This window comes from Streptomyces sp. NPDC058221, from assembly GCF_042882365.1.
Lineage (GTDB): Bacteria > Actinomycetota > Actinomycetes > Streptomycetales > Streptomycetaceae > Streptomyces.
The window spans coordinates 1-41,012 of the sequence record NZ_JBHVWF010000023.1 but is presented as its reverse complement, the minus strand read 5'-3'; the positions used below and the strand labels follow the sequence as shown (position 1 = coordinate 41,012).

Sequence of the window (41,012 nt, the reverse complement as noted above, 5' to 3'; positions counted from 1 at the left end):
CGCCCTTTGTCTCTTTATTTGGGGGGGGGGGGGCGCCGGGCCGCCCCCCCCCCCCCTCCCGCGTCCCCCTCCGTCGGGCGCCGGTCAGACGCGCACGCCGGCCTGGATCAGCCGGAGGTCCGCGGTGTTCGCCTCGGTGACCTTCCACAGTTCCTGCTGGCGCCCGTGCACATCGGCCACCGCCGCCGCGTGGTCGTCCAGCAGTCCGGCCGCCCGCTCCACGAGCCGCGCACCGAGGTGCCGGTCGTGGACGGAGATGCCCCACTCGGGCCGCTCGATGTCGGCCAGGAAATACGCCATCTTCGGGTGCGAGATCAGGCTGATGACGGGTGTGCCGCAGCCGAACGGGATCATTCCCGCGTGCCCGCGCATCCCGATGACCAGCTTCGTCCGGGCGTAGGTGTCCCGGATCGCGTCGTTGCCGAAGTCGTACATCGGGATGACCGGCAGTGCGATGCCGTGCTCACGGCGCAGGTCGAAGGCGATCCGCTCGTCGTCCAGCGAGTGGGCCACGCACTTCACCTCGGCGTATGTGCCGAGGCTCTTCACCGCGGTGGCCATCTCGGCGAGGAAGTGCCCGTAGTCGTGGCCGAAGCGGAGTCCGGAGCGGTCGTAGGCGGCGTTGACCAGGATGGTGTCCTCGCGCCGCTCGGGGTCGGTCCAGCCGTCCACCAGCTGCCGGGTGACGGTGGTCGGGCAGGGCTGGAAGCGCACCTTGTCGTGCAGCGAGGCCGGCAGCAGTTCACGGACCTTCTCGATGGAGCCGTGGTTGCGCAGCCCGAAGAACGCGGCGCGCTCGACCAGCTTGCGCAGCGAGGACAGGAACCGCTCCCGGCCGTGTCCGTACGCCTGGCCGTCGAAGGCGTTGAAGCCGACCGCGTACACCATGACGGGTACGTCGATCCGCTCCAGCATGGCGTCGGGGACGTTCCACTGCCAGCCGCTGTTGCCGTTGGGCGCGGTGTCCGGGATGAAGAGGCCGCCGCCGCCGATGACCAGGCCGCGGCGGGCGTTGACCCGTTCCAGCGCGGCCTCGTCGAACAGCCGGTGGGCATGTACGGAGTGCCAGCGGGCCGGTCCGGTGTCCCGGCCGAAGGCGAGCCGGACACTCTCGGGGAGGAGCTTGTCCCCGGCGTTGCCCTGCCGGTCCATGTAGAAGGCGACATGGGCCAGTTGACCGTCGGGCGGCCCCTCGGCGGGAGCGTCGGTGTCCCTGGTGCGCTTGTACATCAGCCGGTTCGCGCGATGGGTCGGGTCGACGCCGAGCCCGTCGAGGGCGTACTGCGCCGCGCTGGTGTCGTCGCCGTGGATCCAGGCGATCTGGGCGAGGCGCGAGAAGGCGGTGGCGGCCCGGTTGGGGGCGGCGGCGGCCAGCAGGAGCTGGGCGCGGGCCTCCTCGTAGCGCGAGACGCTCATCAGCGCATGGCCGAGCACCTCGTGCGGCCATGCCTCGTCGACGGGGATCGGGACCGAGCCGAGCAGTTCGGCCGCCTCCTGGTACTCACCGGCGCCGATATGGGCGGTGGCGACCCGGCGGGCGCTGTCGGGGTCGGCGGTGCGGCGGACGTGCGGGGTGCCGTAGTGCACCAGCAGGTCGTGGTGCTTGGCGCCGGGGAGCGCCAGGTACGCGGCGTGGAACTCCGCGTCGGACAGCACGAACTCCCGCCAGCGCTCCTCGGCCAGAGCGTATCCGGCCTCGCCGCCCTGCCAGGGCTTGTGCCGGCCGGTGAAGTGCAGGATCGCGGTGCTGTCGGGCACCGGTAGGTCGCCGGAGAGCCGCCGTTTCACGAAGTTGTAGCGGGAGTCGAGCTGTACGAACTCGCCGTCCAGTACGGCGTTCAGGATGCCCTGGTCGTGCTTGTCGAGCTCGTAGTCGCCCGAGCGGCCGGCCTCGTCGATCCGGGCGCAGAACGCGTCGCTCAGGTACTCGCGCTGGATGACCAGCAGCCCGCTGTTGAGCTTGTGCTGACCGTAGAAGAACTGCGGGACGGCGGCGAGTCCGTCGCGCAGCCGCAGCAGTTCGTCCAGTTCACCGAGTACCACCATGTCGGTGTCCAGGGTGATCACGGTGTCGTAGTCGCGCACCCGGAAGACGTCGAGGATGAAGTAGGCCTTGCGCACCAGGTAGTTGTCCTGGTCGCCCTTGGCGTACGTGTCGTAGTGCGCGGCGTCGACCCGGCGGAAGTCGATGCGCGGGTGCAGTTCCCTGATCCGGGCGACGGACGCGGGGCGCAGCCCGTCGTGCAGGACGATGAAGTCCTCGCAGACGGCCGGGTTGGACAGGGCGAGGCTGCGCAGCAGGGCGAGGAATCCGGGCAGGTAGTTCTCGTCCACGAAGCTCGCGAAGGCGACCCGGCGCTTTCCGGTGAGCGTGCTGGCGGGGGCGGGCGCGTGGGGAACGGGCGCTTCGGCAGGGGGCGTCGTCGTCATCGCAGTCGGATCCTCGTATCGGTGACGCTCCGGGCGCGTTCCATGACCCACGCCTTTTCGCTGGTGTACTCGTGCACGGAGGTGATGGGCATCTTCATCGCGGCGGGCAGCCGGTAGGCGCCGCTCTCGTAGAAGTCGAAGCCGATCAGGTCGAGTTGCGGGCTGACGTCCAGATGGTCCAGCAGCCACAGCATGTTGAACCCGCTGGTGGGGATGGACGGCCAGACGTCCGCGGTGACCTTGCCGATGTCGCGCAGCGGCCAGCGCAGCGACTCGTCGCCCAGATACTGCTGTGCGCCCGGCACCAGGCGGGTGCGCAGCGAGTACTTCCAGTCGCCGGACAGCCCGCCGAACACCAGCCGGGTGTGGACCTTCCGGTCCCAGTTGAAGCCGTGCTTGTGGATGGTGGCGTGGATGTCGGTGCGGCTGCCGGTGGCCGCCGGGTCGATCCGGTACGAGTTGAAGCGGACGACCAGGTCGTACGCGTCGATCTCGGCGCCCATCGAACCGGTCCCGACCCGCTGCGAGTTGGCGATCAGACAGATCGACTTGCCCGCGATGTGGTTACGGAACTCGCCGAGCGTGGCCCATTCGACGCCGCCGAAGGTGGGGTCGGCGACGGGCCCGCGCATCCGCATCCGGCGCTGTCCGGCGTAGAGCGCGATCAGCTCCGTGAGGCGGGCGGGGTCGCCGCGGCCCGGGGCGGTGCGGGGTCTGCCGCCGCTGCCCGGCGCGCCGCCGGCCTCCAGTGCGAGGCCGACGTACTGGGCGAGGGCCTCCTGGATCTCCGGCACCGGCGCGCCGGACCTGTCCTGGGCCAGCAGTGCACCGATCAGCCGGGACCGGGCCCGGTTCCAGTCCCCGCGGGCGTGCAGCGCCAGGCCCTCGGCCCAGGTGTCGGTGACCGGTTCACCGGCGAAGCCCGCGGCCTCGGGACAGTCCTCGGCCAGCTTCCGCAACAGCTCGCCCTGGCACTCGGCCCCGGCGCGCAGCCCCGCCGTCCTCGCCGCGATCCCGAAGCCGTCGTCGTCGGTGAGGGCGAGGTAGCGCTCGTACGCCGCGACGGCTTCGGTCTCCGCGCCCGTCGCCTCCAGCGCGCGGGCCCGCAGCCGCCAGGCCGCCCTGGAGCGGGTGCGCTGGGTCAGCACCGCGTCCGTGACGAGGAGCGCGAGCTTCAGCTCGTCCTCGTAACCGCAGTCCAGCGCCTTGTTGCCGACCGCGAGCAGCGGGTCCATCAGCTGGTCGCCGAGGACCAGGGCCGATCCGGGGCCGCTCCTGGCGGTACGCCGCAGCAGGGGCAGCGGGGTGGCGGGGGCGGGCGTCTGCTCCATGGTGGCGTGGGCGGCCAGCAGGTTCCGCAGCGCCTCCGCGAGCGCCGTGCGCCGCCGGTCGAGCCCGGCGACCAGCTTTCCGCTGTGGGCCGCGCAGGCGCGCAGGCACGTCTCCAGCTCCGTCGGACGGACGGCGGCGGGTGCGGACGCGGGGTCCTCGGACGGGAGCGGGGCCTCCGCGTCACGCTGCCGTGGCCAACGGGTGCGGGCTTTCGTCATGGCGCTCCAAAGCGTCTGATGCCCGTGGGGGGAGGGGCGTATGGAGAGGACGGATGTTCGTCAACCGTTCGGGGTTCCGTGGCACGGTAGGAAACCTGAACGGCCGCGGGGTGAACTCACTCTGTCGGCGCGGGAAACTGCCGCCCTACCGCCCGTTCCCGGCGTGCGTGCCGGGTGGCCTGGCGGGGACCGGGGCGTGAAGGGCGGCGGACCATCAGGTGAACCGCCTTTCCCCGCACGGGATTTCACGATGTTCGATGACATATTCGACGCACCATGAGGACTCCGTCGATTCACCGATCGCCGCGCGGCCGGGGCGCCGCCCTGGCCGCCGTGCTCACCGTCGTCACCGTCTGCGCCGGGGACGCGGTGGCCCGCAGCTACCCCTTCGGCCCGCGCACCCGCAGCGTGAACGACCTGGGCAATCAGTTCGTACCGTTCCACGCCCACCTCTGGGACCTGCTCCACGGCCGGGCGGACGGCGGGCTGCTGCTGAACTGGCAGTCCGGCTTCGGCACCAGCTTCCTGCCCGACCTCGGCACGTACCTGACCAGCCCGTTCGCGCTGCTCATCGGGGTGTTCCCGAGGGACCGGATCGATCTGGCCGTCTACGTGGTGACACTGGTGAAGACGGGCGTGGCAGCGGCGGCGATGACCTGGCTGCTCACCGCGTTGCGCCGGGTCGGCGGCCGGGAGTGGGCGGCGGCCGTGCTCGGTGCCTCATACGCCCTGTGCGGCTGGTCGGTCGCCGAGGCCGCGTACAACCCGATGTGGCTGGACGGGCTGATCGCCTTCCCGCTGCTGTGCCTGGCCGGCGAGTGGGCGCGGACCGCGCGACGCCCGGTGCCGGGCACGCTGCTGGTGACGCTTGCCTGGGTCTCCAACTTCTACACCGCGTACATGGCCACGCTCGGGGCCGCGCTGGTGCTGGTGGTGCGGCTGCTGCTGGAGGACGGGACGTCACGGGAACGGCTCCGGGGGCTGGGGCGCGCGGTGCGGACGGTGCTGATCGGCATCGGTCTGGCCGCGCCGGTCCTCCTGCCGGTCTTCCTCGGCACCCGGCACGCCTACCCCGGCTGGAACCGGGAGTTCGCCCCCGCCGCCTGGCCGGACGTCGCCGCCCGGCTGCTGCCGGCCACCTACGGATTCTTCAGTCCGGCGGTCTTCCTCGGCACGGGCGCCCTGCTGCTCGCCTGCACCCTGGCGTTCCACCGTGGAGCGCCGCGCGCCGAGCGGTGGGTGTGGCCGGGGCTGGTGGCCGTGGTCGCGCTGTCGATGCAGTGGGGGCCCACGCATCTGCTCTGGCACGCCTTCGCGACGCCGAACGGCAGCCCGTTCCGGCAGACCTTCGTGCTCTCCGGCATCGTGGTGATCGCCGCGTGGACCTCGGTGGCCGGCGCCTGGCCGGACCGGCGGGCGCTGCTGGCCGGGGGCGGGGTGCTGGTGCTGATCGCGGCGGCTGCCGCGCCCAGCGCACTGATCACCCGGTGGACGTATCCGCTGTTCGCCGCGGGTCTGCTGGCGGCGGTCTGCGGTCTGGCGCTGATGCGCAGCGGCAGGTTCCTGGCGCTCGCGGTGCTGCTGCTGGTGGGAGCGCAGGCCGGGCAGGCCGCCGCGACCACCGCGTACGCCGACCGGCAGCGGCTGAAGCAGCTGGACGACTACGCGCCCTGGGGCGAGCGCCAGCGCCTGCAGGCCGACGCGGTCGCCCGCGCCGACGGCTGGCCGCGCTACCGCACCGACCCGGGCCTGGAACAGAGCACGAACAACGACCCGCTGGTGGTAGGCGGCCAGGGCGGTGCCTACTACAGCAGCCTCACGCCCGACGTCACGACCCGCGCCTTCCTCGCGCTGGGCGCCGGCTGGACCTCGCGCGGCCGCGCCCTGCAGAGCCTGGACAATCCGGTGACCGACGCGGTGTTCTCGGTCGGTGCCCGGGTGCATGTGCCGCGCGATCCGCATCAGGTCTGGAACCGGCCGGACGAGCGGCCGGTGACCGTGACCCGGCAGGACGTCCCGCCGCTGGTGACGGTCCGGCCGGCCGGTTCGGGCTCTTCCGGCTCTTCCGGCTCTTCCGGCTGGGGACGGTCGCCCTTCCGCAACCAGGAGAAGCTGCTCGGCGCCCGGGTGTACACGCTGCCCGGGACGGCGCTGCGGGCAGCGGACGGCGGGGCCGTTGCCGACAGCGACGCGAACGCCTACGCGGTGGAGCCCGGCACCTACACGCTGAGCGCGAGCTGCCCCGCGGGCAGCCAGGTGTTCCTGTGGGCGCCCGATCTGTTCGGCACCGCCCGGCTGGGGGCAGGCGGTGAACCGGCCGATCTGCGGGGCGACATGCCCACGCGCCGGGCCGGGATTCTGCCGCTGGGGCCCGGCGCGGGCCGGGTCTCCGTGACGCTGCGGGCGGAGCGGACGGGGACCGTTCCGCACGACGCCGTCGGCTGCCTGGACCCGGGCCGGCTGGCCTCGGCGGTGGCGGGGCTGAAGAGGACCGGCGCGACGCGGGTCACCGTCTCCGGCGACGGCGTGCACGCCGAACTCCCGCCGGGCACCCAGGGGGTCGCGGTGCTGGCCGCGCCCCGGATCGCGGGCTGGAGCTGCGACGGCCGTCCGGCCGGCTCGTATCGCGGCCTCGTCGCGGCGCCGGTGACCGGGGACCGGACGGCGGTGGACTGCACGTTCCGGCCGCCGGGACTGCGGGCCGGGACGCTCGCCGGGGCCGCCGCGCTGGCGGCCCTGCTGGCCACGGCGTTCGGCCCGGCGGTCCTGGGCCGGGTACGCAGGCGGCGCGCGCGTCCGTAAGGGAGCCGCGCACACCCTGCGCCCGCCTCACCCCACCCGGTACCGGGCTTCGATGCCCGCGACGATCAGCCGCAGCCCGTCCTCGAAGCGTTCGTCGTAGTTGGCGAAGATCTCGGAGCCGGCCGCAGCGGCGAGCGGGTAGCGGGCCAGCCGTTCGGCGCGTTCAGCGACGTCGTAGCCCTCTCGCTGCTGGTCGGGCATCGGACGGACGCCCTGTTCCTCGCTGACGAAGCCCATCGTGTACGAGTACGCGGTGGTGCCGGCCCGGACCGCCTGCCACAGCTCGAAGCCCGCGTCGACCATGGTCCGCAGATGCCCTTCGAGTCCGTCGGCGTGGTCGGTGCCGGTGAACTTCGCGCCCCCGTAGACCTTCGCCCCGTCGCGGTAACGCAACAGCGCGCCGCGGAGCCCGCTGTTGTACGCGACGAGCTGGTCCTGCCAGCTCTCCGGGGTGGGCCCGGGCAGCCCCTCGTCGAGCATCCGGCGGTACATCACGGTGGCCATCTCGTCGAGCAGCGCCTGCTTGTCCTTGAAGTGCCAGTAGAGCGCGGGCGCCTTGACGTCCAGCTCCCTGGCGATGGTGCGCAGGGTGAGCCCGTCCAGGCCCACCTCGTTCAGCAGCCGCAGCGCCGTGTCGGCCACGCGTGACCGGTCGATCTTCGTCGTACCCACCTCGCCAAACTAACAGCCCTTCTCTTGACAACTTAACAGCGTTAAGCACACACTCTCGGACATGGAACTTAACAGCGTTAAGGAAACTGGGGTCCTGATCGTCGGAGCAGGCCCGTCCGGCCTCGCCCTCGCCTGCGACCTGGCCCGCCGGGGCGTGCCCGCCCTCCTCATCGAGCAGGCGCCCGCGCTCTTCCCCGGCTCGCGCGGCAAGGGCATCCAGCCCCGCACCCGTGAGGTCCTGGACGATCTCGGGGTGGGCGACGCGGTCCGCGAGCACGGCGGCCCCGCACCGGTCGGGATGGCCTGGCAGAACGGCGAGCGGGTGGGCGAGCACCACATGTTCCGCGTCGCGGCCCCGACGGACGCGGAGCCGTACGGCGAGCCGTGGATGATGCCGCAGTGGCGGACCCAGGAGATCCTGCTGGCCCGGCTGCGCGAACTGGGCGGCGACGTCGCCTTCTCGACCGCGCTGACCGGCCTCGGCCAGGACGCGGACGGGGTCACAGCACAGCTGAGCACCGGCCGGGTCCGCGCCTCCTACCTGGTGGCGGCGGACGGCGGGCGCTCCACGGTGCGGCGGGTGCTGGGCATCGCGATGACCGGGGAGACGGTGGACCCGGCGCCGATGCTGGTGGCCGACGTACGGGTCGCCGAGACGGCCCTCGACCGGCTCAACTGGCACATGATGAACACCGATGCGGGGTTCATCACGCTCTGCCCGCTGCCCGGCACCGCGGACTTCCAGCTGGTCGCCCAGTACAAGGACGGTGCGCCGGACACCTCGGCGGACGGGGTGCGCGCGGTCGTCGCCGAACGCACCCACCTGGACGCGGCGGACGTCACCGAGGTGCTCTGGTCCTCCGACTTCCGGCCGCGCGCCGCACTGGCCGACCGCTTCCGCGACGGGCGCGTCTTCCTGACCGGGGACGCCGCACACGTCCACTCCCCCGCAGGCGGCCAGGGCCTGAACACCAGCGTGCAGGACGCGTACAACCTCGGCTGGAAGCTCGGCCGGGTGCTGAGCCACGGCGCACCCGCCGCCCTGCTCGACACCTACGAACAGGAGCGCCGCCCGATCGCCGCCGAGGTGCTCGGCCTGTCCACCCGTATCCACCGCGGCCAGCAGGAACGCGGCGCCGCCGCCCAGCAGCTGGGCCTCGGCTACCGCGGGGGCCCGCTGTCGGCGGGCCGGGCAGGCGTCCTGGAAGCCGGCGACCGCGCCCCCGACGGGCCCACGGACGGACGGCGGCTGTTCGATGTGTTCCGTGGCCCGCACTTCACGCTGCTGGCGGTCGGCACCGACGCGGAGCTGCCGGAGTTCGCCACCGCGGCGGTCCGGGTGCACCGCACGGCGGCGTACGAGGCGTACGGCAAGGGGCTGTTCCTGATCCGCCCGGACGGCTACATCGGCTGGGCGGGCGAGGACATGAACGGGCTCGCCGAGTACCTCGCACCGCTGGGCCTTGACCTCAAGCGAGGTTGAGTTCCTACGTTCGTCGTCATGGACCACTCGACGAACGACTCAATGAACTACTCAATGAACTACTCGCATGACGACGAAGGGCTCGCCAGGCAGCCGATCGGCTACTGGAGCTGGGCAGCCCACATCGCGACGGTGGGCCACATCCGGGCCGCCCTCGCCGAACACGGTCTGACGCAGCCTCGCTGGTGGGTGCTGAACCAGCTGGCCGACGCGGACGAACCGGGCCGCCCGCGGGCGGAGGTGGTCGCCATGCTCCGCGGCTATCTCGATGTCGGCGGCGGCATGGAACCCGAGATCGACACCCTGGTCGACCGGGCCCTCGTCACCCAGGACGCCGGCACCCGGCTGCGGCTGACCCCCGAGGGCCGCGAGCTGCGGACCCGGGCGTACGCGCGCGTCTCGCGGGCGAGCGCGGAGATCCACGACGGCATCCCGCCCGAGGAGTTCGTCCGCACCATGAAGGTGCTCCAGCGCATGATCCACAACGTCGGCGGCAAGGCCTGGCACCACTGACGGGGCGGGGCCGGCCCGCCGGTCAGACGCTGCTGAGCGAGAGCTTCGCCGCGAAGCCGAGGAACAGCACACCCGCCGCCGAAGTGGCTCCCGCCGAGAGCCGCTTCCGGCGGCGGAACGCGGCGGACAGCCGGGTGCCGCCGAAGATCAGCGCCGACAGGTAGAGGAAGCTGGCGACCTGGAGCAGCGTGCCCAGCAGCACGAAGGAGAGTGCCGGGTAGGCGTACCCCGGATCGACGAACTGCACGAAGAACGAGATCAGGAACAGGATCGCCTTCGGGTTGAACAGGCTGACCACCAGCGCCCGTCGGTACGGCCGCTCCATGGTGCCGGCGGCCTCGCCCCCGTCCGCCGCCTCACCCGTCAGCTCCGCCACCCGCCGGTGCCGCTCGCGCCACATGGACACCGCGGCCCGCAGCATCCCGAAGGCCAGCCAGGTGAGATAGCCCGCACCGGCGATCTTCACCACGGCGAAGAGCACGGGCGTCGTCTGCAACAGCGACGAGGCCCCGAGCGCGGACAGCGTCATCAGTACGGTGTCCCCGGTCCACACCCCGGCTGCGGCCACATAGCCGGTGCGCACCCCGCGCCGGGCGGCGACGGACAGCACGTACAGCGAGTTCGGTCCCGGCAGCAGAACGATCAGCACAAGGCCGGCGAGATAGGTCGGAAGGTCGGTGACACCCAGCATGAAACGGAGTCTCGCACGCGGGCGCGACGCTCCGGATGCGGGGTTCGGATCCTGGGACGAGGCGCTCCGTCAGTCCTCGTCGCCGTTGAGCAGACGGTCCACGGACAGCTCCATCGCGACGCCGACCTCGTCGGGCACGAAGAAGGACGTCCCGCGCTTGTGGTGCGCCTGGTTCTTGTACTCGCCACCCCGGGGATCGGTGCAGAGCAGCACCTGGTCGTGCTTGCGGTCGGCCACGACGTAGACGGGGATGCCCGCCTGGGCGTAGTCCTCGACCTTGGGACCGAGGTCGTCCGCCCAGTTGGTCGAGGTCACCTCCACAACCATGCGGAAGACGTGGGCGGCGTAGCAGTTCTTCATGACATGCGCGTCCTTGATATCGGCCTCCACAACCGACAGATCAGGAATCACATAGTCCTCAGGACCGGTGGGGAGCCACAAACCGACTCCTTGGACAAGTCTGAGACCGACCTTGCGCGCCGGGGCGCCGAACTCCTCGCTGAGCCAGGACAGCGCCAGAGCATGCGCTACGTCGGCCGGTGGTGTCACAGTGAGCCTCCCCTGGAGAATCTCCACGCGATGCCCAGGCAGCGAGCGAGCGAGCTGGTCGGCTGCCTCGCCGAGCGTCAGCTCCGGCTGTTCCTGCACGTGCGCCTGCTCCTCGTGCTGTATTACGGCCACGGCATCCTCCTTTCGGGGACTACTGTTCACGAGCTTATCCAGGGCCACGGACAATCGGCGAGAGATCACCCGCGCGAGTGCCTCCGCGGCAGTCCTCCACCTCCCGGCCCGGCCACTCATCGGTAACCGATGAATCTCGATAACGCTTTCGCCGCCCTGCGCAGGATTCGGCAACCGGGCAGGGCGGGAATCCGTCCCATGAGATACCGGAGAACCAGGGGGCCGAGATGATACGCACCAGAAGGACCGGGCGCGGCCACGCGCACAGGGGCGGCCGCGCGCACAGGGGCGGCCGCGGGGCCGCGGCCGGCGTCGCGGCCCTCGCCGTACTCGCGCTGACCGCGGTGACCACCGGGTGCGAGCCGCAGGCGGCGGGCAGCACACCGGCCGCACCCTCGGCGGTGCCGACGGGCAGCGGGCCCGACGACGCCAAGCCCGGCACGGACGGACCCGCGGCGGCGACACCGTCGAAGAGCGCGAAGCCGAGCACGGCGCCGAAGCCGAAGTCCACACCCTCGGCCGACCCACAGGGCACCGTGCTGATGGCGAGCGGCGCGCAGAGCAAGCAGGTGCGCGAACTCCAGGCCCGGCTGCGCCAGATCGGCCACTTCGACCGCAGCCCCACGGGCTACTACGGCACCGTCACGGTCGCCGCCGTGCAGTCGTTCCAGGGCAAGCGCGGGCTGTCCCGTACGGGGAGGACGGACACGCTCACCTGGCAGAAGCTGCTCGGCATGACGCGCGAGCCGACGGCCGCGGAGCTGAACCCGCCGACCACCCGTCCGGTCGCGAAGCCGGACAAGCGCTGTCTGACGGGCCGGGTGATCTGCATCAGCAAGAACAGCCGGACGCTGTCCTGGATGATCGACGGCAAGGTCGTCTCGTCGATGGACGTGCGGTTCGGTTCGCAGTACACACCGACCCGCGAAGGCACCTTCTCCGTCTTCCTGAAGTCCCGGCACCATGTGTCGACGATCTACCACACGGCCATGCCGTACGCGATGTTCTTCAGCGGCGGCCAGGCGGTGCACTACTCATCGGACTTCGCGGCCCGCGGCTACAACGGCGCCTCGCACGGCTGCGTCAACGTCCGGGACGAGGGGAAGATCGCCTCGCTCTTCGACCAGGTCCACAACGGCGACAAGGTCGTCGTCCACTGATGAGCGCCGGGCCGGACCCGGTGGAGTGAGGGGCGCGGACGGGACCGGGGGAACGTGCCCCGCCCGCGCCGTTGCGCCGAGCCGAAGGTACGGGGGGAACCCCGGCTCAGGACGCTGCCGATGACCAGTCGGCTCACTCTGTACTGCGCCCGGGGACCGAAAAACGTCACACCCGGTGGCGGGCGGCCTGGCTGGACTTCCGAAACATCATTGCGAAACGCGGTCCGAGGCGCGGCCCGGGGTCAGCGGGCCGCGACAGGGGTGCCCGGCGCCGCCGACTGCGATGCGGTGGTGTCGTCCGCTCCGGGCCCGGCGCCCGCGAAGGCCGTCGAGGCTGTCGGGGAGGCGGTGGAGAACCCGATCGACGGCAGGGAGCCCGAACCGCCGGCCGCCGAGTCGTCGCCGTCCGATTCGCCACCGTCGTCGTCGCCGTTCTGGCCGGCGCTGCCGTTGCCGTCGGCCTGGCCGAGCATCCGGTCACAGAACCGGTCCAGGTTGCGGGCACCCTTGGCCAGCTCTTCGAGACGGCGTCTGCGGTCGTCGTCGAGCTTGTCGTCGCGGTAGTCGCGGCAGGCCTTCAGGGTCTTGGCGTACCAGGCCCCTGATGTGTCGTCCTTCGAGGGATCGGGCTGTCCCGTGCCGTCGCCGCCGTCCGTGCCGTCGGGCTTGCCCGTGGAGCCGTCCGCCGGGCCCTCGGACTCCCCGGTGCCGGTCCCGCCGCCCGTGCCCGGACCGGTGGGGGTGCTGTCCCCGGGACCTGCGGTGTTCTTCCCGCCGGGGTCCGCGGAGTGCGAGGTCTCGGGTGACGGGCTCGTCGTGTCCGGGGATCCGGACGGTGGCTCGGGCGTCCCGTCGTCGGTGGTGAGCCCGGAGCCGAGCTCCTCGGGCGAGGCGGCGGCCGACACCGAGGTGGACGGTGAGGGGCCGTGCCGGCCGAAGGGGCCGGGCAGTACCCCGGTCCCGGCGGCCACCGCCACCCCGCCGATCGCACAGCAGGCGAGGGAGGCCACCAGGCCGAAGCGGATGGGCCGGCTCCAGCGCATCGGGCGGGCCTCGCGGGTGCCCGCGGCGCCCGGCCCGTGACGGGAGGCGGCCCTGCCTATGTGTACGGGGGCGAGCATGCCCGTCTCGCCGATCGCGTCCGTCCCCGCGGCCGGCGTCCGGCCCGTCCGCCGGGAGGCGGCGGAGGTGCGGGCCGCGGAGCGGGGGGCGGCGCGGAAGGCGGCCAGCGCGGCGGCCTCGCCCGGAAGTTCGCCGGTGGCCGGACGGGCGGCACGAGCCACTGCGTCCAGCGCGGCCCCGAGCCTCGCGACCTCCTGTCCCGGCTGGCCGTCGGCAGGATCGACCGGTTCGCGGCGGAGCAATCTCTCCGCCGCTTCCTTGTCAAGCCATTCGTACTGCTCGTCGGCCATCACATGTCCTTCTGCGTCCACAGACGCGAATGCGTCACACCGGCGGGCGCCACCAGGCCGGTGCGTGAGGGGCGTTGCGCGGGTACGGCGCCGAGTTCCGCCGTCCGGCCTGCCGCGTTGCCGTGCGGGGACTGCGCGGGTTCCTGGGCATCGGCCGGCCCCCTGGGCGGACCGACCCCGCCGGCCGGAGCACCGCCGTGCGGACGGCTGTCCTCCGTGCCGTCCGCGGGCGGCGGACCGTCGCCGTCGCCCGGCTGTTCCGTGCCGTCCTCGCTGTCCGTCCGCAGTAGTTCGGCGAGCCGCTTCAGTCCACGGTGGGCTGCGGTGCGCACCGCACCTGGCCGCTTGCCCAGCGTCTGCGCGGCGCTCTTCGCGTCGAGCCCGACGACCACGCGCAGCACCACGGCCTCGGCCTGGTCCTGCGGCAGCTGGGCGATGAGCGACATGGTGCGGCCGGTGGCCAGCGCCTCGATCGCCTCGGCCGCCGTGTCGGACTCGGCGGGCTTCTCGGACAGTTCCGTCTCGTCGCCACCGGCCGAGGGCCGCCGGCCGCGCATCCGCAGATGGTCCAGTGCACGGTTACGGGCTATCCGCGCGGCCCACCCCCGGAACCGGTCCGCGTCACCGCTGAACCGGTCGAGGTCGCGCGCTATCTGGAGCCAGGACTCCGATGCCACGTCCTCGGCGTCCGGCTCCCCCACCAGCGTCCTTATGTAGCCCAGCAACCGCGGCTGCACCGCGCGGTACACAGTACGGAAGGCGTCCTCGTCCCCGTCCTGTGCCGCGAGCACCGCGGCAGTAAGCCCCGCGTCGTCCCCCAGCACTCCCTCAACCTGCCCTGCTGTCCTGAATCGCAGCTGGTCACCACTGCCACTCCACCCTGCGCGACTCAGCACGCTACGTCCTTCGCGGGCATCACGTCCATGGCTTGTACAACCCGCAACATTCCGCGCCGGAGCGCGGTGTGACAGAAAACGCAGTGACGACGCTGAGATGAGTACGGGGTCGTCCTGCGGCCCCGCGGAAGACGACCGGGGCCTCTCCTGTGGGGGGTGGCGGCCCCGGTCGTCCTCGTCTTCCCCGCCGTCCCCGGGTACGCCGCTGCGCGTCGGGAGCCGCGCAGGTTCAGGCCCGCACGCGGGCGCGTCGCGCGACGGCCGCCCGCAGCACTCGCTGGCCCTCGGTCGATACGTCCAGCACCTGCCGCAGCCCGGCGCCCATGGGGGCACGGTCGCCGATCTCCGCCAGCATCTCCAGGATCCGGACCTGGCGCGCGGTCTCCCCGGCCAGCAGCGGCCCCGCCCCCTGTGGTTCACCCGCCCGGCAGCGTTCCACCAGCCCCGTCCGGCCGGCCCGGCCGGCGTCGTGTCCGAGGTGGATCTCCAGGGCCAGCGCCGAGCAGGCGTCCGCCCAGTCGCGCAGCCGGGCGCCCGCCCGGGCGGCGGGCGCCTCGCCGAGCAGCTTCCGGATCCGCTGCACGGCCGGTTCCGCACCGGGCAGGGCGTCCAGGGCCGCGCGTGCCTCGGCCAGCCGGTCCGGCCAGGACGCCGCGTCCGCGCAGCCGGCCCAGAGCGGCCGCAGGGGATCGGCTTCGTCCCCTGCGGCGGGCTGCGGCAGGCACCGGTCGAGGCAGGCGGCCCCGCTCGCGGCCAGTCCCCGCTCATCGGCGGCGGCGATCAGTTCCAGCAGGCTCATCGGTGTCTCCCGTCGGCCCTCCCCGTGCCAGGACGCATGGGGACGCAGCGCTTCCTGTTACCGCATTCAGCGCCGAATGGCCGAAAATCGTCACTGCGTGGGAGCGAAACCGCACGGCCTTCTGCCGCGGCCGCCGGTCAGCCCTTGTCGATCTCCCCTGCCAGCGTCCGAAAACCGTCCCAGCTCAGCTTCGGCTTCCCCGGGTCCCACAGCTTCTGGGCGGTCGCCCGCAGCGGCATCCGGATGCCCTGCGCCACCTGCGCGGCGGTCTGGGCGTTCGGCAGATCGCCCCAGACGGCGAACCGGCCGCCGAGGATCTGGTCGGAGTAGCGCTTCGGGACGGCTGTGGTGCCGCGCAGGACGAGGGGGGTCCACTGCTCGTAGATGCGCTTGCCGGTGGGGTAGACGAAGTCGTTGGGCTGACCGAGCACGTAATAGAGGAACTCGTCGTTGAGGTTCAGCACCTTGCGGCCCTCGCGCAGGTACTCCTCCGGCGAACGGGCCCCGTACTCCTTGCCCGTCCAGTACTCGATCTCGATGTTCTTGTCCGCCTGGACGATGCTGTCGCGGAAGAGGCCGTCGTTCCACGCCTTGGGCTGCTTGCCGTGCGGGCGGACGACCGCCGCACGGTCGTTGAGCCAGCCGGTGGCGAGGTCCTCGATCCCGGCCTTCGACCCGTACTTCTTCACGGCGGCCTGCTGGAGCTGCGGATAGGAGGCGGCCGGGTCCCGTGCCATCAGCGCGAGGTACTCGTCGGCGCCCAGATGCCAGTACGCGCCGGGGAACAGCTCCGTGTACTCACCGAGGAGTTCGTCGACGAGCTTGGCCGCACCGGGCTTGGAGATGTCGAGCGATCCCTGCGAGGCCACTCCCGACACATTGCGCAGCTGGAGGTCGGGGTGGGCGCGCAGCACCGCGCCGAGGTGCCCCGGGGAGTCGATCTCCGGCACGACCTGGATGTGCAGCCGGTCCGCCAGGGCGACGATGTGCCGCACCTGTGCCTTGGTCAGGTGGTCGGGCGACACCACCTCGGGGTGGGTGTCGGACTCGATGCGGAAGGCCTGGTCGTCGGAGAAGTGCAGACCGAGCTGGTTGAGCTTGAGGTCGGCCATCTCGCGCAGCCGGTCCTCGATCCAGGCGGCGGTGTAGGGCTTGCGCGCGATGTCGAGGTTGAACCCGCGCTGCGGGCGGTCGGGGCGGTCGCGCACCTCGCCCTCGGGCATGACGCCGTCGGCCCGCACCGACTGCTTGAGCGTGCGGGTGCCGTAGAAGACGCCTGCCTGGCCGGGCCCGCTGACCGTGACGCGGCCGTCGTGGGTCCTGAGGGTGTACGACTCGGAGCCGCCCTTGTCCGCCGGGGTCAGGGCCAGCTCCACATCGCCCGCGCGGGCCGGCACCGCACCGCGGTAGGCGATCTTCAGCTCGCCCGCGAGCAGCCGCCCCTCGTCGGCGAGCCCCTTGCTGCCGTCGGCGATCACCACCGCGCTGCCCTTGCCGGGCCGCCAGCCGGGTCCGTGGGCGGCGGTGTGCTCGCGTACGGCGGGGATGGCGCGGGGCGCCTTCGACAGCGGGTAGCTCCGGGTCGGCGAAGGCGTGGGGGCGGCGGACGAGGCCGAGGCCGAGTTCTCGGACCCGGACCGGCGCGCGGAGTCGGAGCTGTCGGGCCACAGGACGACGGTGAGAGTCACCGCGGCGGCCGCGGTGACGGCCGCTCCGGCCGCGAGAGCGCCGCGTGAGAGCGACATCGGTCAGAAACCTCCGGTTTCAGTGGGAAACAGAGCAGAAGTATGGAGATAGCCGGGCATTCTCCTCGCCGATTCATCCATCAGTCATCCCGAAACTCTCCCGTCCGGGTGAAATTCGCGCATCCGTCGGACGGCCGTTGCCCGGCCTCGCTAACTTTGAGGCACATTCGTCTCTCCCTTCACCCTGCATCCACCTGGTCCCTCCGACCCCTCCCCACTCCAGGTTCACAGATGCCGCTGATTCGAGGAGCCCACGCTGTCCAGGTCCAGCGAGTCCCACGCCGGCCTCCCGGAGCAACCGCACCGGTCCGTCCGGCGGACAGCCGTGCCTCTGCAGAGCTGCGGATCCGTCCCCGGGCGGCCCGGCCCGCACGGCTTCGACCTGCGGCGTTTCAATGACGCACCCGCCTGTGATGCCGAGGCCGCCCTGCTGGAGTGCTTCGGCAGCCACCGCTGGGCCCAGCGGGTGACGGCCCACCGCCCCTACCCGGATCTGGACGCGCTCCTCGCCGCGGCCGACGAGGCGGGGTACGACCTCTCCCCCACCGACCGGGCCGAGGCACTCGCCGCCGAGGTCTCCTCGGGGCTGCCCGCCGATGCGGCGCCCTCCGCCCACCTCGCGCTGGCCGCAGCGCACGCGGCGTACGAGTCCCGCTTCGGCCACGCCTTCGTGATCTGTCTCGACGGCGTCCGGCCCGCCGAGCACCCCGACCAGGTGCTGGCCGGCATCCGGGCCCGGCTGGGCCACGACCCCGACCAGGAGCGGGTGGTGACGGCCGACGAGATGCGGCGACTCGCCCGGGGGCGCATCATCGGGCTGGTATCGAGTCAGTAACGGGTTATGGCCGGTCAGGACTGCTCCGACCCCGGGGACAGGCCTCTCTCTAGCCCGTCCGTGCCTGATTGATTGCCACTTTGATCACACCAGAGGCCCCGGCGCGAACGAACCGACAAAGCGTCGCTACGATGGCCGGGGCCGGTGGACCGTACCCGGCCGGGTCAGACCGACAGTCAAGCCGGCCGACCCCAATCCCCGCTCCCGGAGGGTTCTTCCGTGCCGGCTGGAACGCTGTACCGCGGCCGGGAAGGCATGTGGTCCTGGGTGGCTCATCGAGTCACCGGTGTCCTCATTTTCTTCTTCCTGTTCGTACACGTCCTGGACACCGCTCTTGTCCGTGTCTCCCCCGAGGCCTACGACGAAGTCGTGGCCACGTACAAGACATGGCCTGTCGCGCTGCTCGAATACGGCCTCGTGGCCGCGATTCTCTTTCATGCGCTGAACGGTCTCCGGATCATCGCCGTGGACTTCTGGGCCAAGGGCCCGCGCCTCCAGAAGCAGATGCTCTGGACCGTGCTGGGCATCTGGATCGTGCTCATGGTCGGGGCCCTGTACCCCGTCCTCGGTCACGCCGTCCGTTCCATCTTCGGGAGCTGAGGCCCATGTCCACCGAGACTTCCGCGATCGGCGCAGTCGAAGGCGTCAGCCTCTACGATGTCGACAACCCGGCCCCTGTGATCGAGCCCCCGCGTACGCGGACCGGCAAGACCCCCAAGGGTTCGCGCACCAACTTCGAGATGTACGCCTGGCTCTTCATGCGCCTGTCGGGCATCGTCCTGGTCGTCCTGGTCATCGGCCACCTGCTGATCCAGCTGGTGCTGGACGGCGGCGTGTCCAAGGTCGGCTTCGCCTTCGTGGCCGGCCGCTGGGCCTCGCCGTTCTGGCAGATGTGGGACCTGGCGATGCTGTGGCTCGCCATGCTGCACGGCGCCAACGGTCTCCGTACGGTCATCAACGACTACGCCGAACGGGACAACACCCGCTTCTGGCTGAAGATGCTGCTGTACACCGCCACGGTGTTCACCGTCCTGCTGGGCACGCTGGTGATCTTCACCTTCGACCCGAACATCCGCTAGGCGCCGGGCCCGAAGGACCAGAGGTAAACCATGCAGATCCACAAGTACGACACCGTCATCGTCGGCGCCGGCGGCGCCGGCATGCGCGCGGCCATCGAGTCGACCAAGCGCAGCCGCACCGCCGTGCTGACCAAGCTCTACCCCACCCGCTCCCACACGGGCGCCGCGCAGGGCGGCATGGCCGCCGCGCTCGCCAACGTGGAGGAGGACAACTGGGAGTGGCACACCTTCGACACGATCAAGGGCGGCGACTACCTGGTCGACCAGGACGCCGCCGAGATCCTGGCGAAGGAGGCCATCGACTCCGTTCTCGACCTGGAGAAGATGGGCCTGCCGTTCAACCGCACGCCCGAGGGCAAGATCGACCAGCGCCGCTTCGGCGGTCACAGCCGTAACCACGGCGAGGCCCCGGTCCGCCGGTCCTGCTACGCCTCGGACCGCACCGGCCACATGATCCTCCAGACGCTGTACCAGAACTGCGTCAAGGAGGGTGTGGAGTTCTTCAACGAGTTCTACGTCCTGGACCTGCTGCTCCAGGAGGACCCCGAGACCGGGGTCAAGAAGTCCGCGGGCGTCGTGGCCTACGAGCTGGCGACCGGCGAGATCCACGTCTTCCAGGCGAAGTCGATCATCTTCGCCTCCGGCGGCACCGGCAAGTTCTTCAAGGTGACGTCGAACGCGCACACCCTGACCGGTGACGGCCAGGCCGCCGCGTACCGCCGCGGTCTGCCGCTGGAGGACATGGAGTTCTTCCAGTTCCACCCGACGGGCATCTGGCGCATGGGCATCCTGCTGACGGAGGGCGCCCGCGGTGAGGGCGGCATCCTCCGCAACAAGGACGGCGAGCGCTTCATGGAGAAGTACGCGCCCGTCATGAAGGACCTCGCGTCCCGTGACGTCGTCTCCCGCTCCATCTACACGGAGATCCGCGAGGGCCGCGGCTGCGGTCCCGAGGGCGACCACGTCTACCTGGACCTGACGCACCTGCCGCCGGAGCAGCTGGACGCCAAGCTCCCGGACATCACCGAGTTCGCGCGTACGTACCTCGGTATCGAGCCCTACACGGACCCGATCCCGATCCAGCCGACCGCGCACTACGCCATGGGCGGCATCCCGACCAACGTCGAGGGCGAGGTGCTGGCCGACAACACCACCGTCGTCCCGGGCCTGTACGCCGCCGGAGAGGTCGCCTGTGTCTCCGTGCACGGCGCCAACCGTCTGGGCACCAACTCGCTGCTCGACATCAACGTCTTCGGACGCCGGTCGGGCATCGCCGCCGCCGAGTACTCCGCGAAGAACGACTACGTCGACCTTCCCGAGAACCCGGCGCAGCAGGTCGTCGACCAGGTCGAGCGGCTGCGCAACTCCACCGGCACCGAGCGGGTCTCCACGATCCGTCTGGAACTGCAGGAGTGCATGGACGCCAACGTGATGGTGTTCCGCACCGAGCAGACCATCAAGACGGCGGTCGACAAGATCGCGGAGCTGCGCAAGCGCTACCTCGAGGTGTCCATCCAGGACAAGGGCAAGCGGTTCAACACGGACCTGCTCGAAGCGGTCGAGCTGGGCAACCTGCTCGACCTCGCCGAGGTCATGGCGACCTCCGCGCTGGCCCGCAAGGAGTCCCGCGGCGGTCACTACCGCGAGGACTACCCGAACCGCGACGACGTCAACTTCATGCGCCACACCATGGCGTACCGCGAGGTCGCCGACGACGGCACCGAGTCGATCCGGCTGGACTACAAGCCGGTCGTCCAGACCCGCTACCAGCCGATGGAGCGTAAGTACTGATGGCTACCCCCACGATGGAAAAGGCCGACAAGGTCCCCGAGCCCGAGGCCGGCTTCGCCGATTCCCCGTACATCACCGCCACCTTCCGGATCCGCCGGTTCAACCCGGAGGTCTCCGAGGAGTCCGAGTGGCAGGACTTCCAGATCGAGATCGACCCGAAGGAGCGTGTCCTCGACGCCCTTCACAAGATCAAGTGGGAGACCGACGGAACGCTGACGTTCCGCCGCTCCTGCGCGCACGGCATCTGCGGCTCGGACGCGATGCGGATCAACGGCAAGAACAGGCTCGCCTGCAAGACGCTGATCAAGGACCTGAGCCCGGAGAAGCCGATCACGGTCGAGGCCATCAAGGGCCTCACGGTCCTCAAGGACCTCGTGGTCGACATGGACCCGTTCTTCCAGGCCTACCGCGACGTCATGCCCTTCCTCATCACCAAGGGGAACGAGCCGACCCGCGAGCGTCTGCAGTCCGCCGAGGACCGCGAGCGCTTCGACGACACCACCAAGTGCATCCTGTGCGCCGCGTGCACGTCCTCGTGCCCGGTGTTCTGGAACGACGGGCAGTACTTCGGCCCGGCGGCCATCGTCAACGCGCACCGCTTCATCTTCGACTCGCGCGACGAGGGCGGCGAGCAGCGCCTGGAGATCCTCAACGACCGTGACGGTGTGTGGCGTTGCCGCACCACGTTCAACTGCACGGACGCCTGCCCGCGTGGCATCGAGGTCACCAAGGCGATCCAGGAAGTCAAGCGCGCACTGATCACGCGTCGCTTCTGACCCTCCTGTCGCACCCGCAGCATCCAGGGCCCCGTCCCCCGCACGAACCGTGCGGGAGACGGGGCCTCCTGGCTGCGGCGTGCGGCCGGTGACGGTACCGTCGTGCGGAACCCTCACCGGTTCGCCGCCCACGGTGCAGCACGGCACGCGGGGCGTTTTCATCGAGAGCGGGGAACGTTGAGCGATCCGAATCCGTACGCGGACGACTCATACAAGTGGGGGCCTCCCCAGCAGCCGGGCGGCCCGCCCACCGTCCCGGACGGCCAGGGCTACCCGGGGCCGGGCAACCCGGTCTACGGCTACCCGCAGCCGCTCCCCGAATCCGCGACCGGGCCGGGCCCCGGCTACGGCTACCCGGCCGGTCAGCCGACGATGCCGGGTTACGGGTACCCGGGGCAGCAGGGCCCGCCCCCGATGGGCGGCGGCGGGCCGGTGCTGTCGTTCGGCGACATCACGGTCATGGGCGACTCGATCGTCACACCGTCCGGAACGATGCCCCTCAAGGGCGCGGTGTGGACGGCCACGGACATGTCGCGCACCGAGGAGAAGATCCCCACGGTCGCGATCGTGCTCGCGATCCTCTTCGCCCTGCTCTGTCTGGTCGGTCTGCTCTTCCTCCTGATGAAGGAGAAGAAGACCACCGGATTCATCCAGGTCACGGTGACCAGTGCCGGCCGCCACCACTCGACGATGATCCCGGCGCTGCGCCCGGACACCTTCCTGATGGTGATGGCGCAGCTCAACACCGCCCGCTCGCTGAGCTTCTGACGGAGTCGGGACCATGACCGCTCTCCGGCACGCCGTCACCGTCCTCGCCCTGGAGCCTGCCCGGCTCGGCGAGCTGACCACCCTGTTCCTCGACGTCGCCGAGTCCAGCCGGGCCCACGGCCACGCGATCGTCATGCCGGACGGGCAGCCGGTGGCGGACGTCCGGCTGGTCGGCGGACATCATCTGCGGGCCGGTGCACGGTACGAGCTCGCCGAGGCCGGCGCCACGGACAAGGTGACGCTGCGCATACACGAGTGGCGGCGCGGCGGCTCGATCGCCGTGGAACACCTGCTGAGCTCGAACGACGTTAACACCCGGTTGACGGCTCGTCTGGCCTGCCCGGACCGGCCGCGGCTGCTGGAGGCCGAGGGGCGGATGTGGGGCCGGGGCGCGATGTACAGCGCGTCGGGGAAGGCGCGGATCGATCTGGCCGCGTGGTGGGCGGCCGCGCAGCTGCCGCCCGGGGCCCCGCCGGCGGCGCGCGCCCCGGCGACGGCACGGGTGAAGCACCGGCTGGGCGAGGCCCGGCTGTATCTGCGGCCGCGCCGGGGCGACGACGGCCGCTGGCACGTCGAGGTCGCCGTGACCCTGCGCGGGCGGTGGCTGTTGCGGCCGGTCGCAGCGGTCGCCCTGCTGCTGGCCGGCGGGCCGCTGCGGCGGAGCTTTCGGACCGGGGTGGAGCAGGCGGCCGAGGGATGGAACGAGGCACTCGGCGAACTGCTGGCCCTCGGCCCGGACGAACTCCGCGCCGAACTGCAACGACTCGCTGCCGAGGGCTCACCGCCCCAGGACGCCAAGGCAACCGAGGACTCCGGGGAAAGCCACTGAGGGCCAGGCAGGACGGGCGGGGCGACCGGCGGGTCCGCGGCTCCTGAAGGTCCGGGGCTCCCGGCCTGCCTCCCCGTCCGCCGCTACCAGGCCGCGCCGCCCCGGTCCTCGGCGACCACCATGATGCGCCGCAGCATGGCGTTGAGCAGCCTGCGTTCGTCCTTGTCGAGGACGCAGATCAGCCGGCCCTCCTCGTTGCCGAGGAAATCCATCGCACCGAGCCAGGTCGAACGGCCCTCGTCGGTCAACTCCACGTCCACCCGCCGTCGGTCGGCGGTGGAGGGCCTGCGGCGGACGTACCCGCGGCGCTCCAGCGCGTCCAGCCGGCCGGTGACGGACGCCGGCGCGAGGTCGAGATCGGCGGCGAGATCGGAGGGGGCGGCCTTGCCGCCGCGGCCTGCCAGCTTGTGCAGGGTGTCGAACTCCTGGCGGTCCAGGCTGAAGTCGACCAGGGACTGCTCCCGGACCCGGCGCAGATGGACGGAGAGCTTCTTCATCCGGGTCACCGCACCCTCGACGTCCGGGTCGAGTTCCGGAAGGACCGGCTTCCACCGCTCCACATGTCCGTCGGTCCAGTCCCGTTGCTCCATGCCCCACAGCCTACGCCGGACCTCAACTGTCCTTCAGGGTCGAATACTTCGTTGCCGGGTAGCCCGTACGGTCGCGCTCCACCGGGGCACCGGCTTGAACATGTTCAAATACAGGCCTACAGTCCATGACAACAGCATTTGAACGCGTTCAAGGGAGGGTGGGGCATGGACCTCACTGTTGTCGCGTACGTCATCTACCTGCTCATCAGCGTGGCGCTCACGGTCTGGGTGGCCCGCACGCTCAGCCGCAACGGCAAGGTGTTCCTCGCCGATGTGCTGCACGGGAACGAGAAGCTCGCCGACGCCGTCAACCACCTGCTGGTGGTCGGCTTCTACCTGGTCAACCTGGGGTTCGTGACCCTCTATCTGAAGAACTCCGACGGGGTCACCGACGCCCGCGGACTCTTCGACGCACTCTCGGTCAAGGTCGGCGTCGTCCTGCTCGTCCTCGGGGTCATGCACCTGGGCAACGTCTATGTGCTCAACAAGATCCGCAGGCGGGGCCTGATGGAGCGTGAGCAGACACCGCCCGTACCGCCGCAGGGGTGGACGACTCCGGGCCCCGGGCCGTGGACCGCGCCCGCCACCAAGGCCTGAGGGCCGGCCGTGCGACCCGGGACCGGTGGACGGCGGCAGTCCGTCGAACGGCTCACCGTGCTCTACGACGCACAGTGCCCGCTCTGCGTCCATCTGCGGCAGTGGCTGATGAGGCAGCGCCAGCTGATACCGCTCGACCTCGTCCCGGCGGACTCCGCGCAGGCGCACCGCCTCTTCCCCGGGCTCGACCACGCCGGAACGCTGGAGGAGATCACGGTGATCGGTGACGGGGGGCAGATCTACCGCTCCACCTCCGCGTGGATCGTCTGCCTCTGGGCGCTGGCCGAGCACCGGCCGAAGTCCCACTGGCTGACCACGCCGGCCGGCCGGCCGTTCGCCAGGGCGACCGTCCTCGCCGCCGCGAAGTACCGCTCCCTGACGGCAGCGCCCTGCCGGGCGGACGGGGGCGGTGCGTGCGTGGCGGAGGGGCCGGAGCCAGGGGCGGGGCCATCCCGGATACCCTCGGGACCGTGGTGAAGGAAGAGAAGGACGTGAAGGAAGTCAAGGCTCCCAAGAGCGAGCAGACCCGCACGGTCATCCTCGAAACCGCGCTCCGGCTCTTCCAGGAACGCGGCTACGACAAGACGACGATGCGGGCCATCGCCCAGGAGGCCGGGGTCTCCACCGGGAACGCGTACTACTACTTCTCGTCCAAGGAACATCTCGTCCAGGGCTTCTACGACCGGATCGCCGCCGAACACGAGGCGGCGGTCCAGCCGGTTCTGGCCGGAGACAAGGACCTCGCGGTGCGCATCCGCGGGGTCCTTCTCGGCTGGCTGGACGTGGCGGAGCCGTACCACCGCTTCGCGGCCCAGTTCTTCAAGAACGCCGCCGATCCGGAGAGCCCGCTCAGTCCGTTCTCCAAGGACTCCTTCGCGGCGCGCGACGCGGCGATCTCCATTCACCGGCGCTGCCTGTCGGGCTCCGGCACCAAGGTCGACCCGGAGCTGGCCGAGCTGCTGCCGCAGCTGATGTGGCTGAACCAGATGGGCCTGGTCCTCTACTGGGTCTACGACCGGACGGACGACGCCGAACGCAGTCGCCGTCTCGTCGAGCGCACCGCCCCGATCATCGCGCGGGCCGTCGCGCTGTCCCGGTTCCGGGTGCTGCGGCCGCTCGTGCGCCAGGTCCACGAAGTGCTGGAGGAGTTCCTGCCCGGAGTGGCGGAGCGGGCCGCGGGCCGGCCGCACTGACCACGGCCGTACGACCACGACGGCATGCTCACCACGGCATGACCGCGACCGCATGACCATGTCCGCATGACGGCGCCGGCCACGGCCGAGCGGCCGCCCCATGGTGCCGGGACGGCCGCTCGGTGAAACTCCGTGAAGCGCGGTGGCGGTCTGTCAGATCCAGCCGAGTTCCCACAGCCGCCAGATGCCGGTGCCGTCGGAGAGGTACTGCGACCCGGCGACGTCGGGCTTGGCGACGACGTAGTCCTTCTTCTGCCACAGCGGCACGAGCGGTACGTCCTCGCCGACCAGCCTCTGGAGGTCCTTGAAGTCCGCCGAGGTGCGGCTGCGGTCGCTGTACTGCAGCGTGGAGCTGATCAGCTGGTCCATCTTCTTGCTCGTGTAGCCGTTGTGAAGGCTGGTGTCGCGGCCGACGAGCGGCTGGCTGAAGGTGTCGGGGTCCGGGTAGTCGGGGAGCCAGCCGACGGTGTACGCGTCGTACTCGCCGGCCGCGTACCCCTTCTGGAACGCCTTCCACTCCACGGGCTTGACCTTGACCTTGAACAGCCCGTCCGCCTCCAGCTGACGGCGGATCTCCGTGGTCTCCGCCGTGTACGCGTCGTCGGCGCGGTAGGCGAAGGTGATGTGCAGCGGCAGTTGCACGCCCGCTTCCTGCATCAGCTGCTTGGCGCGCTTGGGATCGGGCGCGGGGTAGGCGTCGAAGAACGGGGTGCTGTGCCCGATGTAGCCCTGCGGGATCAGCGAGTAGAGCGGTTCGACGGTGCCCTTGTAGACGTCGGTCACCAGCGGCGCGCGGTCGATGATCGCCGCGATGGCCTGCCGGACCCGCTTGTCGTGGAGCGGGGAGCCGTCGCGGACGTTGAAGACGAGGTTGCGGATCTCCGCGCTGTCCGCCTCGGTGACTCGCTGGTCGGCGTCGCCGGGGTTCAGCTCGGCGAGCGTGGACGGCGGGAGCTGACGGTGCGTGACATCGACCTTGCCCGACTTCCAGGCGGCCAGGAGCTCGCTGGACTCCTTGTAGTAGCGCACGGTGACCGGACCGCCGGTATCCTTCAGCGCGCCCTTGTACTTGGAGTTCGGTACCAGCTCGGCGCTGACGCCCGGCTCGTACGACTTGAGCACGTACGGGCCGGAGCCGCTGACCTGGCCGTCGTCCCGCAGCTTGTGCTCCGAGTAGGTCTCACGGTCGACAATCGAACCGGCCCCGGTGGCGAGCTTCTGCGGGAAGGTCGCATCGCGCGAGGAGAGGTTGAAGGTGATCGTCCGGCCCTCGGTCACCACGTTCTTCAGGCTGGGGAACAGCACCGAAGGACCGACGTCCGTCTTGATCTTGAGCATGCGCTCGAAGGAGTACTTGACGTCCTCGGCGGTGATCTTCCGGCCGTTGGAGAACGACAGGTCGTCGCGGAGCTTGCACTGGTACGTCTGGAGCTTGCCGCCGATGAAGCCGCAGCTCTCGGCCGCGTCCGGCTCGGGCACGATCGCCCCGGACTTGAACGTCATGAGCGACTGGTAGACGTTGCTGTACATCGCCCAGGAGCCGGCGTCGTAGGCGCCCGCCGGGTCGAGCGAGGTCACCTCGTCGGTCGTCCCGACCCGGACCGGTTCCTTCTTGTCCCCGTCCGAGGGAAGCAACTGCCAGGCGCCGACGCCTGCGATGACCAAAACCGCGAGAATCGCGAGAATCCGTAGTCGGATCGACCGCATTGCCGTGCTCTCCCTTAACAGCCCCACCTCGGCGTCGCGCTCAGATACGCAGATCACCGCACGTTCATGCTCACCCAATCACACGATTTTCACATCTGGAAGAGAAAAACTGAGGCTCACAGCCTTTTGTTCGCTACTTGAAACCTTGGACGGATAGCCGGATACAGAGGGTTGATAACCGGTCACCGAATTCGCCCCACGGCTGATCGGACAGCCCTTAGGCCTGCCTGGAGGCGAGTTCGACGACGGTGATGTCGGAGGGGGCGCCGACCCGCACGGGCGGACCCCAGGCACCCGCGCCGCGGGTGACGTACAGCTGGGTGTCGCCGTAGCGTTCGAGCCCGGCCACTGTGGGGTTGGAGAGTTCCGCGATGTAGTTGCCCGGCCAGAGCTGGCCACCGTGGGTGTGCCCGGAGAGCTGCAGGTCGACGCCGTGCGCGACGGCCTCGTCGATGAGGACGGGCTGATGGGCCATGAGGACGGCCGCGCGCGACCGGTCCCGGTCGCCCAGGGCCCGGTCGAAGTCGGGGCCCTGCCCTTCGCTCTCACCCCCGATGTCATTGACCCCGGCCAGATCGAAACCGTCGATCTCCACCCGCGCATTCTCCAGCGGATGCAGCCCCAATTCCCTTACGTGGTCGATCCATTGAGCCGCACCGGAGTAGTACTCGTGGTTGCCGGTGACAAAGAACGAGCCGTGCCGGGAACGCAGTTGCGCGAGCGGCTCGGCGGCCGGACCCAGATCGGCCACCGATCCGTCGACCAGGTCTCCGACGACCGCGATCAGATCGGGCTGGGTCCGGTTGACCGTGTCGACGACGCGCTGGGTGTGCGCCCGGCCCAGGATCGGACCCAGGTGGATATCACTGACGACCGCGATCCGGAAGCCGTGCGCGGAGCGGGGCAGCCGGGCGAGCGGGATGGTGACGCGCTTGACCCGCGGGCCGCGCAGCACTCCATAGGTGCCGTAGCCGACCGTGCCGAGCCCGGCGACCGCGGCGGCGCCGCCCACGGCCCGTGCGACGAAGAGCCGGCGCGAGGGCGAGCCGGCCGAGGACGGGATTGCGGGCGGGGCGGCCGTCCCGATGCCGGCATCGGAGTCGGAGTCGGAGTCGGAGTCGAGGGTGGGGGTACCTGCGGCGGGGCCGCCCCCGCCCGTCCGCGCTCCATCCGGCCCGGCCCCGGCCCCGGTTCCCGCCGCCGTCGCACGGTGCGCGAGCAGCCTGCGCAGCAGCGGCCGTACCGCCTCGCCCACCAGCAGAGCCAGCGTCAGATACAGCAGCGCGGCCAGCCACAGGTAGCCCGGCCAGGCCAGCACCCGCTGGAACCAGAAGGGTGCGCTCGTACGGCCGGAAGCCAGGGCGCCGACGCTCAGGAGCGGCAGGACGTACGCCGCGACCGTGCCCGCCCGGCGCAGCGGGCTGCCCGGCGTCGTCGTGTCACCGACGAAACGGCGCCATACATAGCGGTGCACAGCAACGAGCAGGGCGAGCACCACGATCGCCAGCAGTGCGAATCCCATGACCGCCACGTGCGCCACCCCGCCCTGTTTGTCCGCATTCGGTCCGTACGAGGTGCCGGGTCGCTACGAGGTCCGGCTGCGCAAGGCCCTGACGCCACGGAACCCGATCACGCCAACCGCCGTCCCCAGGAGAAAGGACGTGATGGCGAGCAGCAGATGCACCCAGAAGTACGCAGTAGGGTCACCGGCGTCGTCGAAGGCGAGACCGCTGCCGTCCTTCCACAGGTTCTTGACGAAAGTGATCCAGATGAACCAGCTCCACACCCCGAAAGCGAGCAGGAACCAGGAGACGGGGCGGCTGAGCTTCATGGACTCAGTATCTCCGCCCCGCTCCGCCCGGCTCGCCCGGGGTGGGCTGTCCTGGCGGTACACACGGCGGGTCATACCGTCGGTGCCTATTTTCACATCAACTGCATGTACGTTTTTGACCGTGTCAGCTCTCAAGAAGACCGCACTGGCGGTCACCTCTGCCGCTTTGCTGTCCACTTTCGCCGTCAGCCCTGCCTCGGCGGCGGACAAGGACACCTCCGACGACGCACCGAAGCCGCCCGCCGCCATGTCGCAGGTCGGCGGCGACCAGCTGGGCCGGACCGGCACCCAGGTCAATCTCGGCCCCGGCGCCCCGGTCCTGCCCAAGGGTCTGACCGGCAGATCCTGGATGGTCTCGGACGCCGAGAGCGGTGAGGTGCTCGCCTCCCACAATCCGCACTGGCGGCTGCCCCCGGCCTCCACGCTGAAGATGCTCTTCGCGGACACCGTGATGCCGGACCCGGCCCTGCAGCCGAAGACCCGCGAGTACACGGTGAAGGACGAGGATCTCGCCGACATGGGCGAGGGCAGCAGCCTGGTCGGCATCAAGGAAGACCTCAGCTACACGGTGCACGATCTGTGGCTCGGGGTCTTCCTGCGTTCCGGCAACGACGCGGTGCATGTGCTGGCAGCGATGCACGGCGGTGTCCCCAAGACCGTCCGCGACATGCAGGCGCACGCCGAGGAGCTCCAGGCCCTGGACACCCACGTCGTGTCGCCCGACGGCTACGACGCCCCCAACCAGGTTTCCAGCGCCTACGACCTCACGCTGTTCGCCCGCAGCGGGCTGCAGAACGCGGACTTCCGCGAGTACTGCTCGACCGCCACGGCGGAGTTCCCCGGGGCGAAGGAGAAGGGCAAGAAGCGCGAGAGCTTCGGCATCCAGAACACCGACCGGCTGCTCACCGGGGCCGACGGCGTGACCCCGTACAAGGGCGTCGCGGGCGTCAAGAACGGCTATACGACGCACGCGGGCAACACCCTCACCAGCGTCGCCGAGCGCAACGGCAAGGTGCTGCTCGTCACCGTCATGAACCCGTCGTCCGACGAGTCGAACGCCGTCTACGACGAGGCCTCGAGCCTGCTCGACTGGGGCTTCAGCGCCAGCGGCAAGGTCACACCGGTCGGTGAGCTCGTCCCCCCGAAGTCCGCGGTGACCAACAACGGCAAGGGCGCCGAGGCCGACGGACCGGCCGCGAGCAAGGGCAAGCACGGGCCGGCCGAGGCCACGAAGGCCGCCGCCGCGAGCGGCTCCGGCGGGGTCGGGGTGGCACTCGGCATCGTCGGCGGGGTGCTGGTGCTGCTGGCCGGGGCCGCGTTCCTGGTCAACCGGCGCTGGCCGCTGCCGGACCTGGTGCGCCGCCTTCCTCGCCGCTGACCCGGCCGCCCGGGGCTCCCGCGCCCCGGGCCCGGCCGTCGCCGACCTGGTCCTCCCGGGCCCTGTCACCACCCGCCCGGTCGTCTTCCACCGCCTGCGCTTCCTCGGCGTCCTTGCTCCGCGTAGCCGTCCAGGCGGCGCAGAACAGCAGCAGTTTCGCGGTGAAGTTGATCCACAGCAGCAGGGCGATCGGCACACCGAACGCGCCGTACATGCTCTTCGACGCGACGCCCTTCATATAGCTGCCGAGCAGCAGCTTGAGCAGCTCGAAGCCGACCGCGCCGACGAGTGAGGCCACCACCAGCCGGCGCCGCGGCGGCTCGACGCCGGGCAGCAGGGTCAGCAGGTAGAGCAGCAGCAGGAAGTCGGCGACCACCCCGACCAGCAGAGCGGCGATCCGCAGCAGCACCCCGCCCGCGCCGTTTTCCGGAATGTTGAGCAGATCGGCGATCCAGCCGACGGCGACGGAGCCGACCGAGGAGATCGCCAGGGTCACCAGGGCCGCCCCGCCCAGGCCGAGCAGCACTCCGGCGTCCTTGAGCTTGCGGATGACCGGGTTGCCCTCGTCCAGATCGTCCATCTCCCAGACCGCGCGCAGGCAGTCCCGCATCGAACCGACCCAGCCGATGCCGGTGAAGAGCAGCAGCGCACCAGCCACCAGCCCGACCGTCCCCGCGTGCGCCACCAGATTGTCGATGCCCAGCTGATCGGAGATGCCGGGCACCTGGTCGGCGATCTTGCCCTCGATCTTGTCCAGCTGCTTGTCGGAGAGCAGCGCCGCGCCGATCGCCGCGCCGACCGCGATCAGTGGGAAGAGGGCCAGAAAGCTGAGGAACGTGATCGCCGCGGCGAGCCTCGCCCAGTGGACCCGTACCAGCGTCTCGTAACTGCGCCAGGCGTGCGTCTCCATCAGCCGGGAGACGAGCGGCCCGATGACAGGGAGTTTTTTCAGCCAGTCCATGAGGTACGACTACCCTCCCCGCCGCCGAAAACCGGCGTCCGGCCGGCCGCGTAGGAGATGACACCCTTTCAATCACCCATTTCGGTGAGTGTTGTAACAAATCCCTCAAAGGTGTTTTCTCGGGCGATACGGTCACCCTCATGTCTGTCGACACCGTGTCCCTGACCGGCTGGGGCCGTACCGCCCCGACGACCGCGCTGCGCTTTCGCCCCCGTAGTTACGAGGAGGCGGCGGCGACGGTACGCGGCTGCGGACCCCGTGGCTCGATCGCGCGCGGCCTGGGCCGGGCGCATGGCGACGCGGCGCAGAACGCGGGGGGTTCCGTCCTCGACATGACGGCGCTGGACCGGATCCGCGCCTTCGACGCCGGCACCGGTGTCGTGAGGTGCGAGGCGGGGGTGAGCCTGCACCGGCTGCTGGAAGTGCTGCTTCCGCTCGGCTGGTTCGTGCCGGTGTCGCCCGGCACCCGGCACATCACGGTGGGCGGCGCGATCGGCTCCGACGTCCACGGCCACAATCACCGCGCGGCGGGCTCCTTCTCCCGGCACGTCACGGAGTTCGAACTGCTCACCGCCGGCGGTGAGGTCCGCACCGTCCGGCCGGGCACCCCGCTCTTCGACGCGACCGCGGGCGGCATGGGCCTGACCGGAGTGATCCTCTCGGCCACGCTCCGGCTGGACCCCGTCGCGACGTCCCTGATGTCGGTCGACACCGAACGGGCCACCGATCTCGACGATCTGATGGCCCGTTTCGCCACGGGCGGCCACCACCACCGTTACACCTCCGCCTGGATCGATCTGACCGCCCGCGGCCGGGCGACGGGCCGGGCCGTCCTCACCCGGGGGGAGCATGCGCCCTTGGATGCGCTACCGGCGCACGCCCGGCGCACACCACTCGCCCTCCGCTCCGCCCCGCTGCCGGCCGCCCACTCGCTCGTCGGGGACCTCCTCCCCGGCGGGCTGCTCGGCCGGGTCTCCGCCGCTGCCCTGGCCGAACTCCGGTACCGCCGCGCGCCCCGGTCCCGTACCGGTGAACTCCAGCGGATCCCGGCCTTCTTCCACCCGCTGGACGCCGTGCCGCACTGGAACCGCATCCACGGCAGAGGCGGCTTCGTGAACTACGAGTTCGTCGTCGGGCACGGGCAGGAGGAGACGCTGCACCGGATCGTCCGGCAGATCTCCCGGCGGCGCTGTCCGTCGTTCCTCGCCTCGCTCAGACGGTTCGGCGAGGGCGATCCCGGCTGGCTGTCCTTCCCGGTGCCCGGCTGGTCCCTGGCCCTCGATCTGCCGGCCGCACTGCCGGGACTGGCCCGCTTCCTCGACGGCCTGGACGAGGAGGTGGCGGCCGCCGGCGGCCGGGTCTGCCTGACGAACGACTCCCGGCTGCGCCCGGACGCGCTGGCCACGATGTATCCGCGGCTGGGTGAATTCCGTGCCCTGCGGGCCGAGTTGGACCCGGACGGGGCGTTCCGGTCGGATCTCTCGCGGCGCCTGTCGCTCTGAATGACCCCCACCCGGGCAGCCGCTGCCCCGCTTTGCTTCCTACGACTCTGACTTCCGCCTTCTGTAAGGAGCGTTTCCGTGAAGGATGCCTTCGGTGCCCCGCAGTCCTTGCTCGTCCTCGGCGGCACATCGGAGATCGGGCTCGCCACCGCACGCCGCCTGATCGCCTGCCGTACCAGGACGGTCTGGCTGGCCGGCCGCCCCTCCCCCGCTCTGGAGTCGGCCGCATCCGAACTGCGAGGACGGGGCGCGTACGTCCGTACCGTCGACTTCGACGCCCTGGACACCGACTCCCACGAGACCGCCCTCGGCAAGATCTTCACCGAGGGCGACATCGACATGGTGCTGCTCGCGTTCGGTATCCCCGGCGACCAGGAGCGCGACGAGGAGGAGCCCCTCTCGGCGGTCCGGGTCGCCCAGACGAACTACACGGGAGCCGTCTCGGCCGGGCTGGTGTGCGCCGGCGCACTTCAGGCGCAGGGCCACGGCTCGCTGGTGGTGCTGTCGTCGGTGGCCGGTGAGCGCGCCCGGCGCGCGGACTTCATCTACGGATCGAGCAAGGCCGGCCTCGACGCGTTCGCGCAGGGGCTCGGGGACGCGCTGCACGGCACGGGCGTGCATGTGATGGTCGTCCGCCCCGGTCTCGTACGGCCGGCCGGGACGGCAGGGGCCGGCGCGGAGGCGCAGGAGGACACGGGGGCCGGGGCGCCGCTCGCGACGATCCCGTTCACCCGGACGCCTCTCGTGACCACGCCGGACGCGGTCGCGGCCGCGATCGTGACGGGTCTGCGGCGGCGCTCGGAGACGGTGTGGGTGCCGGGGGCGCTACGGGCCGTGATGTCGGCGCTGCGGCATGTGCCGCGGCCGCTGTTCCGGCGCATGCCGGTCTGAGGGACGGCGGGCCCGGGGCCCCTGTCCTCAGGGGCGGAGCGAGGGCGCGTCCACCGGCCGGCCGCTCTGCGCGGGCAGGGCGGGGGCTCCACCGCCCACATCGAACGGGAACTCGTTGATCTTGCGCCAGACGCTGTCGGGGCCCTGCTCGTACAGCGCGAAGGAACCGCAGGTCCAGGACGCCTCGTAGTCGCCGAGCTCCGCGTACGCCCGGTCCATCGCCTCTTCGCTGATGCCGTGCGCCACGGTGACATGCGGGTGGTACGGGAACTGGAGCTCACGCACCAGCGGGCCGGAGGCGTCCCGGACCCGCTTCTGCAGCCAGGAGCAGGCCGAGGCACCCTCGACGACCTGGACGAAGACGACCGGCGAGAGCGGACGGAACGTGCCCGTGCCGGACAGCCGCATCGGGAAGGGGCGGCCGCCGGCCGCGATCCCGGCGAGGTGCGCCTCGATCGCGGGCAGGGCGGCCGCCTCCGCCTCGGTCGGCGGGAGAAGGGTGACGTGGGTGGGAATGCCAGGTGCGGCAGGGTCCCCGAAGCTCGCGCGCCGCTCCTGGAGCAGGCTGCCGTAGGGCTCCGGGACCGCGATCGAAACGCCGAGCGTTACGGTCCCCACGTCGTTCTCCTCAATCCTCGATGGTCTGTTTTCAGCCACTGCCGGCCGCAAGCTTCACGTCGCCAGTGTGCCGCCTGTGCAGGCGGTACCGCCAGGGTCCTTGGACTCAGTGCTTCGCGGGCAGAAGGCCCATTCGGTCATAGGTCCGCGCCAGGGTCTCGGCGGCGACGGCCCTGGCCTTCTCCGCACCCTTGGCCAGGATGGAGTCCAGCGTCTCGGTGTCGTCGAGATATTCCTGGGTGCGGGTCCGGAACGGTGTGACGAAATCGACCATCACCTCAGCGAGATCGGTCTTCAACGCACCGTAGCCCTTGCCCTCGTACTTCTGCTCCAGATCCGGGACAGAGGTGCCGGTGAGGGTGGAGTAGATGCTCAGCAGATTGCTGACACCCGGCTTCTCGGCCTGGTCGAAGCGGATCACCGTGTCGGTGTCGGTGACCGCGCTCTTCACCTTCTTGGCGGTGACCTTCGGCTCGTCGAGGAGGTTGATCAGACCCTTGGGATTCGCCGTCGACTTGCTCATCTTCGCGGACGGGTCCTGGAGGTCGTAGATCTTCCCGGTCTCCTTGAGGATGTACGGGTCCGGCACGGTGAAGGTGTCGCCGTAGGTGCCGTTGAACCGCTCCGCGAGGTTGCGGGTCAGCTCCAGGTGCTGGCGCTGGTCCTCGCCCACCGGGACCTCGTCGGCCTGGTAGAGCAGGATGTCCGCGACCATCAGCATCGGATAGGTGAACAGCCCGACCGTGGTGCGGTCGGTGCCCTGCTTGCCGGACTTGTCCTTGAACTGCGTCATCCGGGACGCCTCACCGAATCCGGCCAGGCAGTTCATGACCCAGCCGAGCTGGGCGTGCTCGGGTACATGGCTCTGGACGAAGAGCGTGCAGCGGTCCGGGTCGACCCCGGCGGCAAGCAGCTGGGCAACGGCGAGCCGGGTGTTGGCACGCAGTTGCGCGGGGTCCTGCGGGACCGTGATCGCGTGCAGGTCGACCACCATGTAAAAGGCGTCGTGGGACTCCTGCAGGGCCACCCACTGGCGGACCGCGCCGAGGTAGTTGCCGAGGTGGAACGAGCCTGCGGTGGGCTGGATTCCGGAAAGCACACGGGGACGTTCAGAGGCCATGGAAGTCATTGTCTCAGGTACGGAACCGATCTCGGGCAGCCGGTGTATGAAAGGTGTGAGGACTCGGGAGGGGGCCCTGCAGACGGGCCGGAAGGGGGGCCGTGCCGTCGACGACGAGGGTGTGGACCGCTCTTTCGCGCCTGCTGGGGGACGGGATGGGCAACAGTCCGGACTGCGACCTGAACAGCAGTACGAGCAGCGGCTCCGGCGGCCGGCCGGGGGCGGTTCCGACGCTGCGGTGATCGCTCGCGTGCGCGCCGGGGACACAGAGGCGTACGCGTCGCTGGTGCGCGCCCACACGGGTGTGGCGATACGTGCGGCGGTCGCCTTCGGTGCGGGTGCGGACGCCGAGGATGTGGTGCAGTCCGCCTTCTTCAAGGCCTACCGGGCGCTCGGGAGCTTCCGCGAGGACGCCGCGTTCCGGCCGTGGCTGCTGCGGATCGTGGTCAACGAGACGAGGAACACCGTCCGCTCGGCGGGACGGCTGCGGGCGGTGGCCGGCCGCGAGGCCACGCTGCGGGAGGCCGATCCGCTGATACCGGACGCGGCGGATCCGGCGGCGGCCGCGCTGGCGGAGGAGCGGCGGGCGCTGCTGATAGCGGCGCTGGACACGCTGGGCGAGGAGCAGCGCCAGGTGGTCGGCTGTCGGTATCTGCTGGAGATGGACGAGGCGGAGACGGCCCGGACGCTGGGCTGGCCGCGGGGGACGGTGAAGTCCCGGCTGAACCGCGCGCTGAAGAAGCTGGAGAAGAGCCTCGGCTCGCTGGGGCCGCTCGGCCCGTTCGGCGACGGTGGCCCACGCGAAGAGGGCGGAGGTGAGGGACATGGATGAGCGCGGGCCGAGGGACCGCCCGGAGCGCGGCGACGACCGGGCCGGGCTGCGGGCGGAGCTGCGGGCGCTGGGGCGCGGCCTGGAGGTTCCGGGGTGCGACGGGCCGACGATGGCCGAGCGCGTGCTGGCACAGATCGTCGCCGAGGCGGTCCCGGTGCCGGTGCCCGTGGATCCCGGGCGGGCGGAGCGGGTCCGGGGGTGGATGCGCCGCCGGGCCCGGCTGCTGTCGGCCGCGCTCTCGGGGCTGCTGGTGGTGCTCGTGCTGACACCCCCGGTGCGGGCGGCGGTCGCGGACTGGTTCGACTTCGGCGGGGTCGAAGTGCGGTACGACCCGTCGGGCCCGGCCGCGGCCGGGCCCGGCTCCCCCGTGCCCGGCTGCGACGCCCCGGTGACGGCGGCGGAGGCGGCGCGCCGGGCGGGCTTCCGGCCGGTGGTGCCGACGACGCTGGGCGTGCCCGCCGCGATCTCCGTGACCCGGCTGCCGGAGGACCGTTCCATGGTCACGCTGTGCTGGCGGGAGGACGGGCGGACGATACGGCTCGACGAGTTCGCCTCGGCCCTCGATCCGTACTTCACCAAGCAGGTCCGCGAGCAGCCGGAGTGGCTGAAGGTGTCGGACGGCGACGGTCACGGGGGCGAGGAAGGGGACGAGGTGGACGGGCTCTGGTTCGCGCGTCCGCATGTCCTCCGCTTCGGCATGGTCACCACGGACGGCACGCGGTGGACGCGATCGCAGCGCACGGCCGGGCCGACGCTGTTGTGGGTGGAAGACGGCCGGGTGACGCTGCGGCTGGAGGGCGTGTCGTCGCCGGACCGTGCGCTGGAGATCGCCGGCTCCACGCATTGACTCGGCGGGCTCGAAACGCACATTGACTCGGCAGGCCCGAAAGGGGAACCCGCGCGCGCCGAGCGGTGTATCAGAGGTGACGCGGTGCGGGCGAGCCACACCGGCAGGGATGATCAAGAATGACTGGGGGCGTCATGCGACAGCTGATGGGCCGGTTCTCACGATGGGCGGCCGGGCTGACGGCCGTGCTGACGGCCGCGCTGGGGCTCGGCCTGATCCTGGCCCCGAGCGCGTCGGCGGGCGGTCCGACGAGCATGCTGGTCACTTCACCCGACACCGGCCGCACGACCGCGCTGCCGGTCACTGCCAAGCGCTTCGACGAGCTGGGCCGTCTCCTCGGTCCGTCCGGCCGAGGGACCATGGAGCGCCCACCGAGCCTGGACGAGGCGGTGGGGACCAGACAGATCAACATCACCTGGATGGCCCTCGACATCACACCGGCCAGGGTGGACCGCGTGTTCCCCGGCGACAGCCCGGACACCGTATGGATACACACGGCCACGGAGATGCCCACGACCTACCGCGGGTACTGGCACCGAGCGGCGAAGCCCAAGGAGCTGATCGCTCTCTTCACCGATCTCGGACTGCTGGGAGAGCGGAGCAACAAGGCGGGATACACGGCGCTGTTCCCCCGGGAATGGGAGGACACCGCCGCCTACCCGGCACAGGGCGGTCGAGGCGCCGCGACCGCCGCTTCGTCCGCTCCTTCCTCCGCCTCCGGTGGCCACGGCCCGTCCGAGGCCGATGGCTGGTGGTGGGCGATACCCGGGATGGCGGCGGGCGGGGCGCTCGTGATGGGCGGGCAGTGGTGGACGCGGCGGCGGGGCGGTTGGCCCGGAGCGGGCGGCCAGGCTTCCGGGACCGGACCGCGTCAGCAACTGATCGATCCCTGAGAGAGCGGTCCGGGACTCCTCGCCGGACTCACGCACGAACCACGCCCTGAAAGGAAATCGCGGGCGCGCCGGGAAGTGAAGGTTTCCTCGTGGGGGATCCGACCGACGATACAAAGTGGGCACCACCCATGCCCACGCCGCACGACGAACGGAGACCCCGTGTCGACCACGGAAACCGCCATCGCCTCCGCCGAGGCGCACAGCGCGCACAACTACCATCCGCTGCCCGTCGTCGTCGCCTCGGCGGACGGCGCCTGGATGACCGATGTCGAGGGACGGCGCTACCTCGACATGCTCGCCGGCTACTCGGCACTCAACTTCGGCCACGGCAACCGGCGTCTGATCGACGCCGCCAAGGCCCAGCTGGAGCGGGTGACGCTCACCTCACGGGCCTTCCATCACGACCGGTTCGCCGAGTTCTGTACGCAGCTCGCCGAGTTGTGCGGCATGGAGATGGTGCTTCCCATGAACACCGGGGCGGAGGCCGTGGAGACCGCGGTGAAGACGGCCCGCAAGTGGGGCTACCGGGTCAAGGGCGTCCCGGACGGGATGGCGAAGATCATCGTCGCCGCCAACAACTTCCACGGCCGCACGACGACCATTGTCAGCTTCTCCACGGACCCGGAGGCCCGCGCGGACTTCGGCCCGTACACACCGGGGTTCGAGATCGTGCCGTACGGGGATCTGACCTCGCTGCGGGCGGCGATGACCGAGAACACCGTGGCCGTGCTGCTGGAGCCGATCCAGGGCGAGGCGGGGGTCCTGGTGCCGCCGCCCGGCTATCTCGCCGGTGTCCGGGAGCTGACCCGCGAGCGGAACGTGCTGTTCATCGCGGACGAGATCCAGTCGGGCCTGGGCCGGACCGGAAAGACCTTCGCCTGTGAGCACGAGGGCGTCGTGCCGGACATGTATGTGCTCGGCAAGGCCCTGGGAGGCGGAGTGGTGCCGGTGTCGGCCGTGGTCTCGTCGGCTGCGGTGCTGGGGGTCTACCGGCCCGGCGAGCACGGTTCGACGTTCGGCGGCAATCCCCTGGCCTGCACGGTCGCGCTGGAGGTGATCGCGATGCTGCGCACCGGTGAATTCCAGCAGCGGGCCACGGAGTTGGGCGATCACCTTCATCAGGAGCTGGGGTTGCTGGTGGGCGGCGGCGCGGTGGAGACGGTGCGGGGGCGCGGGCTCTGGGCGGGCGTCGACATCGATCCCGGCCACGGCACGGGCCGGGAGATCTCCGAGAAGCTGATGGATCGCCGGGTGCTGGTGAAGGACACTCACGGTTCGACGATCCGGATCGCCCCGCCGCTGGTGATCAGCAAAGAAGACCTGGACTGGGGCCTGGATCAGCTCCGCGAGGTCCTGCGCGGCTGACACCCGGCCCCGCGGTACCTCACTCGCGCTCGCGCTCCCCAGTAGAGTCCCCGTTGTGCTCTTGGGGATGATCTGCGCGCTCGGTTCCGCGGTCTGCTTCGGTACGGCCTCCGTTCTCCAGGCCGTCGCCGCGCGGGCCGCAGCCGAGCCGGGGGCCGGTGCGGGGGTCGATCCGGCGCTGCTGCTGCGGGCCCTGCGGCAGTGGCGCTACATCGCCGGACTCGCCCTCGACGGCCTCGGATTCGTTCTCCAGATCATCGCCCTGCGCTCCCTGCCCATCTACGCGGTGGGGGCGGCCCTGGCCGCGAGTCTCGCCGTGACCGCCGTCGTTGCCGCCCGCCTCCTCCAGGTACGGCTGAGCGCCACCGAGTGGACAGCTGTCGCCGTCGTCTGCGCGGGCCTCGGCATGCTGGGGCTGGCCTCCGGCGGTGAGGGGCATCTGAGCGGATCGGATGCGCTGCGCTGGTCGATGCTCGGGATCGCCCTCGGCATCCTGCTGGTCGGCACGCTGGCCGGGCGACTGCCGGAGCGGGCACGCGCCCTGGTGCTGGGGCTCGGCGCGGGATGCGGATTCGGAGTGGTGGAGGTCGCTGTCCGGCTGATCGACGATGTGTCGCCGTCCGCGCTGGTGGCCAACCCTGCCGTGTACGCACTGCTGGTGGGCGGCGGTTCGGCGTTCCTGTTGCTCACCTCGGCGCTGCAACGTGGTTCGGTGACGACGGCGACCGCCGGAATGGTCCTGGGCGAGACGATCGGGCCCGCGCTGGTGGGCGTGATCTGGCTCGGGGACCGTACCCGCGAGGGGCTCGGTTGGCTTGCGGTCACGGGCTTCGCGGTGGCGGTGGCGGGTGCGCTGGCCCTGGCCCGGTTCGGCGAGGCCCCGGCGGAGGATGCGACGGGCGACGCGCCTGCGGTGAGCCCGAGGTAGGAGAACGGCGCTCCTGGCGTTCCGTGTCGGACCCTCCGCGTCGTTCAGGCTCGGCCACCGTGTCGCCCAGATGTTCTCACTCATATGCGTCTCCTCATCAGAAACGCTTCGCGGTCCGCGATCGAAAATCATCGCAATCCGCAACGGCCTCACCCAAATTCAGTGACGTGCTCCCAGAACGATCAGAACGTCGCCTGCCCCTCGGCTCGGATTCCAATCATGTGTGGCTGATCCGTACCCACCGGGGACTGGGGGCGACGGGGAAGCCACGTTGTAGTTGCAGATGGGTGAACCCCCCACCCGGTCAGACCTGGTCGGAGAGGGCGCTGCGCTCCAGGCGGGGGCCACCCGAGAGACCGACTTACCGACGCCCCTCACCCCTGTCCTCGTTTAATTCAGGAAAGTCGTGTGTGAAGTCGAATCCGCAGGGCACACGTTCGGACAGGCCAGCATCCTGGCAGCTGTCCATTCAGAATCCAGCCAGACTGAACCTGTCCGAGTGCGGCTAGGTTGCTGCACAGCGGATTTCATACGTGCCAATAGAATTTAGGATAGGAACTGACATGATCCTACTGGGTGTAATTCTGCTCATAATCGGCCTGCTCGTCGGCATGGGACTGCTGACGACCATCGGCGGTGTACTCATCGTTGTCGGCGCCGTCCTGTGGATCCTCGGTGCAACCGGGCGCAAGGTCGGAGGACGAAAGCACTACTTCTAGGACGGGCCCTTGAGTGTCGAGCTGGGCACGGCCCGCTTCACGGAGCGGAGCGCCTGGACTCTCTTTGTGCGGGGCGTCTGATCGAGCGTTGGGGCACGGGGTCACCAGGGTTGACCCTGGTGGCCCCG

The 41,012-nt window shown here is 70.7% G+C and carries 39 protein-coding genes; 23 read left to right on the top strand and 16 right to left on the bottom strand.

Going from position 1 to position 41,012, the window contains the following annotated elements:
• Positions 1 to 84: 84 nt before the first annotated feature.
• Both ACFVW8_RS10640 and ACFVW8_RS10635 read right to left on the bottom strand, forming a co-directional pair.
• Positions 85 to 2,430 (bottom strand): glycosyltransferase, encoded by a 2,346-nt coding sequence (locus tag ACFVW8_RS10640; protein ID WP_389688240.1) that lies wholly within the window; start codon positions 2,428 to 2,430, stop codon positions 85 to 87.
• The gene (locus ACFVW8_RS10635; protein WP_389688238.1) at positions 2,427 to 3,980 is read right to left on the bottom strand and encodes a hypothetical protein; all 1,554 of its coding nucleotides are present in this window, start codon (positions 3,978 to 3,980) and stop codon (positions 2,427 to 2,429) included. Before ACFVW8_RS10635 ends, ACFVW8_RS10640 begins: the two co-directional genes overlap by 4 nt.
• Before the next feature lie 276 nt (positions 3,981 to 4,256).
• Between ACFVW8_RS10635 and ACFVW8_RS10630 the strand changes: the two genes are divergently transcribed.
• Positions 4,257 to 6,782: a YfhO family protein gene (locus ACFVW8_RS10630; protein WP_389688236.1), complete on the top strand. Its 2,526-nt coding sequence runs from the start codon at positions 4,257 to 4,259 to the stop codon at positions 6,780 to 6,782.
• A gap of 27 nt (positions 6,783 to 6,809) precedes the next feature.
• Here ACFVW8_RS10630 and ACFVW8_RS10625 read toward each other — a convergent pair whose 3' ends face one another.
• Complete coding sequence (locus ACFVW8_RS10625) at positions 6,810 to 7,454, bottom strand: TetR/AcrR family transcriptional regulator C-terminal domain-containing protein (RefSeq protein WP_389688234.1); 645 nt, start codon at positions 7,452 to 7,454, stop codon at positions 6,810 to 6,812.
• A gap of 61 nt (positions 7,455 to 7,515) precedes the next feature.
• Here ACFVW8_RS10625 and ACFVW8_RS10620 point away from each other — a divergent pair, with 61 nt between their 5' ends.
• Positions 7,516 to 8,937, top strand: a complete 1,422-nt coding sequence (locus tag ACFVW8_RS10620) for an FAD-dependent monooxygenase (protein ID WP_389688232.1) — start codon at positions 7,516 to 7,518, stop codon at positions 8,935 to 8,937.
• A 54-nt stretch (positions 8,938 to 8,991) separates the two neighbouring features.
• Entirely contained in the window at positions 8,992 to 9,450 is a 459-nt protein-coding gene (locus ACFVW8_RS10615; protein WP_389688307.1) for a MarR family winged helix-turn-helix transcriptional regulator, read from the top strand.
• A 22-nt stretch (positions 9,451 to 9,472) separates the two neighbouring features.
• On the opposite strand, the gene leuE is transcribed toward ACFVW8_RS10615, so the two are convergent.
• A complete protein-coding gene (gene leuE, locus ACFVW8_RS10610) occupies positions 9,473 to 10,141 on the bottom strand; it encodes a leucine efflux protein LeuE (RefSeq protein WP_389688230.1) in 669 nt (222 codons plus the stop codon).
• A gap of 69 nt (positions 10,142 to 10,210) precedes the next feature.
• Positions 10,211 to 10,822, bottom strand: coding sequence for a Uma2 family endonuclease (locus ACFVW8_RS10605; protein WP_389688228.1), 612 nt, complete (start codon positions 10,820 to 10,822; stop codon positions 10,211 to 10,213).
• Positions 10,823 to 11,049: 227 nt separating this feature from the next.
• Between ACFVW8_RS10605 and ACFVW8_RS10600 the strand changes: the two genes are divergently transcribed.
• Positions 11,050 to 11,982 carry a L,D-transpeptidase family protein gene (locus tag ACFVW8_RS10600; protein WP_389688226.1) on the top strand — a complete coding sequence of 311 codons (933 nt, stop codon included), beginning with the start codon at positions 11,050 to 11,052 and terminating at the stop codon, positions 11,980 to 11,982.
• 242 nt (positions 11,983 to 12,224) lie between these two features.
• Here the strand turns inward: ACFVW8_RS10600 and ACFVW8_RS10595 are convergent, their stop codons facing one another.
• The 4 genes from ACFVW8_RS10595 to ACFVW8_RS10580 all read right to left on the bottom strand — a co-directional run bounded on the left by ACFVW8_RS10595 (position 12,225) and on the right by ACFVW8_RS10580 (position 16,834).
• A complete protein-coding gene (locus ACFVW8_RS10595) occupies positions 12,225 to 13,394 on the bottom strand; it encodes a hypothetical protein (protein WP_389688224.1) in 1,170 nt (389 codons plus the stop codon).
• The gene (locus ACFVW8_RS10590; protein ID WP_389688222.1) at positions 13,394 to 14,218 is read right to left on the bottom strand and encodes an RNA polymerase sigma factor; all 825 of its coding nucleotides are present in this window, start codon (positions 14,216 to 14,218) and stop codon (positions 13,394 to 13,396) included. Before ACFVW8_RS10590 ends, ACFVW8_RS10595 begins: the two co-directional genes overlap by 1 nt.
• 301 nt (positions 14,219 to 14,519) lie before the next feature.
• Positions 14,520 to 15,089, bottom strand: coding sequence for a hypothetical protein (locus ACFVW8_RS10585; protein WP_389688220.1), 570 nt, complete (start codon positions 15,087 to 15,089; stop codon positions 14,520 to 14,522).
• 137 nt (positions 15,090 to 15,226) lie between these two features.
• Positions 15,227 to 16,834: a glycoside hydrolase family 20 protein gene (locus tag ACFVW8_RS10580; RefSeq protein WP_389688218.1), complete on the bottom strand. Its 1,608-nt coding sequence runs from the start codon at positions 16,832 to 16,834 to the stop codon at positions 15,227 to 15,229.
• 325 nt (positions 16,835 to 17,159) lie between these two features.
• On the opposite strand from ACFVW8_RS10580, the gene ACFVW8_RS10575 reads away from it, so the two are divergent.
• The 7 genes from ACFVW8_RS10575 to ACFVW8_RS10545 all read left to right on the top strand — a co-directional run bounded on the left by ACFVW8_RS10575 (position 17,160) and on the right by ACFVW8_RS10545 (position 22,912).
• The gene (locus ACFVW8_RS10575; RefSeq protein WP_389688216.1) at positions 17,160 to 17,669 is read left to right on the top strand and encodes a 2-oxo-4-hydroxy-4-carboxy-5-ureidoimidazoline decarboxylase; all 510 of its coding nucleotides are present in this window, start codon (positions 17,160 to 17,162) and stop codon (positions 17,667 to 17,669) included.
• Positions 17,670 to 17,888: 219 nt separating this feature from the next.
• Positions 17,889 to 18,269, top strand: a complete 381-nt coding sequence (gene sdhC, locus ACFVW8_RS10570; RefSeq protein ID WP_073732547.1) for a succinate dehydrogenase, cytochrome b556 subunit — start codon at positions 17,889 to 17,891, stop codon at positions 18,267 to 18,269.
• 5 nt (positions 18,270 to 18,274) lie between these two features.
• Positions 18,275 to 18,748 carry a succinate dehydrogenase hydrophobic membrane anchor subunit gene (locus ACFVW8_RS10565; protein WP_024488891.1) on the top strand — a complete coding sequence of 158 codons (474 nt, stop codon included), beginning with the start codon at positions 18,275 to 18,277 and terminating at the stop codon, positions 18,746 to 18,748.
• Positions 18,749 to 18,778: 30 nt separating this feature from the next.
• Entirely contained in the window at positions 18,779 to 20,539 is a 1,761-nt protein-coding gene (gene sdhA / locus ACFVW8_RS10560; RefSeq protein WP_389688213.1) for a succinate dehydrogenase flavoprotein subunit, read from the top strand.
• Entirely contained in the window at positions 20,539 to 21,315 is a 777-nt protein-coding gene (locus tag ACFVW8_RS10555) for a succinate dehydrogenase iron-sulfur subunit (protein ID WP_389688211.1), read from the top strand. Before sdhA ends, ACFVW8_RS10555 begins: the two co-directional genes overlap by 1 nt.
• Before the next feature lie 177 nt (positions 21,316 to 21,492).
• Positions 21,493 to 22,083 (top strand): hypothetical protein, encoded by a 591-nt coding sequence (locus ACFVW8_RS10550; RefSeq protein WP_389688209.1) that lies wholly within the window; start codon positions 21,493 to 21,495, stop codon positions 22,081 to 22,083.
• Positions 22,084 to 22,096: 13 nt separating this feature from the next.
• Positions 22,097 to 22,912, top strand: coding sequence for a hypothetical protein (locus tag ACFVW8_RS10545; RefSeq protein WP_389688207.1), 816 nt, complete (start codon positions 22,097 to 22,099; stop codon positions 22,910 to 22,912).
• A gap of 83 nt (positions 22,913 to 22,995) precedes the next feature.
• On the opposite strand, the gene ACFVW8_RS10540 is transcribed toward ACFVW8_RS10545, so the two are convergent.
• Positions 22,996 to 23,502: a MarR family winged helix-turn-helix transcriptional regulator gene (locus ACFVW8_RS10540; protein WP_389688205.1), complete on the bottom strand. Its 507-nt coding sequence runs from the start codon at positions 23,500 to 23,502 to the stop codon at positions 22,996 to 22,998.
• 165 nt (positions 23,503 to 23,667) lie between these two features.
• On the opposite strand from ACFVW8_RS10540, the gene ACFVW8_RS10535 reads away from it, so the two are divergent.
• Genes ACFVW8_RS10535 through ACFVW8_RS10525 form a run of 3 tightly spaced genes read left to right on the top strand, consistent with a single transcriptional unit; the run spans position 23,668 to position 25,292 of the window.
• Positions 23,668 to 24,099: a hypothetical protein gene (locus tag ACFVW8_RS10535; RefSeq protein ID WP_389688203.1), complete on the top strand. Its 432-nt coding sequence runs from the start codon at positions 23,668 to 23,670 to the stop codon at positions 24,097 to 24,099.
• A gap of 9 nt (positions 24,100 to 24,108) precedes the next feature.
• Positions 24,109 to 24,576: a thiol-disulfide oxidoreductase DCC family protein gene (locus ACFVW8_RS10530; RefSeq protein ID WP_389688201.1), complete on the top strand. Its 468-nt coding sequence runs from the start codon at positions 24,109 to 24,111 to the stop codon at positions 24,574 to 24,576.
• The gene (locus ACFVW8_RS10525; RefSeq protein WP_389688199.1) at positions 24,570 to 25,292 is read left to right on the top strand and encodes a TetR/AcrR family transcriptional regulator; all 723 of its coding nucleotides are present in this window, start codon (positions 24,570 to 24,572) and stop codon (positions 25,290 to 25,292) included. The genes ACFVW8_RS10530 and ACFVW8_RS10525 overlap by 7 nt, the downstream gene beginning before the upstream one ends.
• A gap of 153 nt (positions 25,293 to 25,445) precedes the next feature.
• Here ACFVW8_RS10525 and ACFVW8_RS10520 read toward each other — a convergent pair whose 3' ends face one another.
• The 3 genes from ACFVW8_RS10520 to ACFVW8_RS10510 form a co-directional block, all read right to left on the bottom strand.
• A complete protein-coding gene (locus ACFVW8_RS10520; protein WP_389688197.1) occupies positions 25,446 to 26,999 on the bottom strand; it encodes an ABC transporter substrate-binding protein in 1,554 nt (517 codons plus the stop codon).
• A gap of 217 nt (positions 27,000 to 27,216) precedes the next feature.
• On the bottom strand, positions 27,217 to 28,521 hold the full coding sequence (locus ACFVW8_RS10515) for a metallophosphoesterase (RefSeq protein WP_389688305.1): 1,305 nt from the start codon (positions 28,519 to 28,521) through the stop codon (positions 27,217 to 27,219).
• Positions 28,522 to 28,584: 63 nt separating this feature from the next.
• Positions 28,585 to 28,830 carry an SCO4848 family membrane protein gene (locus tag ACFVW8_RS10510; RefSeq protein ID WP_389688195.1) on the bottom strand — a complete coding sequence of 82 codons (246 nt, stop codon included), beginning with the start codon at positions 28,828 to 28,830 and terminating at the stop codon, positions 28,585 to 28,587.
• A gap of 121 nt (positions 28,831 to 28,951) precedes the next feature.
• Between ACFVW8_RS10510 and ACFVW8_RS10505 the strand changes: the two genes are divergently transcribed.
• Entirely contained in the window at positions 28,952 to 30,208 is a 1,257-nt protein-coding gene (locus tag ACFVW8_RS10505) for a D-alanyl-D-alanine carboxypeptidase family protein (RefSeq protein WP_389688193.1), read from the top strand.
• On the opposite strand, the gene ACFVW8_RS10500 is transcribed toward ACFVW8_RS10505, so the two are convergent.
• On the bottom strand, positions 30,156 to 31,169 hold the full coding sequence (locus tag ACFVW8_RS10500; RefSeq protein WP_389688191.1) for a YihY/virulence factor BrkB family protein: 1,014 nt from the start codon (positions 31,167 to 31,169) through the stop codon (positions 30,156 to 30,158). The two genes, ACFVW8_RS10505 and ACFVW8_RS10500, sit on opposite strands and share 53 nt — an antisense overlap.
• A gap of 140 nt (positions 31,170 to 31,309) precedes the next feature.
• Between ACFVW8_RS10500 and ACFVW8_RS10495 the strand changes: the two genes are divergently transcribed.
• On the top strand, positions 31,310 to 32,671 hold the full coding sequence (locus ACFVW8_RS10495; RefSeq protein WP_389688189.1) for an FAD-binding protein: 1,362 nt from the start codon (positions 31,310 to 31,312) through the stop codon (positions 32,669 to 32,671).
• A gap of 78 nt (positions 32,672 to 32,749) precedes the next feature.
• Positions 32,750 to 33,562 carry a decaprenylphospho-beta-D-erythro-pentofuranosid-2-ulose 2-reductase gene (locus tag ACFVW8_RS10490; RefSeq protein WP_389688187.1) on the top strand — a complete coding sequence of 271 codons (813 nt, stop codon included), beginning with the start codon at positions 32,750 to 32,752 and terminating at the stop codon, positions 33,560 to 33,562.
• 27 nt (positions 33,563 to 33,589) lie between these two features.
• Here the strand turns inward: ACFVW8_RS10490 and ACFVW8_RS10485 are convergent, their stop codons facing one another.
• Both ACFVW8_RS10485 and trpS read right to left on the bottom strand, forming a co-directional pair.
• Positions 33,590 to 34,180, bottom strand: coding sequence for a 2'-5' RNA ligase family protein (locus tag ACFVW8_RS10485; RefSeq protein WP_389688185.1), 591 nt, complete (start codon positions 34,178 to 34,180; stop codon positions 33,590 to 33,592).
• 106 nt (positions 34,181 to 34,286) lie between these two features.
• Positions 34,287 to 35,300 (bottom strand): tryptophan--tRNA ligase, encoded by a 1,014-nt coding sequence (gene trpS / locus ACFVW8_RS10480; RefSeq protein WP_389688183.1) that lies wholly within the window; start codon positions 35,298 to 35,300, stop codon positions 34,287 to 34,289.
• Between trpS and ACFVW8_RS10475 the strand changes: the two genes are divergently transcribed.
• From ACFVW8_RS10475 to ACFVW8_RS10450, 6 genes are all read left to right on the top strand, one after another.
• On the top strand, positions 35,299 to 36,132 hold the full coding sequence (locus ACFVW8_RS10475; protein ID WP_389688181.1) for an RNA polymerase sigma factor: 834 nt from the start codon (positions 35,299 to 35,301) through the stop codon (positions 36,130 to 36,132). The genes trpS and ACFVW8_RS10475 overlap by 2 nt on opposite strands.
• Positions 36,125 to 36,979, top strand: a complete 855-nt coding sequence (locus ACFVW8_RS10470; RefSeq protein WP_389688179.1) for a hypothetical protein — start codon at positions 36,125 to 36,127, stop codon at positions 36,977 to 36,979. The genes ACFVW8_RS10475 and ACFVW8_RS10470 overlap by 8 nt, the downstream gene beginning before the upstream one ends.
• A gap of 119 nt (positions 36,980 to 37,098) precedes the next feature.
• Positions 37,099 to 37,872: a hypothetical protein gene (locus tag ACFVW8_RS10465; protein ID WP_389688177.1), complete on the top strand. Its 774-nt coding sequence runs from the start codon at positions 37,099 to 37,101 to the stop codon at positions 37,870 to 37,872.
• 159 nt (positions 37,873 to 38,031) lie between these two features.
• A complete protein-coding gene (rocD, locus tag ACFVW8_RS10460; RefSeq protein ID WP_389688175.1) occupies positions 38,032 to 39,237 on the top strand; it encodes an ornithine--oxo-acid transaminase in 1,206 nt (401 codons plus the stop codon).
• Positions 39,238 to 39,304: 67 nt separating this feature from the next.
• The gene (locus tag ACFVW8_RS10455) at positions 39,305 to 40,165 is read left to right on the top strand and encodes a hypothetical protein (protein WP_389688303.1); all 861 of its coding nucleotides are present in this window, start codon (positions 39,305 to 39,307) and stop codon (positions 40,163 to 40,165) included.
• A gap of 563 nt (positions 40,166 to 40,728) precedes the next feature.
• On the top strand, positions 40,729 to 40,884 hold the full coding sequence (locus ACFVW8_RS10450) for a hypothetical protein (RefSeq protein ID WP_106960449.1): 156 nt from the start codon (positions 40,729 to 40,731) through the stop codon (positions 40,882 to 40,884).
• Positions 40,885 to 41,012: the final 128 nt, after the last annotated feature.

Coding starts and splice junctions, on each gene's coding strand:
- ACFVW8_RS10640 (WP_389688240.1), bottom strand. CDS start 2,430: ATGACGACGACGCCCCCTGCCGAAGCGCCCGTTCCCCACGCGCCCGCC.
- ACFVW8_RS10635 (WP_389688238.1), bottom strand. CDS start 3,980: ATGACGAAAGCCCGCACCCGTTGGCCACGGCAGCGTGACGCGGAGGCC.
- ACFVW8_RS10630 (WP_389688236.1), top strand. CDS start 4,257: ATGAGGACTCCGTCGATTCACCGATCGCCGCGCGGCCGGGGCGCCGCC.
- ACFVW8_RS10620 (WP_389688232.1), top strand. CDS start 7,516: ATGGAACTTAACAGCGTTAAGGAAACTGGGGTCCTGATCGTCGGAGCA.
- ACFVW8_RS10615 (WP_389688307.1), top strand. CDS start 8,992: ATGAACTACTCGCATGACGACGAAGGGCTCGCCAGGCAGCCGATCGGC.
- leuE (WP_389688230.1), bottom strand. CDS start 10,141: ATGCTGGGTGTCACCGACCTTCCGACCTATCTCGCCGGCCTTGTGCTG.
- ACFVW8_RS10600 (WP_389688226.1), top strand. CDS start 11,050: ATGATACGCACCAGAAGGACCGGGCGCGGCCACGCGCACAGGGGCGGC.
- ACFVW8_RS10595 (WP_389688224.1), bottom strand. CDS start 13,394: ATGGCCGACGAGCAGTACGAATGGCTTGACAAGGAAGCGGCGGAGAGA.
- ACFVW8_RS10585 (WP_389688220.1), bottom strand. CDS start 15,089: ATGAGCCTGCTGGAACTGATCGCCGCCGCCGATGAGCGGGGACTGGCC.
- ACFVW8_RS10580 (WP_389688218.1), bottom strand. CDS start 16,834: ATGTCGCTCTCACGCGGCGCTCTCGCGGCCGGAGCGGCCGTCACCGCG.
- ACFVW8_RS10565 (WP_024488891.1), top strand. CDS start 18,275: ATGTCCACCGAGACTTCCGCGATCGGCGCAGTCGAAGGCGTCAGCCTC.
- sdhA (WP_389688213.1), top strand. CDS start 18,779: ATGCAGATCCACAAGTACGACACCGTCATCGTCGGCGCCGGCGGCGCC.
- ACFVW8_RS10555 (WP_389688211.1), top strand. CDS start 20,539: ATGGCTACCCCCACGATGGAAAAGGCCGACAAGGTCCCCGAGCCCGAG.
- ACFVW8_RS10545 (WP_389688207.1), top strand. CDS start 22,097: ATGACCGCTCTCCGGCACGCCGTCACCGTCCTCGCCCTGGAGCCTGCC.
- ACFVW8_RS10540 (WP_389688205.1), bottom strand. CDS start 23,502: ATGGAGCAACGGGACTGGACCGACGGACATGTGGAGCGGTGGAAGCCG.
- ACFVW8_RS10535 (WP_389688203.1), top strand. CDS start 23,668: ATGGACCTCACTGTTGTCGCGTACGTCATCTACCTGCTCATCAGCGTG.
- ACFVW8_RS10520 (WP_389688197.1), bottom strand. CDS start 26,999: ATGCGGTCGATCCGACTACGGATTCTCGCGATTCTCGCGGTTTTGGTC.
- ACFVW8_RS10515 (WP_389688305.1), bottom strand. CDS start 28,521: ATGGGATTCGCACTGCTGGCGATCGTGGTGCTCGCCCTGCTCGTTGCT.
- ACFVW8_RS10510 (WP_389688195.1), bottom strand. CDS start 28,830: ATGAAGCTCAGCCGCCCCGTCTCCTGGTTCCTGCTCGCTTTCGGGGTG.
- ACFVW8_RS10500 (WP_389688191.1), bottom strand. CDS start 31,169: ATGGACTGGCTGAAAAAACTCCCTGTCATCGGGCCGCTCGTCTCCCGG.
- ACFVW8_RS10495 (WP_389688189.1), top strand. CDS start 31,310: ATGTCTGTCGACACCGTGTCCCTGACCGGCTGGGGCCGTACCGCCCCG.
- ACFVW8_RS10475 (WP_389688181.1), top strand. CDS start 35,299: ATGGAAGTCATTGTCTCAGGTACGGAACCGATCTCGGGCAGCCGGTGT.
- trpS (WP_389688183.1), bottom strand. CDS start 35,300: ATGGCCTCTGAACGTCCCCGTGTGCTTTCCGGAATCCAGCCCACCGCA.
- ACFVW8_RS10470 (WP_389688179.1), top strand. CDS start 36,125: ATGGATGAGCGCGGGCCGAGGGACCGCCCGGAGCGCGGCGACGACCGG.
- ACFVW8_RS10465 (WP_389688177.1), top strand. CDS start 37,099: ATGACTGGGGGCGTCATGCGACAGCTGATGGGCCGGTTCTCACGATGG.
- ACFVW8_RS10455 (WP_389688303.1), top strand. CDS start 39,305: ATGATCTGCGCGCTCGGTTCCGCGGTCTGCTTCGGTACGGCCTCCGTT.
- ACFVW8_RS10450 (WP_106960449.1), top strand. CDS start 40,729: ATGATCCTACTGGGTGTAATTCTGCTCATAATCGGCCTGCTCGTCGGC.